Here is a 56,175-nt window from a genome sequence, read left to right as displayed (position 1 = left end):
GATCTACTATCCTTCCGGTAGCGCCAGCCTGGCCGGGGCGAAGCTGATCCAGCGTGACTACTTCCAGCACACCGGCGTTTTCATGCCGGTAGTGCGCGTGAACCTGGCCAGTGGCAATGGTCAGGTGTTCACCTTCGTGGCGCAAGACCAGAACCTCTAGGAGTCAGAGTGAGCGACGTGCCATTAGCCAATGATTTCGACGAGCAAGAGACGCTCGCCCCTCGAAAGGCTGGTACTTAAAGCGCGGTGGCGTAACCCACCCGCGGTACGTCCTCAAGACGCGCATCGATCAACGATTTCAACGATTCCCCACTCTCCAGGTAGGCATCGCCAAAATCATGCCCGCCCAGCGCGCTGGGATGCGCGACCACCTCCAGCACCCCCTCGCGCGGCGCCAGGCCCGCCTTCAGGTCCGCGGGGGTGCACACATAGTCGGCCGTGGCCCCGCTCAACTGGCGCAGGCGCCGGTTCAGCAGGGTCTTGAACAGCCGTTTCGCCGGGCCGATGTTGTGCCCCAGGTTGCGTGCCAGGCGCACCGGCACGCCCTGCTCACGGGCAAAACGCGCCACCACCTCACCCACTGGCCAGATGTTGTGCACGTGCTGGTGCGAGTCCAGGTGGCTGGGCATGACGCCATGGGCCACGCAGCGTTGCCATTGGGCTTCGAGTTCCTGGCGCACGGCCTCGCGCTCGCTGCGTGACAGGCGTAGGGTGCGCTGGCGCAGCCCGAGGTCAAACTCGCCCTGGGCGGTGCAGAAGCGCGGTTCGGCGAGGATCGCCTGGCTCAGGGGCCGACCGTAGGTCAGGTTGAAATGCAGGCCGATCCGGCCCTTCAGCACTGGCTGCTGGGCCAGTATGCACGCTGCCTGGAACGCCGGCATGTTGGCCATCAGTGTTGCCGAGCTGATCAGCCCGGCCTGGAACGCGTGCAGGATCACCGCGTTGATGGGGGCACTGAGGCCGAAGTCGTCAGCGTTGACTATGACCTGGGATGGCATCCGGGCGCTCCTGTGTGGGGTTCGGGGTGACGGTGGCTGCGCTGTCGGCCTTGCGCAGGCGTGGCTTGAGCCAGCGCCAGCAACGCAGGGCCAGGCCCAGGGCGATGCCGTCGGGGCGCCAGCTGTAGCTGCTCAAGCGCCATTGTTCGACTTGGCCGGTCTGGCGTTCATGCAACTGGTGGCTGGAGTTTTCAAGGCTTACCCGCGAGGCGTCGACCCAGCTCCAGCCCTCGTCGAGGCCCCAGTGAATCCACTCTTCGAGCAGCACCCGGCCACTGCCCAGCTCGCGTTGTTCGGGCACGAACGCCAGGTTGTAGTCGTAGATGCGTCCGCGCTCGAGCAGGCCCAGGCGGTAGCTGATGCATCGCCCGTCCAGCTCCAGCAGCACCAGGCACACCAGCCCTTCGCCAGCCAGCGCGGTGAAGGCCTGGTACATCCACTCGCGGCGCTGGCTGCCCGAGAAGATGCCGACGTCATCGTCGCCTTTCCAGCTCGCCGCTTCTACGGCGCTGATCGCATCGAGCAGGGCGGTGATGTTGTGGCGGTCGGCGACCACCCGGCGCACCTGCGCGCCGCAGGCGGCGATGCGCTTGCGTGCACGGCGCAGCTTGTAGCGTGGGTCGCCACTGACCTCCTGGCGATCGGCTTCACTGATCCGGTGCACCGGTACACGGCAGCTCAGGCGTCGCTCGAAGGTCGAGCTGGCCGCAGCCCATTGGCGCAGCCAGTCCTCATTGTCACCCTGCACGACTTCACTCAATTGCAGCAGCGCATGGGGAAGATGCTTGCGGATGGTCTTGAGCACCTGTGTTGCGTGGTGCGCCGGCAGGTCGAGCAACAACGCGATGCGATCGCTCAGCGGATGACCCAGGTGACGCACCACCGGGACATTCAGCGGGCCTGCCGCCTGGCGTTCGCGCACCAGGGGCAGGCACAGGCACAGGCGGCCATCGAGGTGACCGAGCAGAATCTTCAGTTGCTGGCCCGGTTGCAGAGCGGCCTCGGCGGCGCGCAGCCAGCCCAGGTGATTGAACGGGGTGCTGCCGGCCACGCGCTGGCGCAGCGCTTCATAGCCGGCGGCGGGAAAGCTGGGGGTGCGCAGCGAGGCGCACCAGCTCAGTTGCAGGGCCACGGGGTCAGGACGCCGCAGCCGTGGCGTTTTCGGACGCCGGTTTACGCAAGGGCTCCAGACGCGACTCGCTGTAGCGGCTTTCGCGGAAGAACTTCCAGCGCCCGAACAGGCAGTAGACATTCATGATGCGCCCTTGCTCCTGGTAGCCCATGCGCAGGTGCAGTTTGAGCGCCGGGATGTTGTGTTGTTCGCAGACGTCCACCACCTTGGTGCAACCCTGCGCGGCCATGGCCTTCCACAACGCCACTTGCAAGTCCACCGACAGCTCGCTGCCCCAGTACTTGCGGATCAACTCGCCGCCGAACTCGAAGAACTCGCCCGGACCGACCGGGAACCAGCACCCGTAGTAATGGCGGTCGTGGTAATGGCGCGCACTGCCCCAGATGAAGGCCACGGTGTCGCCGTCGTCATCGAGGAACATCAACCCTGTGTGGCCCTCGGCCGCCAGCTCGCGCATGGTCTCGACGCGGTCGCCGAAGTGCTTGGCGAAGGCCTTGACGTTGTTCACGGTGATGTTCTCGATGCGCAGTGGCGCATAGGGTTTGAGACGGTGCGGGGGCACCGGGGTTTCCAGGTCGCGTTCCATCCACACCAGTTCCCAATGATAGAAGACGTAGTGTCGCCAGGCGCTGCTCAAGGTATTGCGTAGTCCCTTGCGCTTGATGCGATCCTGGATCTTGCTCAATGCACGCATGGTGCCTCCTGTTCGTGGCAGGTCGAGGTGCGTCTCATGACGCACTCCAGGTCAGGGCAAACAAGGTCTGCCCTGGCAATTGAAAACGAATCTGCCCCTGCTGGCAGCTGAAGCGGGCAGGGCGCGGCTGGTTATCGGGGCCGAACAGTTCGAGCTGGCCGGCCGGGCAGTCGCCCAGCGCCAGGTCGACCTGCTGCACCCGCTCGGCCTTGTTGACCCCCAGCAGGCTGCGCTGACGGCCGTCGGCCATGGCCAGCACGTCGACCTCGAAGGCGTCGTTGTCCAGGGCCAGCACCTGGCGCAGCCAGTGGCGCTGGATGAACTGCTGGGCAAGGCCCACCGGCTTGAGCTCGAAACGGTCATCGCCCAGCACGCGGATCATGCCCTTAGGCCATTCGGGCTCGTCGGCGACATGGAACCAGTTGAGCATGTCCAACAGGCCGTCGGCGGAGGCGTTGATCACCACCGAGGCCCACCACAGGCCCGCGTAGTGGGTGTTCTGGTCATAGGGGCTGAGGCTGGAGCCGCTGGACAGGTTGGTCTGGTCGAGCAGCAGCGCCTTGCGCGGCCGGCCTTGGCTGTCGAGGCCGACCAAGGCCGCGGCCTGGCGCACGCTGTCGCGGTAGCTGCGGGTGGCGAGCAGGTCGCGGACCATCCATTCGTGCCAGGCCAGGGCATCGATCTGCGCACCGTGCTCCTGCAGCAGGCGCCGGGCCCAGTCGATACCGCGCAGGTCCTTGCTGCCCTGGGTGAAGGGGCCGCCGAGCAGGCGTGACGAGGCGGGCATGGCGATCCGCACGCCCGCCTCCCGGGCGCCCGGCCAGGCGCTTACGCGCTGGGCCATGCCGGCGAAGAAGTCGCGGTAGCTTTCATAGTTGCGGTAATTGAGATTGGGCTCGTCGGCAAAGGCCAGGTAGTGCAGGCCCTTGCCGCCCAGGCGCGCGGTGCCGGCCAGCCAGGCATCGAGGCCGTCGTGGCTGGTGCGGTCGGCGGCTAGATCGGCGCGCCGACCCGTGCCGGCGAGCAGGGTGATGTCCTGGGTGATGCCGAAGCGCTGCTGGTACAGGCGGCGCCAGGCGTCTTCATAGCCGGGCTGGCGGGCGAGCACGTCCATGAAGCTGTAGTAGCCGGCCGCCTGCGGACGCAGGGCATCCAGGGCGGCGAAGCTCGACGGTGGCGGCAGCACGTAGGGCAGATTGACCCCCAGCAGCGGCGTGTGGCCCAGCACCTTGGCCTGGAGCCTGAGTCGCACCTGCCCGGCAGGGTTGGCGACATCGCCCAGTTGATCGGCGCGCTGGGCGAACAGGTTGGCGCTGCCATCGAGCCAGAATGCCGCCTTGCCGCGCCCTTGCAGGCGCAGGCGCCAGGTTTCGTCGCGGGGGCTGACCGGCAGCGCCTGCTGGTCGAAGCGCCAGTAGGCGGGGTAGGGCTTGAGCGCCACTTCGATCTGCCGACCGTCGCTCAGGCGCTGCGCCGAGAGCCCGCGTACGCCGCCGTGGAACTTGCCGGCCAGTGTCGCCTGCTCACCGGCCTTGACGCGGAAATACAGCTCGACCCGTGGCCCGACCTCGGCGCTGAAGTGCACCTTGGCGGGAGCGAACAGGGCGCGTGTGGTGTCGCTGTGCTCGATCTGGTAGCCACGGAAGCTGTAGCCAGGCACCTCCAGGCGATAGGGGCCGGCGTCGGCGGTCAGTGGCCAGCGTTGCTCGCCGCGCAACTCCTCGGCCTTGATCGCCCGCTCGCCGCGCAGTTGGCCGTGGCCGTCGAGCAGGTAGATGCGCTCGGCATTGGCGTCGGCCTGCCAGGCCGGATGCCAGCGCAGGCGCAGTTCATCGTTGCGCGCGGGTTGCAGGTACAGGCTGCCGTCGCGGAGATCGCCCCATTGCAGGCTCGCCGCCGGTGCCAGCGGCACCCACAGGGCACAGAGCAGCAGGCAGCGCTTCATGCTGGCCTGCGCTGCAACATCTGGCGCAGCGGCGCGAAGTCGCTGGGCAGGATGATCAGGGTGTGCAGTACCGGCACCCCACTCAGGCGGCAGTACAGCACCAACATGGCGAGGGTCACCGCGAGATAAGCGATGGACGAGGCCGCTGCGGCACCGACGATGCCCCAGGTCGGAATCAGCAGCACGTTGAGCACCAGGTTCAGCGCGGCGCCGGCACCCATCATCAGCGAGACCGTGCCGGGGCGGTTCTTGCCCAGCAGGTCCAGGCGCAGGATGCTGGCGTAGCACAGCCCCAGCACCCCTGGCAGCAAGGCCAGCAGCGCCGGGTAGGCCGGTTGGTAGGCCATGCCGAACAGGGTGACGATCAGCCAGTCGCCGATCACCGCCATGCACAGACAGGCGCCGAGCATCACCGTGGCGGTCAGGCGCAATGCCAGAGGGGTGAGTTTCTCCATGCCGGCGTCCTGTTGCAGCAGGCGCTTCATCAGCGGAGTGGTCACCGCTTCCGGCACGATCAGCAGCAGCTCGGCGGCCGCACTGGCCATGGCGTAGTGCCCCAGCGCAGTGCTGCCGAGCATCGCGCCGATGAACAGGTAGTCCGAGCGCAGGATGACTTGCTGGAACAACAGGTCGGGGTGGCTCTTGGCACTGTAGCTGAGCAGCTCGCGCTGACCGCCGCGATCCCAGCGCAGGGCCAGCGGATGCTGGCGGCGCAGCCACCACAGGCCCAGCAGCAGCACCAGGGCGATACCCAGCAGCCAACTGATCAATGCCGCCTCCAGCGCCTCCTCACGCCACATCCAGAACAACGCGAGAAACAGCAGCAGCGGTGCCGCCGATTCGACCAGGCGCAGCGCGTTGAACGCGCCGACGCCACCGCTGGCGTTGTGCAGTGTCAGCAGGCCGCTCTTGAGCACGGTCATCGGCACCGCCAGCAGCAACAGCCAGGCCAGCAGGCCCAGTTGCAGGGTGATGTCCAGGTCGGCACCGAACGCGCGCACCAGCACCACGCAGACCAGCGTCAACAACCCCGCCAGCAGGCAGCCGTAGACCAGCACCTGGGTCAGCAGCAGGCCCATGTCGCGCTGCTTGGCCGCCTGGTAGCCAACGGCGCTGTTCAACCCGCCGCTGGTGGCGGCGCTGATCAGGTCGGGCAGGGTGCTGAGCAGGGCGAACAACCCTCGCTCGCTGGGGCCGAGGATGCGCGCCAGCAGTACGTTGCGCAGCAGGCGCAGGGCGATCATCGCAAGCTTGGTGCCCATGCTCAGCGCCAGATGGCGCAGGTAATGGTTGCGGCTCATGAGCGGCCCCCGCGGCTGATGCGCCAGGCCAGCAGCGACGGGCGGCTGGCATTGCGCTGGCTGACGCCGATGCGTGGCAGGGCCAGCGGATCGTCATGCCCCTGGCAGATGCCGGCGCGCGTGCTCAGGGCGAAGGGGTAGCGGTGCGCCGCCACGCGTGCGCGCACGCGGTCGTCATGGTCGCCATTGGGGTAGCAGTACACCGGCAGGGGTTGCTGGCAGCCGTGCGCCAGGGCGGCATGGCTGCGTTGCAGTTCCTCGTCCAGGCGCCGGTCGTCGAGGTAGGGCAACAAGGCGTGGCTGGCGCCGTGCGGGCCGAAGCGCACCAGGCCCGAGTCCTCCAGTTCACGCACTTGCTGCCAGTCCATGGCCTGGGGCAGCGATTCGGCAGGGCAGGCGTCGGTCAGTTGCTGCAGGGCTTGCGGGCTGAGGCTCTTGAGGCTCTGCAGGTAGTGCGCCAGGGCCTGGCTGCGCGCTTGCGAGCGGTCGTTCATGAAGTAGGCGGCCGGCAGCGGTCGGCCGAGCTTGCGCAGGTACTCGATGAGGCCGTGCCGTGCAGGCTCGCCGTGGCTGCCCCACAGGGTCTCGCCGACACTTTCCCACCAGAAGCGCTGGCGGCTGCCGATGTAGTCGGTGGACAGGAAGATGCTTGCCGGCACCTGGTGCTTGCGCAGCAGCGGGAAGGCGTTGCTGGCGTTGTCGCGCCAGCCATCGTCGAACGTCAGGGCGACCTTGGGGCGCTGGTTGCCGCGCGGTGCCTCATGATCCTTGAGCAGGTCCATGAGGCTGACGCAGTCGAAGTGGCGTGGCAGCCAGCGCAGCAGCCCTTCGAAGGCGCGTGGCCCGACACACAGCTCGTTGCGGTGCGCCAAGGCGGCGCTGGCATCATCGGCCAGTACCCGGTGCAGCATGAGGATCACCCCGGCGCCGCGCAATTCGGCGCGGCCCTTGGGCGACTTGAAATACAGCCAGCCACTGGCCTGTTTGATCTTCGTCTTGATCGGCATGTCCGTCGCTCATCGATTCTGGTCGGGGTTCCATTGGCTGTAGCTGTGCCCGCGCAGGAATTGCCACAGGCCGACACTCATGCCCGCCAGCGTCACCAGCACGAAGGCGGCCAGGCGGAACGGCCTGGGCAGGCGGTGGCCGGCATCGAGCAGGCCGGCAATCGCCGCCGCATAGCCGAGCAGTTGCGCGGCCAGGGTCAGGTAGTAGAAGTGCGACTCACCGACCAGCCAGAGATTGGCCAGCAGCAGCGGCAGCAACAGCACCGGTGCCAGGCGGCGGATCAGCTTGTGGCTGATCAGGGCGATGGCGTACAGGCCGTGGCGTACCGGGTTGAGCAGTTCGCTGCGCGCGGCCAGGCTCTGCAGGCCGCCGACGGTGACGCGTTGGCGACGGCGGAACTGCTTGTCGGCCTCGTCCACCCCCTGGTCGAGCACGATCGCCTCTGGCACGTAGACGATGCGCTGGCCGGCGGCCGGGGCGCAGGTGCTGATGTAGAAGTCGTCGTTGACCTGTTTGGGAATCGCCTGGTACAGCGGGCGACGCAGGGCGAGCAGGGCACCGTCGGCCGAGACCATGCAGCCGGTGCGGTTTTCCACCTTGCGCACCCAGGCTTCATAGTGGCGGTACAGGCTGTCGCCCAGGCTCAGGCCCTTGCCTGGATCGGGGATGATCATGTGTCCGGCAGTTCCCCCCACATCGCTGTCGGCGAACGGCGCCAGCAGCAGGCCAAGGGTGTTGCCAGACCACTGGTTGTCGGCGTCGGTGAACACCAGGATATCGCCGCGGCAGACGCTCACCGCGGTGTTCAGCGCGCCGGTCTTGCCCAGGCGTGGCAGGTCGAGCACCTGTACCCGCGGATCGTCCACGGCGCGGGCCAGCGCCACGGTGCGGTCGCTGGAGCCGTCGCTGGCCACCACCACCTGCAGTTCGGCGGCCTGGTAGTCCTGGGCGAGCACGCTGGCGAGCTTGGCCTCGATGTGCCGCTCCTCGTTGTGCGCGGCGATCACCACGCTGACCCGCTGCGGCGCCAGCGGGCCGGGTCTGCGCACAGGGAAGAACGGCGCAGCCAGGGTCAGCAGCAGCGGATAGCCGACCCAGGCGTACAGCGGCAACAGCAGGCACAACCAGAAGATGATCTCAGCCACGAGCGGGCCTCCTTGCGGTGCGGTTGAACAGGCTGAGGATGAACGCAGCGCCAGCCAGGTGCAGGCGCAGCCAGTGCAGGCCCCAGAGCTGCAGGGTCAGCAGCAGGTCGCGGTGCCTGAGGCTCTGGCGCAGGCTCAGCGCCAGGGCAGGCAGGGCGCTGATCAGCAGCAGCGCCAGGGCCACATGGGGGAAACCTTCGAGCAGCGTCGACAGCGCCATGGCGTCGACTACCCAGGCTCCGACCGACAGCAGCGGGAAACGCAGCAGGCGCAGGCTCACGCCATGGCTGCGCAACAGTTGCAAGTGGCTGCCCTGACGCCACATCTCCTTGCCCAGCCATTCGCCCCAGCTGCCCTCGAAGCCCCAGTGCAGCACCACGGGCTGGCGCAGCACGCGCAAACGCGCGCCGGCTTCGTGCAGGCGCAGGGTGAAGTCCTTGTCTTCGCCGGTGCGCAGGCGCTCGTCGAAGCCGCCAACCTGGTCGAACCAGGTGCGGCGCATCAGCAGGTTGGGCGTGGGCAGCCAGGTGCAGTCCTGCACCGTCTGCCCGGCGCGCAGCGTGCGGCGTTGCCAGGCGTGGGCGAACCAGGGCGCCTGGCGTGGGGTGTCGCAGTCAAGGGCGAAGACATCTCCTTCGCCTCGGCGCTGCAGGCCCAGCAGCAGGTCGAGCCAGTTGTCGGGCACCTCGATATCGGCATCCAGGAACGCCAGCCACTCACCGTGGCTGACCTGTGCGCCCTGGTTGCGCAGCGCACCGATGGCCACACCGGGCAGGCTCAGCACCTGGGCGCCGTGCTGGCGGGCGATGGCCGGGCCATCGTCGCTGGAGCCGTTGTCGACCACGATCAGCTCACAGCCCAGCCCCGCGCAGTGGGCGGCCTTGCGCGCGGCTTCGAGGGTGCGGCCGATATGGCGGGCTTCGTTGAACATGGGGATGACGATGCTCACCTGGTTCATGGCGTCGCCCCCGCGGTGCGCGGCTCGCTGGCCTGGCGCAGCAGCACGCTGGACAGCGCCAGCATCATCCACAGGTACTTGTGGCTGGGGGCGCTGAGGAACATCAGGAACAGCCCGATGGCCAGCATGCTCATGGTCAGGTGGGTCATCAGGTCGGCGTTGTCGTGCTCGCCGTTGGCCCGCCAGGCCGCGCGGGCCCGCCAGAAGTTGCGCAGGGCCAGGGCGATCATGCCGACGAAGGCCAGCCCCGCCGGTACGCCGGTTTCGCTGAACAGCTCCAGGTAGGTGTTGTGGGCGCGGCGATAGAGGTCGGTGGTCTTGCTGTTGACCGGCGCGAAGGCCTTGGAGAAACCGGTGTCGGCGTAGTGCAGCGGGAAGGTGCCGGGGCCGGTGCCGAGCATCGGGCTGTGGCTGATCATCTCCTTGCCCACCACCAGGTACGAGGCGCGCCGACCCAGGGATTCGTCCTGGTGCGCATTGACCCCGGACTTGAGCAGCATCAGCGACTGGATGCGCTCGGCATAGCCGGCCGGCATCAGCGCCGCGCCCAGCGGCAGGACGATGGCCAGGCCGAGCATGGCGAAGCCCAGGTGGCGCGGGCGGATGCGTGCCAGTTGCTCGCGGTAGTTGTACAGCACGATGCCCAGGCTGATCAGCAGCACCACCAGGCCTGAGCGCGACTCGGTCTTGGTCATGCCCACCAGCAGCAACAGGCAGCAGCCGGCCCAGAACAGCTTGAGCGGAATCTGCCGGGTCTTTATCGCCAGCCACAGCCCCAGCGGCATGGCGATGGTGATCAGGAGGGCGAAGGCATTAGGGTCGAGCATGGCCGAAGCGCGACCCTGCTCCTGGTATTTGCTGGAGAAGATGGCGAACAGGCAGGTCACGCAGACGCTGACGGTGATCAGCCGGGCCAGCATCGGCAGGTTGAGGTCGCGCCCCACCAGCAGGGTGATGACGAACACCACCAGGCCGACCAGCAGCTCGCGCAGGTGGCCGACGGACAGCTCGACGCTGTCGCTGGTCCACAGGCTCAGCAGGTACAGGGCCATGAACGGGATCAGCAATCGCCATTGATTGCTGCGCAGGCGCTCGGCAGGCAGCTGGCGCACGGCCAGTTGCAGGGTGAGGATCAGCACCAGGCCCAGACCGATCAGCTTGGCGCCAGAGACCATGCTGTCCTTGAGCAGCCCTTCGAGCGGCACCAGCGCGGCGATCGCCAGCAGGCCCCAGGCTGGCTTGCGGTACAGCACCAGGGCACCGGCCAGGCCGACCACGGCGCCAGGGGCCAGGTAAGGGTAGGGGCTGGCCAGCAAGCCCAGCGACAGCAGGGCCACCAGGCCCACCAGCGACAGGGGGATGATCATGCGACAACCTCCGTGGCCGTGCCCCGGTACACCAGGGCCCAGCGTTGTGCCAGGGTCGGCAGGTGGTAGTGTTCGCGCTGGGTCTGGCGGGCGCGGGCAACCAGTTCTTCGGCCTGTTGCGGATCGTCCAGCAGCGCCTGCAGGTGGGCAGCGAGTTCATCGACTGCCAGCGGTGCGGCAAGCAGCCCGCTGCGCCCGTGTTCGATCACGTCGGGAATGCCGCCGACGCCGAAGGCCACCACCGGTACGCCGTCCTGCATGGCTTCGAGCAGAATCATTGGCGTGCCTTCGGTGCGCGAGCTGATCACCAGGGCATCCAGTCGGGTCATCCAGGCTGGCATGTCGCGTTGGAAACCCGGCAGCGTGATGCGCTCGGCCAGGCCGGCCGCCTCGATACGCGCCTGCAGCGTGGCGCGTTCGGGGCCGTCGCCGAGCATCACCGCGTGCAACCGTGGATGGCGCTGGCACAGCGGGATCAGGGTGTCGAGGAACAGGTCCGGGCCTTTTTCGCTGGACAGCCGCCCGACATAGCCTGCCAGCCAAGGGGCTTGGCGCAGTTCCTGGCTGTGCACCGCGGCGCCGCCATCGCGGGACGAGCCCGCTCCCACAGGAGGTACTGCGGCCTCCAGCGAACCCTGTGGGAGCGGCCTTGTGCCGGGATCACCGGCGCAGCCGGTGCCCTGCACTGCGGTGCTGCCATCGCGGGACGAGCCCGCTCCCACAGGCACGGGCTCCGGCAGGCCGTTGGGGATCACCTGCAATTTGCTGGCTGGAACTCCCGCCTCGCGATGGATGCGGGCAATGCTCTCGGCCACGCACACCACGGTCGCCACCGTGGGTGTGCGGCACAGTTGCAGGCTCAGCCAGGTGTAGAAGCGCTGCTTGGTGCTGCGCGGCGTGAAGCCGTGCTGGGTGCTCACCAGTGGCAGGTGCCAGAGGGTCGCGGCCAACCAGCCGAAGACCATGCCCTTGAAGTTGTGGGTGTTGATCAACGGCCGCTCGCCACGCTGGGCCGCCACTTGCCTGAGCAGTGCGCCCAGGCCATGGCAGCTCTGGCAGTCGATGCCGGCTTCGCGAAAGCGCGTCACCAGGTCCTGCGGCGCGTCGAGGAACAGCACCCGGTGCCTGCCAGGGGTTGCCTGGCAGTGGTCCAGGAGCATGCGCTCGGCGCCGTAGAATCCGCCGCTGCTGAGCAGGTGCAGGATCAACCGGCCGGTTGCGGGAGCTGCAGCGTTCAATTGCGCACCCAGTGCATCAGGCGAGGCAACGACCACGACTTGTGCGGGTTGGGCAAAGCCGGGGTCTGGTCGTTGATCACCAGCAGCACCGGCAAGCCCAGCTCCTGGCCGATCTGTGCAGGGTGCTTGAAGCGGTGGTCGAAGAACTCCTTGACGTAGACCAGTGCGATCGCCAGCAGCAGGCCGGTGACCAGGCCGAACGGGATGATCAGGCCAGGTTTGGGGAACGACGCGGTGGCCGGCTCGTAGGGCGCGCTGAGGATCCGCGCGTTGGACTGACTGCCATCGAGCAGGCCCTGGCCGCGGCTTTCTTCATAGCGCTGGGCATAGGTGGAGAAGGCCTTGTGCAGGGCATCGATCTCGGTGTCGAGCTGGCGGGTCTTGCTCTGGGTCTCGCGCAGCTCGGTGATGCGGTTCTTGTACTCATCGATGCGTTGGGTCTTCTGATCGATCACCTGCTGGGTCACGGCCAGGTCCTGCTGGCGTTCGCGGATACGGTTCTCGACGATCTTGAGGAACTGACCGCGCAGCTGGGCGATCTGCTGACGCGCCATGACCATCTGCTCGGCACCGGGCTGGAACACCGTGGCATCGCCGTTGTAGCGTGCCAGCTGGGTGGTCAGTTGCTCGCCCAGTTGCTTGATCTCGCGGTCTTCGAAGGCGACGTTGTCGACCGTGGTGGTGAAGGTGTAGGGGAAGGCGTAGTCGGCCATCTTCGCCTTGCTCGCCGCCGCCAGGCTGCTCTGCAGGTAGTCGAGCCACTGCTGGTTCTCCAGCTTGCGGTCGCGCTGCAGGTTGAGTGCCTGTTCCTCGGTGTTGATCGCATTGAGGCGAAAGGTGATCTCTTCTTTCGGATCGGACGAGCCGATCGCCGTCAGCAGGGCCAGGCGTTGGCCCTCGAGGTCTCCAAGACGCGCCTGGTAGTGCAGTTTCTTCTGCTCGTAGAAGGTCTCGGGCAGCTCGTTGGACTGCAGGTCCTGGCGGTTTTTCAGGAAGTTGTCCAGCAGGCGGGCGACGAACAGGGTGCCGAGGCGCGCGTCATCGGCGCTGTAGGTGACCGAGATGACGTTGGAGCCGGGCAGGGTCTCGATCTTGAGATCCTTGACGGCCTGGTCGGTGAGCTCGTCGAGCTGGGTGTCGCGCTCGTCGGCCACCGACTTGCCCAGCAGGCGATGCAGTGGATCGACGATGCCATGGCGCAGCGGGTCGATCACGGTGCGCCGCAGCAGGCCGGGTTCGGCCTGGTACTGGCCTTCCTGACGCAACTGGCTGATGGTCTGGCGGATCAGCGTGGGCGAGCGCAGGATGTTGCTCTCGGTCTCCATGTCGGCCAGCGATGGCGGGATGAACTGGTCCGCCTGCTGGGCCAGCGAGGAGCTGGTGTCACTCTGCGACAGCTTCTTGGACTGCACGATGACTTCGGCGGTGATGTCGAAGCTCTGCTTGAGCACCAGCGGCAGGATCACCGCGATCACCGCGAAGATCAGGAACACCCTTTTCACCAACTGGCGGTTGGCGAAGAAGATGCGGAAGAACTCATGCACATAGTTTTCTTTCGGTTGCGTGGTCATGGTCCGTCCCCCGGTCAGTTGTTGCTTTCTTTGTTGTCGACGCGGTAGCTGAAGCTGAAGCCAAAGCCCTGGAACAGCACCACGTCAGCCAGTTGCCGGGACAGCTCGGCAGCGCTGGCCAGCTTGGTCTTGGGCACGTACAGCATGTCTTCGGGCTGCAGGTAGGCGAGCTTCTGGCTACCGCCGGAGAGGGCCTGGTCGACGTCGTAGTTGACCGCATGCACGGTGTTGCCTTCGCGGCGCATGATCACTACCGAACCGAGCTTGGCCTTCAGGGTCGGGCCGCGGGCCAGGGTCAGGGCCTCGAGCACCGACACCGGACGCCGGATCTGGAATGCGCCTGGCTGGCCGACTTCGCCGAGCACGTAGATCTCGTTGGCGGCAGTGGACTTGAGCAGCACATCCACGCTCATGCGTCCGGGCAGGCTGGCGTAGCGCTCGTTGAGGTAGTCACGCAACTGGTTGACGGTCATGCCCTGCAGTGGCACCGAGCCGATTTCCGGGAAGGTCGCGCGGCCGTCGTTGCCCACGGTGATGTCGCGGCTCATGCCGGTGCCGGGGTGGCTCAGGGCGTTCTTCAGGTTGACCTCGTCGGTCATGGGGCTCAGCACGCGCACCGTCACCTGGTCGCGGTTGGGCTTGAACACGCGCTTGTCGTTGTAGGCCTGGCGAATGGCGCTCTCCGCTTCGCTCGGGGTCAGGCCCTCGACGCGCACCGACGCGTTGGTGGATGGCAGGGTGATGCTGCCATCGGGCTGCACCAGTTGCTGGCCGTTCAGGCCGCTGGCGGCCATGAAGTTGAGGTCCAGGGTGTCACCGGACTGGATGCGGTACACCCCGGCAGAGCGGTTGCTGACGTGGAAGATCACTTCCAGCACGTCCTGTGGCCGCAGCACCTGCTCGCGGCGGGCGACTTCGGTGGCCTGGCTCTCGGCCGGCGGCGCGGTGAGGATCTGCACCGGCATTTCGCGGCTTTCCTGGCTGGCGCAACCGGCCAGGGCGAGCACGCACAGGGCAATCGAGGGGTATCTCATGGCGATCATGGCGTGCGTCCTCTCACAGGTTGTCGTACAGCCACTTGGGCATGTAGTACTTGCGCTTGTTGAACACGCTGCCGATCAGCCGCGCGCCGGCTTGCTCGAGGCGCTGGACTGCGGCCTGGGCCACCTCTTTGCGGGTTTCCTCGGCGCGCACCACCAGGATCACGCCATCGACCAGGGTGCCGATCACCAGGCTGTCGGCGCTGGCGTAGATGGCCTCGCCGTCGATCACCACGAAGCGGTAGTGGGCGGCGAACTGGCGCAGCAGGATGCGCAGGCGCTCGGGGTCGAGGCGGTCGCGGCCGCGCTTCCAGGTGCCCATCGGCAGCACGTCGAATGGCTGGTCGGACAGGTGCACCACGCAGTCCTGCGCCAGCGGTGGGGTGTCCTCGTCGAACAACAGGTCGGTGTAGCCGCGCAGCTTGTGCAGCCCCAGTTGCTGGCTCAGGCCGTTGCTGCTGGAACTGCCGTCGATCAGCAGCACCGCACCTGCGCTCATCAGCGCCAGCTGGCTGGCGAAGGCCAGGGTGCTGGTGCTGGTGCCGGTTCCGGTGTTGGCCGCGGTCAGCAGCAGGGTGCGCTGGTCGAGGTCGAGGACAGTGGCGGTCAGGTTGGTCTCGCTCGGGTTGGCGATACTCAGGCTTCTAGAAGTGGAACCGTCCATCTCAACTTGCTCCGTGGCCAGTGAAAACCTTGAACGGGGTCTTGAGCAGGATTTTCAGATCCAGCAGCAGGCTCTGTTCGTTGATGTAGCTGAGGTCAAGCTCTACGCGTTGGTCAAAATCGATGTTGCTGCGTCCGGAGATCTGCCAGAGGCCGGTCATGCCGGGGTAGATCGACAACCGTGCCAGGTGGTTGTCCTTGTAGCGGTAGGCGTTGAACGAGGTAGGGCGCGGGCCGACCAGGCGCATGTCGCCGGTGACGACGTTGATCAGGTTGGGCAGCTCGTCCAGGCTGCTGCGCCGCAGCCAACTGCCCACCGAGGTGATGCGCGGGTCTTTGTCGATCTTGAAATCGATGGAGTCGGCGCCGTGCTTGTTCAGGTGGCGTACCGAGTCCTTCAGCGCCTCGGCGTTGGCGACCATGGTGCGGAACTTGAACATGCCGAACAGGCGGCCGCGGTAGCCGGTGCGTTTCTGCACGAAGAACACCGGGCCCGGGCTGGACTGCTTGATCATCACTGCCAGCACCAGGAACACCGGGGACAGCAGCAACAGCAGGGTCAGCGCCGCCAGACATGACAGCGCGCGGTTGGTGCGCGACAAGGTCCAGGGGCGCCCACCGACCCGGCCGGTCATCCAGCCGCGGCCTTGCATGTGGATGGCGGCATCGATGCGCTGGCGGTGCGCCGGGTCCATGCGTTTGTCCTGGTACAGCGCCTGTAGCTGGGCGCTTTTCGGTTGTCCTGTCATATCACCCTCCGTTGTTTCGACTGCTCGCCTGCAGGTTCGCCGTCTGTGGCGGGCGAGTAGTAGTGCTTGAACCAGGCGACGAATCGCCCGAGCCCTTCATCCAGGGAAATCGTTGGGGTAAAGCCGGTGACCCGGGCCAGGGCGCTGGCATCGGCACAGGTGGCCAGCACATCGCCCGGCTGCAGGGGCAGCAACTCGATCACCGCATCGCGCCCGAGGTGTTTTTCCAGCAGGGCCAGGTAGTCGAGCAGTTCCACCGGGCGTTGGCCGCCGATGTTGAACAGGCGCCAAGGCGCTGCGCTGCTGGCCGCATCGGGGCTGAAGGCGTCCCACTGCGCATCGGCGCGAGGCGGGTAGGGCAGCAGCCGCACCAGGCTTTCAACGATGTCGTCGATGTAGGTGAAGTCGCGCTGGTGCCGACCATGGTTGAACAACTGGATCGGCCGGCCTTCGCTGATGGCGCGGGCGAACTGCATCGGCGACATGTCCGGGCGGCCCCAGGGGCCATATACGGTAAAGAAGCGCAGGCCACTGCAGGGGATGCCGAACAGATGGCTGTAGCTGTGCGCCATGGCCTCATTGGCCTTCTTGGTGGCGGCATACAACGACAGCGGATGATCGACTGCATCCTGCACCCGGTACGGCGTGCGCTGGTTGGCGCCATACACCGAGCTGGACGAGGCATACAGCAGGTGCTGCACCGGGTGTCGCCGGCAGCCTTCGAGAATGTTCAGGAAACCCGCCAGGTTGCTGTCCAGGTAGGCCTGGGGATTCTGCAGCGAGTAGCGCACACCCGCTTGCGCTGCCAGGTGCACCACCACCTCGGGGCGCTCCTTGGCGAACAGCCGGGCCATGGCGTCGCGGTCGGCAAGGTCCAGGCGGTGCAGCGGAAAGTCACCGACGCTCTGGCGCACCCAGTGCACGCGGGCATGCTTGAGCGACGGATCGTAATAGTCGTTGAAGTTGTCCAGGCCCAGCACCTCATGGCCGTCGCACAGCAGGCGCAGGCAGGTGTGGGCACCGATGAAACCGGCGGCGCCGGTGACCAGCACTTTCATGGCGCGCCGACCTGCGGGGCATTCTGGTCGGGTGCGACCTGGCGCAGGCCGATGCCGCTGTAGTGCAGGCCGTGGGCGGCGACCTGCTCGGGGTTGTACAGGTTGCGGCCGTCGATGATCACCCGGGCGCGCAGCTTGCTGGCCAGCAGCGAGAAATCCACCACGCGGAAGTTCTTCCACTCGGTGCAGATCACCAGGGCGTCGGCGTCCTGCAGGGTGTCGTCGCGGGTGGCGCACAGTTGCAGGTCGTCGCGGTAGCCGTACAGGCGCCGGCATTCGTCCATCGCCTCGGGATCATAGGCCCGCACGGTGGCGCCTTCGTCCCACAGCGCTTCCATCAGGTAGCGGCTCGGTGCTTCGCGCATGTCGTCGGTGTTGGGCTTGAAGGCCAGGCCCCACAGGGCGATGGACTTACCGCGCAGCCCGCCCAGGCGCTGCTGGAGCTTGGCGAACAGGATGCGCCGCTGCCGGTCGTTGACTTCGTTGACGCTCTGCAGCAGGCGCAGGGGCATGCCGCTGTGTTCGGCGGTGTGCAGCAGGGCCTTGATGTCCTTGGGGAAGCATGAACCGCCAAAACCGCAGCCGGGGTAGATGAAGTGGTAGCCGATGCGTGGGTCCGACCCGATGCCGCGGCGCACCGCCTCGATGTCGGCACCCAGGTGCTCGCTGAGGTTGGCCAGTTCGTTCATGAAGCTGATACGCGTGGCGAGCATGGCGTTGGCGGCGTACTTGGTCAGCTCGGCGCTGCGGTTGTCCATGAACATCAGCTTTTCGTGGTTGCGGCAGAAGGGCGCGTAGAGTTCGGCAAGCTGGTCGTGGGCGACCTGGTCATGGGTGCCGACGATGATCCGGTCGGGGCGCATGCAGTCGGCCAGGGCGCTGCCTTCCTTGAGGAATTCGGGGTTGGACACCACGCGCACCTGCAACTTGCCCTTGCCCAGGCGCTGCAGTTCGGCGCGGGCAAGGGCCTCGACCTGGTCGGCAGTGCCGACCGGCACCGTGGATTTGACGATCAGGGTACGGTCGTTCTCCATCAGCTCGGCAATCTTCCGGGTGACGTCGAGCACATGGCTCAGGTCGGCCGAGCCGTCCTCGTCAGGTGGGGTGCCGACGGCGATGAAGATCAGTTCGGCATGGCTGACCGCATCGCTGGCCTGGGTACTGAACAGCAGGCGATCTTCCTTGATGTTGTCTTCCAGCAGGCCCGACAGGCCCGGCTCGCTGATCGGCGGGACGCCCTGGCGCAGTTGGTTGATCTTGTGGGCATCCACGTCCACGCACAGGACCCGGTGGCCAACGTCGGCAAGCGCTGCCGCTTGTACCAGTCCTACGTAGCCAGTGCCAAAAACGCTCACGTCCATGTCGGCGTGCCTCGTATGGATGAGTAAGAGGTATGAAACAGTGGTGTGATTTCTGTATAGCTCAGCTCGCGGGAAATGCGTCAAACCAATGGCATGTTTCGTCGCATTTACAGACGCCAAGCAAAACGGCCACTGGCCATCAACCCTTTGTCAATCCGGGGTTTAGCGTTGAAAGCTACTGGCAGTTGGCCGTTCGACGAACTGATGAACGGTTGCAGGCCGCGAATAATGCGGGCTTATGACGATAGAGCGTCTCAACCGCGTTACGTTTTTTGCGCCAGAATATGGCGTTGCGATATCGCCGGAAAATTGACATTTCCGCCTTGTGATTTGTTTCAGGACTGCTACGGTTTGAGTGGAAACCCATGACCGGAGTGGTCGAATCATGCGCGGATGGATCAAGCTGGCCCTGCTGTTCATCTACCTGGCGAGCTTTCATGGCTATTACCGGGAGCGGATAGAAGCACTGGGTCTTGGCCTGCCGTTGCTGCTTTACCTGGGCGTGGCCGGGGTGCTGGTGGTGGGGCTGCTGCTGGCGGCGTGGATTCGCCCGGCTTGGCTGCGCTGGGCGCTGGCGGCGGCTTTTGCGGTGAGTGCGCTGTTCTTCGATGCTTATCTGCGAATCACCGATTCCTACCTCACCTATAGTGCGTTCGTGTCCATGGTGTATGCCGGTGGCTTCATCCAGGAAGCACTGGAGCAGTACCACTATGCAATCACCTTGGCGGCGTTCAGCTCGCTGCTGGTGCTGTTGGGTGTGGGCTTGCGGCCGGGCCCTGTGCCGCGCTTGCCGCGCCTGGTGCCGGTTGTCGCGCCGTTTCTGGCGCTGGCGTTGCTGATCGGCGTGCTGTTCATCCGCGCCGGCGAGGGTGCCCGTGGCCTGCCAGTGATGTACACACCCTTGGCTTACCTGAGCCTGTTCGGCTACGAGGCGCTGCACGACCGTGTCGGCCCACGCGAGCCGGTGGGCCTGGCGCAGTCCGGCAAGCCGATGGCGCGCGATATCGTGCTGATCATCGACGAAAGCATTTCGGGCAACTACCTGGACCTCAATACCCCAGCCGGCGTGGCGACTCACCTGCTGCAGCCGCAGCCAGGGGTGAGTATCTTCAACTACGGCTACGCCGCTTCGGTGGCCAACTGCAGCGCCGACACCAACGTCACCCTGCGCTATGGCGGCACCCGCAGCGATTACCTGCGCATCAACTCGACCCAGCCGTCGATCTGGCAATACGCCAAGCGTACGGGGCTGGGCACGGTGTACATCGATGCCCAGCGCACCGGTGGCAACCTGCAGAACCTGATGGACGACAACGAAAAGCGCGACATCGACCGCTTCGTCCAGTTCGATGACACTCCCGTGGTGCAGCGCGACATGGCGGCGCTGGAGCAACTGGTCAGCCTGCTCAAGGATGGCCAGCCGCAACTGATCGTGATCAACAAGGTTGGCGCGCATTTCCCGGTGCACGACAAATACCCCGACGCCTTCCTGACCTACCAGCCGGCATTGCCGCGCGGGCATTTCACCGATGTGGCCGACACCGGCACGCGTGAAGGCTTCGATGGACGCCCCGAAGACTGGGTGCTGTATCGCAACGCGTACCGCAATACGCTGGGCTGGAACGTGGGTGAGTTCTTCCGCCGCCTGTTCGCCGAGGCCGACCTGAGCCAGGCGGTGCTGATCTATACCTCCGACCATGGGCAGGACCTGCATGAGCGCGGCAATCCGGGCCTGAACACTCATTGCGACAGCGAGCCGGTGATGGAGGAGGGGCTGGTGCCGCTGGTGGTGATTCAGGGCGAGGGCGTCAAGGCCCTGGACTGGCAGGCGCACCTGGCACAGAACCGCAACGCCTCCAGCCACTACAACATCTACCCCACGCTGCTGAAGTTGCTCGGCTATGACGCCGCAGCCGTCACCCGCACATACGGCCAGGCGCTGGATGTGCCGACCGACGATCCGTTCACCTTCAACGTGCGCTTCAACGCACGGCTGGGCGCCAAGCCGGACTTTCGTCACATCGACCTCAGCCAGGTGGTGACCCCTGACCAGGCCAAGGGCGTAGCGGTGACGGCGGCGCCCTGAGCGTTCAGCCAGGCCCCAGCATCGGGGAATCGGGTGGGGGATGGACATGGATGTCGCTGCTGTATTGTTCATAACATTTTGATTTTGCTGAGTTTTCTCAATGGCATGACGCTTGCTTTGCCCTCAGGGAGTGCTCATATCCCGCAAGAGGGGACCGCGCATGAACAGGAAGACTCGCCCCGCCTACCTGGGGCTGTTGCTGGGGGTAGCGCTGATCGGCCTGGGTCTCGCCTACGAGAAACTCTGGTGCGATCCCCGCGAACTGCTGCAGGCGCCTGCCGACCCGCAGGCCCTGCATCGGCTCAGCCGCGAGGGCGTGACCGTGGAGTTCGAGGCGCGGGCAATGGACGGCGGCGAGTTGCGTGAAGGCAGCTTCGCCAACGTGCGGTTCAAGCTCAGCGACCAGGCCAGCGGCCAACCGCTGTCGGGCATGGCGCCGGGGGCCTGGCTCGATCCGGCGCAGTCGGCGCCGACGGGCGATCGCGACAGCAGTTGCAAGGCGCGGGTCGCGTTGTTTCTCAAGAGCAGCATCGGCGCACGGCCGTTGCTCGACCTCAACAGTTACTTTCTGCTGGTGCTGAACAAGGATGCCAGCCTCACCGTGATCGACCCGACGGTGTCGGTGGGCGGTGTCACCAGTACCCTGGCGCGCATTGACCTGCCGGGGCGGCCGATGGACTGGGCGGCCAGCAGCGACGACAAGCAGGTGTTCGTCTCGCTGCCCGAGCGCGGCCAGGTGGCGCTGATCGATACCGAGATCTTCCGCCGCACGGCCCTGCTGGAGGCCGGCGAACAGCCGGTGCGCGTCGCCCTGCAACCGGACCAGCGACGCCTGTGGGTTGGCAACAACAGCGCGGACCCAGCCAAGGGAGGGGTCACCGTGATCGATGTGCCCAGCCGCAGCACGCTGAAATCCTTCGCCACCGGCTCCGGCCATCATGAGATCGCCTTCAGCGGCGACTCGCGCTTCGCCTTCGTCAGCAACCGCGACGGCGGCACCCTGAGTGTCATCGACATCGCCGACATGCGCCTGCTCAAGACCCTGGAGGTCGGCCCGCATCCACTGTCGGTGAGCTACTCGGCGTTGTCCCAGGCGGTCTATGTGGTCGATGGCCAGGAGGGCACGGTGCGGGTGATCGATGCGCGCAGCCATCAACTGCGCCATACGGTCAAGGCCGAGCAGGGGCTGGGGCCGATGCGCTTCAGTGGTGACGGGCGCTACGGTATCGTCCTCAACACCCTGGAGAACCAGGCGTTGGTGATCGATGCGAGCACCGATACGCTGATTCACCGTATTCCGGTGGCCGCCGAGCCCTACCAGCTGACCTTCACCAAGGGTTATGCCTATGTGCGTGGCCTGGCCTCGCCCAAGGTCAGCATGATCAACCTGTCGAGCCTCGGCGAAGGGCGCACACCGATCGTCCAGGGCTTCGAGGCCGGACCCGCTGCGCCGCGCCAGGCAGGTGACCTGCCGCTGGCCCAAGGGGTGAGCGTGTCGCGGGACGACAACTCGGTGTTCGTGGTCAATCCGGTAGACAACACCACCTACTTCTACGCCGAGGGCATGAATGCGCCGATGTCCGGCTACAACAACCGTGGCCATCAGGCGCGCGCGGCCATGGTCATCGACCGCAGTCTGCGCGAGCTCGCACCGGGGGTGTACGGCTCGACCGTGAAGATGCCAGCGGCCGGCACCTTCGATGTGGCCTTTCTGCTCAACCAGCCGCAGATCATCCATTGCTTCAGCACCGAGGTGGCCGCGCTGCCGCAGGCGAGCCGACGCAAGGGCGTGCATGCCGAATTCATCGGCACCGAACAGCCGCACCTGCAGGGCCACCCCTTCATCGCCCGGGTGCGCATCCTCGGTCACGACGGCACGCCGCGTGTCGGGCTGAGCGACCTGAGCCTGCGCTACTTCCTCGCGCCCTCGTCGTTGCCGCGCAGCGTCCCGTTCCAGGACATGGGCGAGGGTGTCTACCAGGCCTCGCTGCAGCTGGGCGAGGCCGGTGCCTGGTACCTGCATGTGCAGTCGCCCACCCTCGGGCGCCGCTTCGCCGAAGAAAACTACACCAGCCTGCGCGTGTTGCCCGCCGCAGCGTCCACCGCTTCCCAAGGGGAATCCAGGAGTGTTCGATGAACCGCAATCATGCCGCCGGACTGCTTGCCCTGAGCCTGGCACTGACCAGCCACCTGGCCTTCGCCCATGCCGGCCACGACCATGGCGGCAAGCCTGAACCGGCGCCTGTGGCGCGCCAGGAAAAGGCCAGCGTGCGCTTTGCCGATGTCTCGCTGCTCGACCAGAACGGCATGCCGGTGCGACTGGAAAAGGACCTGGTCGGCGAGCACCTGGTGGTCATGGGCTTCATCTACACCAGCTGCACCACCGTGTGCCCGGTGGTGTCCTCGATCATGAGCAAGGTCCAGCAACAACTGGGCGGCCGGGTGGGCGAGGAGATCCGGTTGGTGTCGATCAGCGTCGATCCGCAGCGTGACGATTCCAGTCGCCTGCTGGGCTACGCCAAGGCGTTCCAGCATGGCCCGGGCTGGAGCTGGCTGACTGGCTCGCCCTACGCGATCAGCGAAACCCTCAAGGGGCTGGGCAGCTTCAGTGCCGACCTGACCCAGCATCCGCCGCTGATCCTGGTCGGTGACGGGCGCACCGGTCACTGGACGCGTTACTACGGCTTCACCGACCCCAACGTGCTGATCGCCGAGATCAATCGCCTGGGCGCCCGCCGGGTCCATGCCAAGAGCACCGCCATCGCCGGCCAGGAGGTTCAGCCATGAGCAGCTTCAGCTCACGCCACGGTGGCATGCGCAGCCTCGACTGGCTGACCCTCGGCGCCTGCCTGTGGATCTTCGCCTGGATGGCCCTGGCCCATGAAGGGCATGCCCCGCAGCCACAACCGGCGCCGCCGACCATGGCCAGCGGCGCAGGCACCCGTGATGCGCAGACCTGGTTCACCGACACCCTGCTCAAGGACCAGAATGGCCGGGAGCTGCGTTTCTACAGCGACGTGCTCAAGGACAAGGTGGTGATGCTCAATGTCATCTTCACCCACTGCAACGACGCCTGCCCGCTCATCACCCGCAAGCTGCGCGAAGTCCGCGAAGCGATGGGCCCGCAGTTGGCGGCGCAGGTGACCTTCGTCTCGCTCAGCAGCGATCCGCTCAACGATACCCCCGAGGTGCTCAAGGCCTTCGCCGAGAAGCAGGGTGTGGACGGGCCGAACTGGCTGTTCCTGACCGGCGACAAGGCCCGTGTCGACCTGGTGCTGGGGCGGTTGGGGCAGTTCCTGCCCAGCCCCGAACAGCACTCCACCCAGCTGATTGCCGGCGACGTGGCAGGCAAGCGCTGGAGCAAGATCCGACCTGACGCTCCCCCTGCGGCCATCGCCCAGCGTCTGCAACTGCTGGCCCAGCCGCTGGCGGGACGGTGAGCCATGGGCATCCGTGCGGCAATGGCCCGGGTGTGGCTGGGTGTGGCGCTGGCCCTCTGCGGCCCGGTGCAGGCGCTGGACCTTACGCCGGAGCAAGCCGCTGGCAGGCGGCTGTACCGCGAAGGGCTTTCCAGCCGCGATGCGCAATTGTTCGCGCGGGTCGGCGCCAGCGACATGCGCGTGCCGGCCAGTGTGCTGCCGTGCGCAAGCTGCCACGGCAATGACGGTCGTGGCCGTGCCGAGGGCGGCGTGCGTGCGCCTGACCTGGACTGGCAGCGCCTGGCCCTGGGGCAGGGTGAGCGCCAGAGCAATGCCCGGCGCTACCCGGCCTACGATGACGCCAGCCTGGCGCGGGCGATCCAGCGCGGCATCGATCCGGGCGGCAATCGCCTCGATTCGGCCATGCCGCGTTTCGACCTGACCCTGGCCGACCAGCGCAACCTCACCGCGTACCTCAAGCGGCTGGGTGAGGACCGTGATCCGGGGGTAGAGGAGGGCATCCTGCGCCTGGGCACCCTGCTGCCGAACGACGGGCCGCTGGCCGAAGCAGGACGGGTGGTGCGCGCGGTACTGGAAGACGGCATCGAGCAGCTCAATCGTCAGGGCGGCGTGCATGGCCGGCGCGTGCAACTGGTGAGCGCCGACCCGGGTCATGACCCCGCCAGTAGCACCCAGGCGCTGCAGTACCTGGCCGGGCGGGAGCGGGTCTTCGCCCTGGTCGCACCGCTGGCGCCGCTGCTCGATGGCACCGCCCTGGAGCGTGCGGGGCTGCCAATGATCGGCAGTACGCCGCGTGGCGGCGGCAATGCGCTGCTGTTCGACCCGATGCCGGACGCCGTGCAGCAGTTGCTCAGCGTTGCCTGGCATGCGCGCGACGCACTGCGCCTGGCGCCTGATGCGCTGCAGGTGGTGTACGCCGGCGACGGGCAGTCGGCATCGGCCGAGCGCCTGCGTCAGCGTCTGGTGCAGATGGGCTGGGCGCCTCGGCCCGTGCAGGCGTTCCAGGGGCAGGCAATCGCGGGCGAGGGCATCGTCTTTCTCGGGCGGGCGCAGGCCTTTGCCGAACTCGCCGCCACGCTGCAGGCGGCAGGGCACAGCCCCTATCTGTTTGCTGCATCCGGCCAGGTGGCCAGTGCCGTCGGCCAGTTGTCGCCGCAATGGTCGCAGCGTGTCTGGTTGAGCTACCCGTTCGTGCCCGATGACTGGACCGAACAAGGACGTGCTGCGCTACTCGGTGTGCAACAGCGCCAGGGGCTGGATCCGCGGCAGGCTTCGGTGCAGGTCGGGGCCCTGTGTGCCTGGCGCTTGCTGGTCGAGGCGTTGAAGCAGGTGGGGCGCGATGCCAGCCGCGAGCAATTGCGCGTGGTACTGGAGCAACTGCACGACATCGACACCGGCCTGACCCCGCCGCTGGGCTTTGGGCCCGGACGTCGACAGGGCCTGGCGGGCGCCCATGTGGTGGCGGTCACCTTGCCGGGGCCGGAATTCAGCACCGTCGCACCTTACCGCCCGTTGCCAGACCTGCCTTGAGAGGAACCCGCCATGCGTATCCTGCTGCTGTGCCTGCTGCTGGCGCTTGCCCAGGCGAGCCGTGCCGATCTCGCGGTGGCGCGGGTCAACGGTGTGGAGATCGGCGTCGTGCGCCTGGAAGGCTATTTCAGCGAGTACCTTCAGGCCCAGGGGCGGGCGTTGACCAGCATCCGCAATCCGACGCTGTACAAGCGCCTGCGCGACCAGGCGCTGGACGAGTTGATCGACAAGGAGCTGCTGTGGCAGGAGGCACAACGCCAGGGCATCACGGTCAGCGACGACCAGGTGTCGGCCCAGGTCGGCCAGCTCGAGGCGGCCTTTGGCAGCCCGGCGGTGTTCGAGCGGCGCCTGGTTGAGGCGGGTTTCGATAGGGCGAGCTTCGCTGACTACACTCGTCATGAGATGGCCGCCCAGCAGGTCTACGCGCGCCTGAGCCAGGTCGATGAGCCCAGCCAGGGCGAGATCGCCGAGTTCTACCAGGCGCACCGAGAAAAGCTGCAAGGCCAGCAGAACCAAAGTGCTAATGCTTCAGTCATAGCTGAACAGGGCCTGGCCATGGCCAGGGATGCACTTGTCGCGCAGTTGCAGGCCCAGGCGCGGCAATCGGTGCGCCAACGTTTGCGCCAATCCGCTATCGTGGAGCGCGCCGACTGAGCCCCGACAGTGGCAGTTCCCCAACAGTGGGGAATGGCTCCAAGGCAAAGTGCTATCAGACTCCCCGGAAGTGGGTAATCTCCGGCATGCGTCATAGGGTCGATACAGCAAGATCAATGACTTACACGTGGTGCGACATGACTTTTCACGCCTGGCACGAAGCCTGCTCAAGCCTCTACAGGGCCGCACTTCGCAGACCGGGAAACCGGGTAGTTCATGGGAGTGGACCTTGGTGAACAGAGTTTTGGTAGTCGATGACGAACAGACCCTTGCGCAGAACCTGCAAGCGTATCTGCAGGCGCAAGGCCTGGACGTCCATGTTGCCCACGACGGTGCCGAAGGGATCGAGCTGGCTCAGCGTCAGGCACCGGATGTGATCGTGCTGGATTATCGCTTGCCCGACATGGAGGGGTTTCAGGTTCTGGAGACCGTACGCAGGAACAGGCAGTGCCACTTCGTGCTGATCACTGCGCACCCGACCGCCGAGGTCCGTGAGCGCGCCGCCGAGCTGGGTGTCACGCATGTCCTGTTCAAGCCGTTCCCACTGGCGGAACTGGCCCGTGCGGTATTCGACCTGATGGGCATCGAGCGCCAGCGCAGGGCGACGGACAATCCGGCCGAAGGGTTCGTCGAGCGACGCCAGAGCAGGAACCAGACGTTCCCCCTGCAGTTGTACGATGGCAGCTGGGTCCTGGCCGAACGCCGACGCAACGGCGCCAAGCCGCCCGGACCTGACGACGACCAACTGCTCACCGGGGAATAGCGGCGCCCGCGGCCATTCCCTCAGCCTGCGACGCGCCCCTGAGCGGAGTCGCAGGCCATGTCCGAAGCTTTTGATGCAGTCAGTAGCGGCCCTTTGGCGGGGGCCCTGCAATACCCCCGCGAACTGCTGGCCCGCGCCCGCAACACGTCTGGTGACGAGCGCCTGCTCACTTGCCTGGAGCGTTTGTCCTGCGATACTCCGGCCGCCTTCACCCAGCGTCTGGCCACAACCCTCCATTACCCGAGCCTCGACACCCAGGCCCTGTTCGCCAGCCAGCCGCGTTTCGAATGCGTGAGCCTGGCCCAGTGCCTCAAGCGCGAGTTCGTCATGGTGGAGCAGGGCGGTCAACTGATCGGCGTGTTCGCCGACCCCTTCGATCCCGCCCGCCTGGCCTGGATCGACGATTGCCTGCAAGGTGCGCCGCTGTACCTGGCGCACGCCGCCGACATTGCCACCTTCCTTGCCCGCCACGAAGAAAGCTTCCACGCCGTCGATGCCCTGGGCCATGACGGCGAAACCGGCGTCGAAGGCGATGCCTTGCAGCGCCTGTCGCTGACCAGCATCAGCGAGGACCAGAGCCGGGTGGTCAAGCTGGTCAACTCCACGCTCTACGATGCGCTCAAGCTGCATGCCAGCGACATCCACCTGGGCATGACCGGCCAGGGCCTGACCATCAAGTACCGAATCGACGGCGTGCTCAACGGCGCCGGCAAGGCCAGCGGCAGCGCTTTCGCCGACCAGGTGATCTCGCGCATCAAGGTCATGGCCGAACTCGACATCGGCGAAAAACGCGTGCCCCAGGATGGCCGCTTCAAGGTCGCCATCGGCGAACGCCAGATCGACTTTCGCGTGTCGATCATGCCGAGCATCTTCGGCGAAGACGCGGTGCTGCGGGTGCTCGACAAGCAGGACCTTTCCGACCAGGTCAGCGGTGTGCGCCTGCAGGCGCTGGGGTTCGCCGACGACACCCTGCGCGCCCTGCGCCGCCTGGCCAGTGAGCCGTACGGCATGATCCTGGTCACCGGCCCTACCGGCAGCGGCAAGACCACCACCCTCTACGCCATGATCAGTGAGATCAACCACGGCGTGGACAAGATCATCACCATCGAAGACCCGGTGGAGTACCAGCTCCCTGGCGTGTTGCAGATACCGGTGAACGAGAAGAAGGGCCTGACATTTTCCCGTGGCCTGCGCTCGATCCTGCGCCACGACCCGGACAAGATCCTGGTCGGCGAGATCCGTGACCCGGACACCGCGCAGATCGCCGTGCAGTCGGCCCTTACCGGGCATCTGGTGTTCACCACCATCCACGCCAACAACGTGTTCGACGTGATCGGCCGCTTCAGCCAGATGCAGGTCGATCCCTACAGCTTCGTCTCGGCGCTCAACGCCGTGCTGGCCCAGCGCCTGATTCGCCTGGCCTGCCCGCAGTGTGCCCGTGAGCACACCCCGGACGACGAATTGCTGGCTGCCTCCGGGCTGACCCGCGACCGTATCGACGGCTGGCGCTTCGTCCGCGCCCAGGGGTGCGGCCAGTGCCGTGGCAGCGGCTATCGCGGGCGCAGTGCGATTGCCGAGCTGCTGCACCTGGACGATGACTTGCGGCAGATGATCGTCGAACGCCGTCCGCTTTCGCAGATCAGGCAGCTGGCCTGCCAGCGCGGCTTGCGCCTGCTGCGCGCGTCGGCGCTGGACCTGGTCCGCGAGGGCCGTACCACACTCGAGGAGATCAACCGTGTCACATTCATTGCGTGATCCTGACAGATACTGCGCCGTGCTCGGTGCCGAGGGTGTCGGCCTGGGCCGGTGGCACGGGCGGCAACACCAATGGCTGGGCAGCCGCGACTTCACCTGCGACGCCACCCAGCCGGCCTGGGTGCCGGCGCTGGACACCTTGGCGGCACTGCTAACCGAGCACGCACCTCGTGGGGCGGCACTGCGGGTGGTGCTGTCGGCGCGCTACAGCCGTTTCTGCCTGGTGCCCTGGAGCGATGCCATCGGCCACCCGGGGGAGCTGCAGGCCTATGCCCGGGCCTGTTTCGAGAGCCTCTACGGCCAGCCGCTGGACGACTGGCGCATCGTGCTCTCACCGGAGCCTGCCGGTGCTGCGCGCATCGCCACCGCGCTGCCCGAGGCCCTGCTGCAGGGGCTGCAGGCGCTGGGTGTGCAAAGCCACCTGAGGCTGCGTTCGGTGCAGCCGTACTTGATGGCGGCCTATAACCGTTGCTCGGCGCAGCTGGGCCAGGGCGATTTTCTCTTCGTCCTCGCCGAACCCCGGCGCAGCGTGCTGTTGCTGGCTGCCGGTGGTGCCTGGCAGCAGGTGCTGGCGCAGGGCTGCGCCGACAGCGACCAGGCGCTCAAGGCCTTGATCGAACGCACCTGCGAGCTGTACGGCGAGCCACTGCCACAGGTCTACCTGCATGCCCCAGGGCGCGCAGACATCGCCGAACTGGGCGCGGTGCAATTGTGCGCAGCGGCAGGCGACGCTGACCCGTTGCACGCCATGTGGCGGGCGGTGGCCTGACATGCGCCGCCTCGACCTGGAATTCCAACCCCGGCGCAGCGGCGCACTGGCCTGGTCGCTGCTGGCCCTGGGCAGTGCCGTGGTGGCGCTGCTGTTGGTACTGCACCAGCAGTTGCAGCACGAACAACTGGCGCTGGACGGTCGCGTCCATGAGCTGGAAATCAAGCTCGGCCGGCGCCCGGCCACCGCCGCGCCGCAGACCAGTGCCGCCAGTCGCGAACAGGCTGAGCAACTGGCCCAGATGCGCAGTGTCTCGCAGCAGTTGCAACGGCCTTGGGAGCAACTGTTCGCCATGCTCGAGGCCATGCCCCAGGAAGACGTCGCGCTGCTGGCCCTGACGCCGGATGCACGCAAGGGCCAGGTACGCATCAGCGCCGAGGCTCGCAACCTGGAGGCGATGCTGCAGTACCACCAGCGCCTGGAGCGTAGCGCCGAGCTGCGCGATGTGTCGCTGCTCAACCACGAAGTGCTGGCCGGCCAGGCTGAACACCCGGTGCGCTTCAACCTCACCGCCACCTGGGAGACCGGTCATGCGCGTCCCTAGCCTGATTCTTCATGAACGCCTGCGCGCGATGGGTCGGGCAGGGCTGGCCGCACTGCTGACCGGAGTGCTCGCGCTGATCATGGCGGTCGCCGTGGTGTTGCCTCAGTGGCAGGCCGTGCGCGAACTGCGCGCCAGCGAGGCCGATGCCAGCGTGCAGGTACAGCGTCTGGGACGAGGCGAGTTGAAGATTGCCGCCAAGCCCGAGCAGCAGACCCTCGACAGCCTGCGCCAGCAACTGCCCGGTCAGCCCCAGGCCAGCGCGCTGATCGAGCGCCTTTACCACCTTGCCAGCGCCGAACGCATCAGCCTGGCCCGCGGCGAGTACGCGCTGGGTATCGATCCGAAGACCCAGCTGGTGCGCTACCAGATTGTCCTGCCGGTGCGCGGCAGCTACCCGCAGATCCGCGGTTTTCTCCAGGCGCTGCTCGGCCAGTTGCCGACCCTGGTGCTCGAAGACCTGGAGCTGCAACGCAAACGCATTGGTGACCGGGAACTCAACGGTCGCGTGCGCATGACCCTTTACCTGTCGAGGTCGTGATGAACACTCAGCGCGTAGTGATCTGGGCGGGTTTCCTCGGTGTGAGCGCGCTGTTGGCGTGGGCGCCGGGGCACTGGTTCGGCGGGGAGGAGGGGGTGGCGCTATCGCGGGACAAGCCCGCTCCCACACAGGCAACTGCGCATGACACGCCCGCTGTGGGAGCGGGCTTGTCCCGCGATGGCGTCGGCACTGTCCCCGCCTCCGGCGACCTGTTCCCCGCCCAGCGCTGGGCCGCCGCCCCGACCCTGGCCAGCGTCACCGAGCAACCCATCCCCCCGGCACCGCTAGCCCCGGTAGCCGCCAGTGCCCCGGCCCTGCCTTTCCAGTTCGTCGGCCGCCTGGGCGACCGAGACGACCTGCAGATCTTCCTGCAGAACGGCGAGAAGCTCTACGTCGTGCGCCAGGGCGATGTGATCGAGGACACCTACCGCCTCGACCGGGTCTCGGCCAGCGAGCTGAGCCTGGTCTACCTGCCGTTGCACCAGTCGCAGACCTTGTCTGTCGGGAGCGCACCATGAAACCGTCGAAGCTGTGCAAGCCTGCCCCGTTCATGCTCCTGGCCCTGTGCGTGGCCCTGGCGGGTTGTGGCTCCAGTGGCACGCGCAAGGACAGCGCCGAGTTGATCAAGGAAGGCCAGTACGAAGCCGGGATCGCCTTGCTCGAACAGGCCCTGCGTGAAGATCCGCGTGACACCGAACTCAACATCGCCCTGGCCCACGGTCGCCAGCAGGCGGTCGAGGCCTTGCTGGCCCAGGCCGACAGTGACCGCGTGCGCCACGACTTCGCCGGTGCACGCATGGGCTACGGTCGGGTCCTGACCCTGGAGCCGAACAATCGCCGCGCCCAGGAAGGGCTGCGCCAACTGGAGCTGATCCGCACCCTCGACGACCGCGTTGCCCTCGGCCAGGCGGCCTTGCGCCAGGGCGACCTGTTCGGCGCCGAGCGCTACATGCGCGAAGTGCTGCGCCTGGACCCGCAGAACCAGAAGGGCCAGATCCTGCGCAGCGACATCGAGAACGTCCAGGCCCGTACTGCCCAACCCTTCCCGCAACTGCGCAGCAAGCTCGAGCGCCCGGTCACCCTGGAATTTCGCGATGCCAACCTCAAGACCATCTTCGAGGTGCTGGCCCAGGTCGCCGGGATCAACTTCATCTTCGACAAGGATCTGCGCCCGGACATGAAGGCGACGATCTTCGTGCGCGAGGTGCGTATCGAGGACGCCGTGGCCCTGCTGCTGGAGCAGAACCAGTTGCGCCAGAAGATCGTCAACGACAACACCCTGCTGGTCTACCCCGACTCGCCGCAGAAGACCAAGGACTACCAGGAACTGGTCATGCGCACTTTCTACCTGACCAGCATCGATGCCAACACCGCGCTGAACATGGTCAAGACTTTGCTCAAGACCCGGGATGTATTCGTCGACGAGCGCCTCAACACCCTGACCCTGCGCGACACCCCCGATGCCGTGCGCATGGCCGAGAAGCTGTTGCAGTCCCAGGACCAGTCCAACCCCGAGGTGGTGCTGGAAGTGGAGGTGATGGAGGTGGCGCGTTCGCGCATCCTCGACCTCGGCCTGCAATGGCCCAACACCTTCGGGGTGATCAACAGCGACGGCAGCGCGGTGGGTGTGCTCGACCAGCTGCGCGGGATCAACTCCAGCCGCATCACCATATCCCCGTCGCCGCAGGCCAAGATCAACGCCCAGGACAAGGACATCAACACCCTGGCAAGCCCGGTGATCCGCGTCAGCAACCGCGAGCAGGCGCGCATCCACATCGGTCAGCGGGTGCCGATCATCAGCGCCACCTCGGTGCCGTCTACCCAGGGGCCGGTCATTACCGAGAGCGTGACCTACCTCGATGTCGGCCTGAAGCTCGAAGTCCAGCCGACCGTGCACCTGAACAACGAAGTGGCGATCAAGGTGGCGCTGGAAGTGAGCAATGCCACGCCGCTGGAGCCGACTCGTCAGGGCACCATCCCGGTCCAGGTCGATACCCGCAACGCCCAGACCAGCCTGCGCCTGCACGATGGCGAGACCCAGGTACTGGCAGGCCTTGTGCGCAACGACCATAACGCCAGCGGCAACAAGATCCCGGGCCTTGGCGACATTCCGGGGCTGGGCCGGCTGTTCGGCAGCAACAAGGATGACATGAGCAAGTCCGAACTGGTGCTGGCGATCACCCCGCGCATCGTGCGTAACCTGCCTTACCAGAGCCCGTCGGACATGGAGTTCGCCACCGGCACCGAGTCGACCCTGCAGGTCCGCCAACTGGCGCAGCCACTGCCAGCCGATGTCGTGCCCAGTGATACCCCCAGCGAGGCTGCGCCGGTGATCGAGGGGCAGATGGCGGTGGTGCCTCGGAGCCCGCGGCCATGAAACGCCGCCAGCAGGGGTTCAGCCTGATCGAGGTGGTGCTCACCCTGGCGCTGCTCGGGTTGCTCGCCAGCATGGCCGCGCCCATGGCCGAAACCCTGGTGCGGCGCAACAAGGAGCAGCAGTTGCGCGAGGCGTTGTACCAGATCCGCGATGCCATCGACGCCTACAAGCGCGCTTTCGACGCCGGCTACATCGAGAAGCGCCTGAACGCCAGTGGCTACCCACCGAGCCTCGAGGTGCTGGTCGAAGGCGTGCGCGACGTGCGTAGCGCCAAGGGCGCGAAGTTCTATTTCCTGCGGCGCATCCCTCGCGATCCGCTGCGCGAGGCGCGGCGCGACGACCAGGGCGGCTGGGGCCTGCGCGCGTACGACAGCAGCGCCGACAACCCGCGTGAAGGCGAGGACGTGTTCGATGTGTACTCCAAGGCGCCGGGCAAGGGCCTGGACGGCACCCCCTACGGGCAATGGTGATGGCCATGAAACGCAACCGCGGTTTCACCCTGATCGAGTTGCTGGTGGTGATGGCGATCATCGCGACGTTGATGACCATCGCCATGCCGCGCTACTTCAACAGCCTGGAGGCGAGCCGCGAGGCGACCCTGCGCCAGAGTCTGGCCGTGTTGCGCGAGGCACTGGACCACTACTACGGCGACACCGGGCGCTATCCCGAGTCGCTGGAACAACTGGTCGAGCAGCGCTACCTGCGCAACACCCCGGTCGATCCGGTCAGCGAGCGCCGCGATGCCTGGCAGCTGGTGCCACCCCCCGAGGGGGTGGCCGGTGGTGTCGCCGACATCAAGAGCGGGGCAACGGGGAGGGCGCGTGATGGCAGCCTCTATGCCGAGTGGTAACGCCGGCTTCACCTACCTGGGCGTGTTGCTGCTGATCGCCACCAGCACCCTGGCCCTGGCCGCCACCGGCACGTTGTGGGCCACCAGCGCCCAGCGCGAGCGCGAGCGCCAGCTGCTGTGGGTCGGCGGCCAGTACGCCCAGGCGCTGCGCAGCTACTACCGCGCCTCGCCGGGGCTGGCCCAGTACCCGCAGGATCTGGCCGAGCTGCTGGAGGATAACCGCTTCCCGGCACCGCAGCGGCATATCCGCCGGCTGTACCGCGACCCGATCGGCGCCAGCGAGGACTGGGGCCTGATGCGTGCGATCGACGGCCGAATCACCGGGGTGTACAGCCGCTCGCAGGCCGCGCCGATCAAGCGCAGCGGCTTCAGCGCGCAGTGGTCGGGGTTCGAGGGGCTGGCGCACTACAGCGACTGGCAGTTCGTCGCCGAACAGGCCTTCACCGAGAGCGGCACTGGCCCGCGTCGGCACAGCGGCCCGGGAGAGGCGCCATGAAGCGCCTGGCCATCGCCCTGTGCCTGGCGCTGTCGCTGGCCCAGGCTGCGGCACGGGCCGGCAGCGAGGACGAAATGATGGGCTTCATCGTCGACAACACCATTTCGCACATCGGCCACGACTTCTACTCCGTGTTCACCGACCGCTTGCGTGCCACCAGCCGTCTGGACTTCAACCTGGTGGTGCGCGAACGACCCGATGCGCGCTGGGGCAGCCTGGTGACCGTGGAGCACGAACGCGAGGTGCTGTACCGGCGCTTCCTGCCACCGAACACCACGCAGCTCAACGACGAGGCCATCGCGGCCGCCGACCTGGTCCGCCAGCAGATCATTCAGCGCAAGCTGCAACGTCTGCTGCAGGACACCACCGACCTGGAGAGGGACGAGCTATGAAACCCGCCATTTCACGCAGCATCGCCGCCTGCCTGCTGGCAACGGCCTTCGGGGCGCAGGCCACGGAGCTGGTCTACACCCCGGTCAACCCGGCCTTCGGTGGCAACCCGCTCAACGGCACCTGGCTGCTCAACAACGCTCAGGCGCAGAACGATCACGAAGACCCGAGCCTCAAGAGCCGCAGCTCGGCGTTTTCCGGCACCACGGCCCTGGAACGCTTCAGCAACCAGCTCGAGTCGCGGCTGCTCTCGCAGTTGCTCGACAACATCAACAATGGCCGGGCCGGCAGCCTGGCCACCGATTCGTTCCTGGTCGATGTGATCGATGACTCCGGTGCCCTGAGCATCCGCGTCACCGACCGTGCCACCGGGGAAATCTCGATCATCGAGGTCAGCGGCCTGAACCCCTGAGAGGGACTGGCCAACAGGGGAGACATGCCATGAAACGCCTGCTGAGCACACTGCTGATTCTCGCCACCCTGCAAGGTTGCGGCCTGCGTGAACCGATGCCTGCCGAGCAGGACGCCGAAACACCGACCCTGACCCCGCGTGCCTCGACCTATTACGACCTGCTCAAGATGCCGCGTCCCAAGGGCCGGCTGATGGCGGTGGTGTACGGTTTCCGCGATCAGACCGGGCAGTACAAGCCGACCCCGGCCAGTTCGTTTTCCACCAGCGTGACCCAGGGCGCGGCGAGCATGCTGATGGATGCCCTCAACGCCAGCGGCTGGTTCGTGGTGCTCGAGCGCGAAGGGCTGCAGAACCTGCTGACCGAACGCAAGATCATCCGTGCCTCGCAGAAAAAGCCCGACGTGGCCGAGAACATCCAGGGCGAGTTGCCGCCGCTGCAGGCGGCCAACCTGATGCTCGAGGGCGGCATCATCGCCTACGACACCAACGTGCGCAGCGGCGGTGAAGGCGCGCGCTACCTGGGCATCGACATCGCCCGCGAGTATCGGGTCGACCAGGTCACGGTCAACCTGCGTGCGGTGGATGTGCGCACCGGGCAGGTGCTGGCCAACGTGATGACCAGCAAGACCATCTACTCGGTGGGGCGCAGCGCCGGGGTCTTCAAGTTCATCGAGTTCAAGAAACTGCTCGAAGCGGAGGTGGGCTACACCACCAACGAGCCGGCACAGTTGTGCGTGCTGTCGGCCATCGAGGCGGCGGTGGGGCACCTGCTGGCCCAGGGCATCGAGCGGCGGCTGTGGCAGGTGGCGGGCGATGGCAGCGGTGACAAGGCGGTGCTGGAACGGTACCTGGGGCAGTTCCAGCAGCCTTGATTCACGCGGCCCGCAGGCCTCAGTTGGCCCGTGCGGCGTTCAGTGCCCCGGCGCGCGACACGCGCAGGGCCACCAGGCTGCCCAGCACGATCACGCCCGCCAGCGAGTACAGCGCCGCGTCCGTCGAGCCGGTCTGGTCCTTGATGAAGCCCACCAGATACGGGCTCAGGAAGCCGGCCATCTGGCCCACCGAGTTGATGATCGCCAGGCCCGCGACAGCGGCACTGGCGCTGAGCAGCGCGGTCGGCATCGGCCAGAACATCGGCAGGCCAGTCAGTGCGCCCATGGTGGCGATGGACAGGCCCAGGATGGCCACGGTCGGGTTGCTGGAGAAGTTGACCGCGATCAGCAGGCCGATGGCGCCCATCAGCATGGGCACCACCAGATGCCAGCGGCGTTCGTTGCGCAGGTCTGCCGAGCGGCCGACGAGGATCATGAACACCCCGGCCAGCAGGTAGGGGATCGCACTCAGCCAGCCGATCAGCAACGGGCTGTCGAAGCCCAGGTTCTTGATGATCGAGGGCAGCCAGAAGTTGATCGCATAGACACCGCTCTGGATGCAGAAGTAGACGAAGCCGAAGGTCCAGATCAGTGGGTTGGTCAGTACGGCCAGCACGCTGTCGCCGGTGGTGCTCGGCTTGCTCGCGGCATCGGCGGCGAGGTCCCTGGCGATCAGTTGGCGCTCGCTGTCCGACAGCCAGGCGGCCTTCTGATAGCCGTCGCTGAGCAGGAACACCGCGAGTATGCCCAGCGCCACGGTCGGCAGGCCCTGGATCAGGAACATCCACTGCCAGCCCGCCAGGCCGTGCTGGCCTGCGGCGAAGTGGTCGAGAATCCAGCCGGAGAACGGCCCGCCGAGCAGGCCCGAGACCGGGATCGCCGACATGAACAGGGCCATGATGCGCCCGCGCCGATCAGCCGGGAACCAGCGCGAGAGATACAGGACCACGCCGGGGAAGAACCCGGCTTCGGCGGCGCCGGTGAACAGGCGCAGCACGTAGAACTCCATCGGCGTGGTGACGAACAGCAGGCAGGTCGAGAGCGTGCCCCAGGCGATCATCATCACCGCGATCCAGCGCCGGGGGCCGAAGCGGTTGAGCGCCAGGTTGCTGGGCAGGCCGCAGAGCACGTAGCCGATGAAGAAGATCCCGGCGCCCAGGCCGTAGATGGTCTCGCTGAACTTCAGTGCGTCGAGCATCTGCAGCTTGGCGAAACCGACGTTGACGCGGTCCAGGTAGTTGAACAGGTAGCAGATGAAAATGAACGGGATCAACCGCAGGGTGATGCGCCGGTACAGCGCATTGCGGCTGGGGTCTTGGCCTTGGTCAGGGGCAGGGCTGTGTGCCATGATGAAATTCTCTGTTGTTATGGTTGTCACGCGGCGCCTGTCCCGGCGCTCGCCTGAAACGAGTCTCGGCGAGCAGGGCGCCGCTGTCTTTGTGCTTTTGCACAGCGTAGGGCACGCACGGCTGTGCTGCGGAACAAAGTCTGCCACTGCAAGGAACCCACATGTTCGAGCTAGACCACGACCTGGCCCAGGATATCGTCGACCGGGCGATGGCGATCCTGCCGTGCAACGTCAATGTCATGGACAGCCAGGGCCTGATCCTGGGCAGCGGCGAGCCAGAGCGCATCAACACTCGTCATGAGGGGGCACAACTGGTCCTGGCCAATGGGCGTATCGTCGAGCTCGACAGCGAGGCGGCCAAGTGCCTCAAGGGCGTGCAGCCGGGGGTGAACCTGCCGTTGATGCTCGACGACCGACTGATCGGCGTGCTCGGCCTGACCGGCGATCCGCAGCAACTGCGCACCTATGGCGAGCTCGTACGCATGACCGCCGAGATGCTCCTGGCCCAGCGTCACCTGCAGGTCGAACAGCAGTGGCGCCGGCAGCGCTGCGACGATCTATTGGCGCTGCTGCTGGGCGGCAGTGGCGATTCACCCCGGCTGGTGGACGAAGCCCGGCAACTGGGGCTCAAGCCACAACTGGCGCGGGTGCCTTGCCTGTTCGAGCTGGAGGGCGGCCCACCGGGCGAAGTGCTGTCGGCCTGGCTGAGCAGCCGTTATCCGGACAGCTGGTGCGTCAGCCCGGCGCGTCAATCGCTGCTCTGGTGCCGCCCGGCAACCGTGGCGCTGGACGAGGTGCGCCTGATCGAACGCTTGCAGCGCCATGGCTGGCAGGTCCAGCGCCTGGCCCTGGGCAGCGTGGCGCAGAGCCTGGAGCAGTTGCGACGAGGTTATCGCCGGGTCCGCGACTTGTTGGCCTATGGCCGCGAGATAGTGCCCGGCGAGCGCGTGCTGAGTTTGTCGCGCTACCGCTTGCCGGCGTTGCTCTGGCGTCATCGCAATGACGACGCCCTGGACGAATTGCTCGAACCGCTGCAACGCATCCGCGCCAAGGATGCCAGCGGGCAATTGCTCGCCACCCTGCGCGCCTGGTGCGCCCATGACGGACAAAGCCAGGCGTGCGCCGATGCCTTGGGGATCCATCGCAACAGCCTGCGTTATCGACTGGAGCGTATCGCTGAACTGGGCGAGGTGGATCCGCTGCGTCTGGAGGGGATGCTGAGCCTGTACCTGGGCTTGCAGCTGCTGCCTGCCGAGTGAGCCTGGGGAACCGGGCGAAGGCATTTGCCCAAACAACCGGTCGGGCGTTTTGTGCATCCGACCGAGGCCGCTCTGGCGCGCAGCTGTCAGCATGCGGGCTAACAGGACCAGGAGATTCCCCATGAAAGTCGTCATCGCCCCCGATTCGTTCAAGGACAGCCTCGATGCCGCCGGTGTCGCCCGGGCGATCAGCGCCGGGCTGGCCAAGGTCTGGCCCGAGGCCGAGCGTGTCGAGTGCCCGATGGCCGATGGCGGTGAGGGCACCATGGAGGCGATCGTCGCGGCCACCGAGGGCGAGCAGCGCCGCCAGGTGGTGCGCGGTCCGCTGGGGGCGCCAGTGGAGGCGAGCTGGGGCTGGCTGGCGCAGAGCCGTACCGCCGTGATCGAGATGGCCCAGGCCAGTGGTATCCAGTTGCTGCCCAGCGGTGAGCGCGATGCCTGCCGCAGCAGCACCTGGGGCACCGGGGAGCTGATTGCCGCAGCCCTGGCGGCAGGTGCGCAGCGCATCGTGCTGGCCATCGGCGGCAGCGCCACCAACGACGCGGGCAGCGGCATGCTGCGGGCGCTGGGGCTGCGGTTGCTGGACAGCGAAGGCCAGGCACTGGCCGAGGGCGGCTTGGCCCTGGCGCAACTGGCACGCATCGACGCCAGCGACCTCGACCCACGTCTGGCCGAGGTACAGTTCGAGGTGGCGGCGGATGTCGACAACCCCTTGTGCGGCCCCAACGGCGCCTCGGCGATCTTCGGCCCGCAGAAGGGCGCCACGCCTGAGCAGGTGCTGCTGCTGGACCAGGCCCTGGGGCACTTTGCCGACCACTGCGCGCAGTTGCTGGGGGAGGATGTGCGTGAGTTTCCTGGTTGCGGTGCGGCGGGCGGCATGGGCTTTGCGGCCAAGGCGTTCATGGGCGCGCGTTTTCGTCCCGGAGTTGAAGTGGTGGCGGAGCTCGCTGGGCTGGACGGGCTGGTGCGGGGCGCGGACCTGGTGATCACCGGCGAAGGACGTTTCGATGCCCAGACCCTGCGCGGCAAGACCCCGATGGGCGTAGCCCGCGTGGCCAAGCGTCATGGTGTGCCGGTGGTGGTGATTGCCGGCACCCTGGGGGAGGGCTACGAGGCGTTGTATGCCCACGGCATCGATGCCGCGTTCGCTGTGACCAGCGGGCCGATGACGCTCGAGCGCGCTTGTGCCGAGGCCGGGACGCTGCTCGAGGCGCGGGCGGGGGATATCGCACGGCTGTGGCAGGTGGCGCGGGGGGGGTAGGCGCTATTTCTTTCGAGGGGGTTGTGTGGGGGCGAACACCTGTCCGCCCCCACGAATCCCTCCAGCCAACCCCAACGTCACACAACCGTTCATCGGATAAGAACGTTATTTTGTAACGGCTAATAGCACTTTGATAGCGGCTCTCGGTCTTTCCTGAGATGCTGCATCACATTCTCGTTTGAAAGTGACGGGCCCACGGAATCCGGGGCCTGACGGCCACCAGGGAAGCTGGCTTGCAGGATGCGTGAGTGCTTTACCACACAACTGTTCGCAAGGTGTCCCATGTTCGATCGAAAAATCAAAGCTCGGCTCGCGGCAAGCGAGGCCGAGGTCAAACGCCTGCGTGCGGTGCTCGAGCAACTGGAGCAAGGCAGCCTGGCCCTGCGTCTGGATGCCAACCTGAGAATCATCGCCTGCAACGAAGCATGCGCCGCCGCGCTTGCACAACCCTCGAGGGCGCTGATCGGGCGGCCGCTGAGCGATATCGTCCCCGGCTACGTGACAACCTTGCCCTGCTACCGGCAGTTCACCCAGGCCATATCACGGCTGGAGCCGGTGGCCGACGACTATCGTTTCCTGCGCGCCGACGGCCACATGGTCTGGCTACGCCTGAAGTGGTTGCCAGTGCGCGGCGAGGACGGACGCCTGGACTATGTGCAGGGCTACGGCAGCGAGGTGTCCGCCGAGGTCGGTCAGCGCCTTGAGAACACAGCCTTCATCGACGCGCTGTTCCGCTCGACGGCGATCATCCAGTTCGACCTGAGCGGCAACATCGTCACGGCCAACGAACGCTTTCTCGAGGCCATGGGCTATTCGCTGGAGCGCGTGGTCGGCCAGCATCACCGCCTGTTCTGTCCGGCCGATGAAGCGGCGACACCGGCCTACACGGAGTTCTGGAAGACCCTCAACAGCGGGCGCTATGTCGCTGGGCGCTTCCGCCGACTGGACAGCCGTGGGCAGGAAGTCTGGCTGGAGGCCAGCTACAACCCGGTCTACGACGCCGAAGGCAAGATCAGCCGGGTGATCAAGTTCGCCTCGGTGATCACCGACCAGGTGCGCAAGGAGCAGGATATCCGCCGCGCTGCGCAAATGGCCCTGGAGGTGTCGCGCAACACCGACGTCAGTGCCCGCGAGGGGGCGAGCGTGGTGCAGGAAGCGGTGCAGACGATGCAGGCGGTGGCCGATCAGATGCACAGCGCCTCGAGCACCATTGAGGCGCTGGGCAAGCAGTCGGTGGTCATCAGTTCGATCGTGCAGACCATCGGCAGCATCGCCTCGCAGACCAACTTGCTGGCGCTCAACGCTGCCATCGAAGCGGCCCGCGCGGGCGAGCAGGGGCGTGGGTTTGCCGTGGTCGCCGATGAGGTGCGCCAGCTTGCAGCGCGCACCAGCGCGGCGACCGAAGAGATCGTCGCGGTGGTGGCGCGTAACCAGCAACTGGCCGATCAGGCAGTGGTGGAGATCGAAAACAGCCGCGAGCAGGCCGGGGTCGGGCTGACCCTCGCAGGCCAGGCGGGCAGCGCCATCACTGACATTCAGGAAGGCGCACGCCGCGTGGTGCAGGCGGTCGGACAGGTGACCCAGGACCTGCGCTGAGCCGCAGGCCTCAGTCGGGCTGGCGCCAGATCAGTTCGCGGGTGTCGTAGCCGCGCTGGCGAGCGACTTCGAGCAACTGGTTGCGTGTGCGTTCGCTTACTGTCGGGGTGCGTGACAGCAGCCACAGGTACTCGCGATTCGGGTGGCCTACCACGGCCACGCGGTAGTCCGGATCGTGGTACAGCACCCAGTATTCGCCCTTGGCGGTATTGGGCGCCAGTTTGCTGAACCAGTTGTCGAACCTCACCCACAGCTTGTCGGTCTGGCCGGGTTGCTGCAGTTGGGCGATGCCGGTCGCCTGCTGCCACTCGCCGTCTTCGTCACGGCAGCGGTTGGTGACATCGACCTGGCCATCTTCGCGCAGTTGGTAATTGGCCTCGGACTGCACGCAGTCACGCTGGAAGAACATCGGCAGGCGTGCCAGTTCGTACCATTTGCCCTGATACTGCTCGAGATTGACGGGCATGGTCTTGGGTGGCGGTTTATCTGGCGAAGCGCCGACACAGGCGCCCAGGGTCAAGGCCAGACAGGGAATCAGCAAGGTGGCGCGAATCGCCATGAATAACCTCCGCAATGACTGTGTTGTCACTGCTTGGACACCGGACGTTGGTGAAAGTTGAATCTTTCAGCGTGGCTCCAGTGCCGCGTTCATCATTCGCTCTAGCCCGGCGTACTCGGCGTGGCTGGCCAGGTAGGCGTCGGCGCGCGCTGGCGACGAAGGCGGCATCGACGCGCCCGTCCTGCAAGGCCTGCAACGCCATGTGATGGGTGCCGACGTACACCAGCGCGCCGAAGTAGCGTTGCAAGGGCGTGGTCACCTGGGCGGCGAACTCGACGCTCGGCACCCGGCTGCCGGAGGTGCTGACTGGTGGTGAAATGCTTCTATCGGGTGCAGCCTGCTCCTACACCAACGCCTGCAACGCCGCGCGGGCTTGCTCGCTGGCCAGGCGCTCGATGAACAATGCCGCCTCCCGTTTTACGGTCTCCTCCAGTTCCCGGCGCTGTCCATCCTTTAGCAGGCGTTTGCTGATCCGCAGGGCCTGCTGGGGCATGGCTTGCAAGCGCCTGGCGAGCGCTACCGCGGCCGCCAGGCACTGTTCGCCGTCGTCATGCAGCTCGTTGGCCAGGCCCCAGGCCAGTGCCTGTTCGCCGCTCAGCAACTCGTTGGCCAGCAGCAGCCGCGCCGCCCTTTGATGCCCGAGCAGACGTGGCAGCAGCAGGCTCGAGCCGAATTCCGGGCATACACCCAGGGGGGCGAAGGGCATGCGCAGTTTCGCCGAGCGGCTGACCAGCACCTGGTCGCAGTGCAGCAGCAGGGTGCAGCCGATGCCGATGGCGGGCCCGTTGACGGCGGCGAGCAGCGGCTTGTCCAGTGCCAGCACGGTGCGCATCATGCGAAACACCGGGCTGTCCAGATCACGTGGAGGGTTGTCGAGAAAGTCGCGCAGGTCATTGCCAGCGCTGAAGCAGGTCGCACCGCCGGTCAGCAGGATCACCTCGACGGCCGGGTCTTCGCTGGCCGCCTGCAGATGGCGGTCCAGTTCGCTGTACATCGCGTTGTTGAGCGCGTTGAGCTTGTCGAGGCGGTTGAAGGTCAGGGTCAGCAAACCCTGGTCGAGGGCGCAGGTGATCAGGTCGGACATGGCAGGCATTCTTGTTATTGGCCGGAGCACAGGGTTTATCACGCGCTGCGCCTTGTTGTACAGTCGTTCAGTCCAACCCGCCGCGACGAGAATCCGCATGACCCAGGAAGCCCGCTACAACCGCATGGCGCCCGAAGAACGCAAGGCCATCCTGGTCCAGGCGACCCTGGCCTGCCTCAAGCGCGATGGCTTCCAGGGCGCGTCGATCCGCAAGATTTCCGCCGAGGCGGGCGTGTCGGTGGGGCTGATCAGCCATCACTATTCGGGCAAGGACGAACTGGTCGCCGAGGCCTACCGGGCCGTGACCGGGCGGGTCATGGGCCTGCTGCGCGAGGCCATGGCCCAGGCCGCACCCAATGCCCGCGAGCGCCTGTCGGCGTTCTTTCGCGGATCGTTCTGCGCCGAGTTGCTCGACCCGCAGTTGCTCGACGCCTGGCTGGCCTTCTGGGGGGCGGTGAAGACCGCCGAAGCGATCAACCAGGCGCACGACCATTCCTATTCCGAATACCGCAACGAACTGGCCGCGCTGCTGGCGGCGCTGGCAGCGGAGGAGGGCTGGCAGGCCTTCGACGCGGACCTCGCCGCGATCAGCCTGAGCGCCTTGCTCGATGGCCTGTGGCTTGAGTCGGGGCTCAACCCCAACACCTTCACCCCGGAGCAGGGCGTGCAGATCTGCGAGGCCTGGGTCGATGGCCTGCAGGCGGGTGGGCGTCGACGCTTCAGCCTGCCGGGAGGCTGTTGATCGGTCGTTCAGTACCGGGTAGGCTGCTGGCGCGGGTTTCAGAACAACATCAAAGAAGAGACCACACGCAATGACACCTCGGGTACTGGTCGTCGACGACGATCCGCTCATTCGTGACCTGTTGCAGGCCTATCTCTCGCGGGAAGGCTACGACGTACGCTGCGCCGACACTGCCGAAGAGGCCGAGCGCTGCCTGGCCAGCCAGCCGGTGGACCTGGTCATGCTCGACATCCGCCTGCCGGGCAAGGACGGCCTGACCCTGACCCGCGAGCTGCGGGTGCGCTCGGAAGTCGGCATCATCCTGATCACCGGGCGCAACGATGATATCGACCGCATCGTCGGCCTTGAATGCGGCGCCGACGACTACGTGATCAAGCCGCTCAACCCGCGCGAACTGGTGTCGCGGGCCAAGAACCTGATCCGCCGTGTGCGCCACGCCCAGGCAAGCCGCCCTGGCGCCATCGCCAGCCCTTGCCTCAAGCAGTTCGCCGACTGGGCGCTGGACAGCGACCGGCGCCGGTTGATCGACCCGCAGGGCGGTGAAACCCTGCTGACCCATGGCGAGTTTCAACTCCTCAGCGTGTTCCTGCGCAACAGCGGCCATACCCTCAGCCGCGACCAGTTGATGGACCAGATCCGTAACCGCGAATGGGTGCCCAACGACCGTTCCATCGACGTGCTGGTCGGCCGTCTGCGGCGCAAGTTGCACGACGACCCGGCCGAACCGCAACTGATCATCACCATCCACGGCACCGGCTATCTGTTCACCGCCAGCGTGGCGGCCTGAGATCATGCGCGGCCTGTGCTGCCTGGGCCTGTGGCTGTTGAGCCTGCCGGCGTTCGCCGGGCAGCCGGTGCGCTATTGCGACTATCCGGTGTACCCGCCGGTATCCTGGAGTGATGGCAAGCAGGTGCGGGGCCTGGCGCCGACGGTGGTGCGCGAGTTGTTCGCACGCCTGGGGCTGGAGGTGCAGATCGTGGTGCTGGGCAACTGGAAGCGCTGCCTGCTGGACGCGGCCGAAGGGCGGGTGGATGTGGTGCTGGCCTACAGCAGCGAGCAACGTGACCAAGGCATGCGCTTCTCCCGTGTGCCGGTGCTGCGCGAGGAGGTCGCGGTGTTCGTCAACCGCAAGCGGCCGGTACGTTTCGAGCGGCTCGACGATCTTGCCCGCTATCGCGGCGGGCTGCTGTTCGGCGAAAGCTACGGCCCGGCCTTCGACCGTTTCGTTGCCCGTCACCAGAACATCGAATGGGTGTCGTCCAGCCAGCAGAATTTTGGCAAGTTGATTCGCGGGCGCATCGATTTCGTGATCCAGGAGCGGCGCACGGGCGAGCTGTTCGTCGAGCACCTGCCCGGTGCGGGCGATATCCAGGCCTTGCCTGCGGCGCTGAGTGTCGACTACCTGCGTGTCGCAGTCTCGCGCCATAGCCCCTTGAGCCTGCGCATGGACGAGATCGACGCGCAGTTGCAGCAAATGACCGAGCGCGGCGAGATCGACAACTGGCTGCATCAGAGCGAAGTGACCTACCGCGACATGATCGCGCAACCGGCAGCTGCACGATGATCCGCCTGCGTGCCGATGGCCTGCTGCGCCGCCTGCTGCTGTTCATCCTGCTGTTCAGCCTGTGCTTCACCGTGCTGGCCAGCGCCGTGCAGCTGTATTTCGAGTACCGCCGCGAGATGCGCGATATCGACGCGCGCATGGAACTGATCCGCGCCGGTTACCTGGCGAGCCTGGAGCGCAGCCTGTGGGACCTGGACCAGGAGCAGCTCAACGTGCAGTTGCGCGGGTTGGTGGACTTCTCCGATGTGGCACGGGTGCGGCTGGACAGTAGCGACTTCCAGCTGCTGCAAGGCCAGGCAAAACCTGCGGGGCCGCTGCGCATCGAGCGCTTCGCCCTGGATTTCCAGCCGCCCACCGGGCCGACGAGGCACCTTGGCACGCTGGAGGTGAGCATCGACCTGGGCGCGGTGCACCAGCGCCTGTTCGCCACCGGGCTGACCAGCCTGCTGTGGATGAGCGTGTTTCTCTGCGGTTTGGCCGTGGCGCTGTCGGGGTTGTTCTATCGCTTGGTCACGCGCCATCTGCAGGTGATGGCCGAGTTCGCCCGGCGTGTCGCTGCAGGCCACTGGCAGGAGCCGCTGCGCCTGGACAAGCGCCGCTCGGCCCGGGTGGACGAGATCGATACCGTGGCCCATGCCCTGGACGACATGCGCCGGGCGATCCTGAGCGATATCGACCGTCGCGAGCAGGACCGCCTGGCCTTGCAGGGCAAACGTGACGAGTTGCAAGCCATGGTCGAGCGGCGCACCGAAAGCCTGGCGCGTGCCAAGGATGAGGCGGAGGCGGCGAACCTGGCCAAGTCGCGCTTCCTGGCGACCATGAGCCATGAGTTGCGCACCCCGCTCAACGGTATTCTCGGCATGGCCGAGTTGCTGCGTGGCAGCAGCCTCGACCCTCAGGCAAGCAGGCGTCTGGAGGCGCTGTACAAGGCGGGCGAGGGCTTGTCGGCGATCCTCAACGAGGTGTTGTTCTTTGCCCGCCTGGAAGAGGGCGAAAGCCATCCCGAACCTGTGGACTTCTCCTTGCGCCGGCTCTGCGACGAGGTGCTGACGCTGCTCGAACCCCGCGCCACGGCCAATGGCACCGAGCTGGACTGCCATGTCGATACCCGGCTGGCTGCGCATCAGTTCGGTGCCGAGCAGTACTTGCGCCAGGTGCTGAGCAACCTGCTGGCCAACGCGATCAAGTTCACCGAAGGCGGGCGGGTCAGCCTCGAGGTGCAAGTGCTGCAGGCGCAGCGCCAGTGGGTGCGGGTGCAGGTCAGCGATGACGGTATCGGCATCGCCCCGGCGATGCAGGCGCGGATCTTCGAGCGTTTTACCCAGGCCAGTGAAACCGTGGCTAGGCGTTACGGCGGCACAGGATTGGGGCTTGCAATCTGCAAGCACCTGATCGGACGCCTGGGCGGTCGGATCGGCGTGGACAGCCGCGAAGGTCAGGGCAGTTGCTTCTGGTTCGAGGTGGAACTGCCCGCGGGCCGCGACGTTGCCGCCGAGTCCGCCAGCCAGGGGCTTTCGCCTGCCCTCGAGATCCTGGTGGTCGAGGATGTGGCGCTCAACCGCGAGGTGGCGGGCGGCTTGCTCGAGCGTGACGGGCACCGTGTCAGCTTCGCCGAGGATGCGACGCAGGCGCTGGCGGTCTGCGCGCAACGACCCTTCGACCTGCTGCTGCTGGATGTGCACCTGCCGGGCATGAGCGGTGTCGATTTGTGCCGGCGACTGCGCGCTGGCGCCGGGCCGAATCGGCAGACGCGAATCCTGGCCCTGACGGCGGGCGTGCAACCGGCCGTGGTACGCGGCTACCTGGAAGCCGGGATGCAGGGGGTGCTGGCCAAGCCGTTGCGCCTGGACAGCCTGCGTCGTGCACTGGCGCAGGTCGAGCCGCTGCCGACAGTGACCGCCCCGGACACCGCCCTCGACCTGGCCCTGCTGCAGACCCATCGCCAGTTGCTGGGGGAGCAGAAGGTCCAGGGGCTGTTGGCTGTGCTGCGCCAAGGGCTCGACGAGCAACGCGGGGCATTGCTCGATGCACTGCGGCTCGGCGATTGCACCCAGGCTGCGGACCTGGCCCATCGCCTGGCCGGCAGCAGCGATTCGCTGGGGTTGTGCGGGTTGGCCACGACGTTGCGGCGTGTCGAGGCCGTGGCGGTGGCGCTGGACGCCCCGGCGCTTCAAGGGTTGGAGCAGCCCCTGCAGAGGGCATTGGACGAGGCACGCAGGTTGCTGGAACGGCTGATGCAGAGCGGTCGTACATAATTCTTACGACTTTTTACATCTTCGATCTTCAGCTTCAACGTCCGCTTACATCGCTTTCCAATAATCCAGGGCAACCGTGTGGTTCGCGGTCCGTCAGGCTTATTGGAGATAAGAATAATGAAAGGTCCCAAAGCTCAGCCCAACGCCATTGCGGAGGTGCGTCATGTCTGAGCCCTCCGAACGCAAAGGCATCCACCTCACGCGCGCGCTCAAGAGCCGGCATATCTTCATGTTGTCGTTGGGCGGCGTGATCGGCACCGGCCTGTTCATGGGCTCCGGGGTGACCATCAACCAGGGTGGCCCGATGGGCGCAATCCTGGCTTACCTGGTGGCAGGCTTGCTGATGTACCTGGTGATGGTCTGCCTGGGTGAACTCTCGGTGCAGATGCCGGTATCGGGCTCGTTCCAGGCCCACGCGACGAAATACATCGGCCCGGCCACGGGCTTCATGATCGGCTGGGTGTACTGGATGAGCTGGGCCACCACCGTGGGCCTTGAGTTCACCGCCGCCGGCATGCTGATGACCCGTTGGTTCCCCGAGGTGCCGATCTGGTACTGGTCGGCGCTGTTCGTTGCCGTGCTGTTCGGTCTCAACGCCCTGGCCACCCGGGCGTTCGGTGAGGCCGAATATTGGTTCTCGGGGGTGAAGGTGGCGGCGATCCTGGGCTTTATCATCGTCGGCATCCTGGTCATCTTCGGCGCCATCCCGCTGACCAGCGGCGCACCGGCGCCGATGCTCGACAACCTGGTTGGCGACTCGCTGTTCCCCAACGGGCTGCCAGCGGTATTCGCGGTGATGATGACCGTGGTCTACGCCTTCCAGGGCTGCGAGATCATGGGGGTGGCCGCAGGCGAGACCGACCAGCCGGAAAAGAGCATCCCAAGGGCGGTGCGCAACGTGGTGTTCCGCGTACTGATCTTCTACGTGCTGGCCATCGCGGTACTGTCGGCCATCGTGCCGTGGCAGCAGGCCGGGCTGATGGAAAGCCCGTTCGTGCAGGTGTTCGACATGGTCGGCATCCCGTACGCGGCCGACCTGATGAACTTCGTCATCCTTACCGCCATTCTTTCGGTGGGCAACTCCGGGCTGTACGCCTCCACGCGCATCCTCTGGGCCATGTCCAAGAGCGGCATGGCGCCGAAAAGCCTGTCGCCACTGAGCTCGCGCGGTGTACCGCTGCGTGCGCTGAGCATCACCCTGTGCTTTGCCCTGGTGTCGCTGATGACCAGTTTCATTGCCGCCGACACCTTGTTCATGGTGCTGATGGCGGTGAGCGGGATGTCCGGGACCGTGACCTGGATCGTCATCGCCCTGGCGCAATACCGCTTCCGCCGTACGTTCCTGCGCGAGGGCGGCAAGCTCGAGGACATCAAGTACCGCGCGCCTCTGTACCCGCTGATCCCGTTGCTGTGCATCACCCTGTGCAGCTCGCTGTTCGTGTTCCTGGCACTGGATGAAACGCAGAGGCCGTCGCTGTACTGGGGCTTTGGCTTCATTGCCCTGTGCTACCTGGCGTACTTCGTGATGAACCGCAAGCGTTCGCAGACCTTGGTGCCGACGGCGCCTGGGGTTTGAATCTTCGCTGAGGCCACTGGCCTTTTCGCGGGCAAGCCCGCTCCTACAGATGTGATCTCTGTAGGAGCGGGCTTGCCCGCGAAAAGGCCCTGCGCAACACCCCAAAACCCCGATTGTTCGAAGTTGTAACAGCCCCATATCCGCCGATTGCCGCCTTGTTGAACAGTCGTTTAGTATCTCACCCAAGCCCACCCCAACCACAACAACTCGAGGCTTCCCATGACCAGCCTGTTGACCACCCTCGAAGCCGGTGTCGCCTGGATCACGCTCAACCGCCCCGACCAGCGCAATGCCCTGGACATCCCCACCCTCAAGCACCTGCACAGCCTGCTCGAAGACTTCAACGCCGACCCCGCCGTGCGCGTGGTGGTGCTGACCGGCAGCGGGCGCAGCTTCTGCGCCGGGGCTGACCTTGCCGAATGGGCCGAGGCCGAAGCCCGCGGCGCCCTGGAAAGCTACGGCTGGACCGAAACCGCCCATGCCCTGATGCAGCGCCTGCACACCCTCGACAAACCCACCGTCGCCGCGATCAACGGCACCGCTGTCGGCGCCGGCATGGACCTGACCCTGTGCTGCGACCTGCGCATCGCCGGCGCTTCGGCGCGCTTCAAGGCCGGCTACACCAGCATGGCCTACAGCCCCGATGCGGGCGCCAGTTGGCACCTGCCGCGGCTGATCGGCAGCGAGCAGGCCAAGCGCCTGCTGTTCCTCGACGAGTTGTGGGGCGCCGAACGGGCGCTCGCCGCAGGCCTGGTGGGCGAAGTCTGCGCCGACGACCAACTGTTGACCGTCACCGCCGAACTCGCCTCACGCCTGGCCCAGGGCCCGACGTTCGCCTTCGCCCAGACCAAGCGCCTGATCCGCGACGGTGCCCAGCGCACCCTGGCCGAGCAATTGGCGGCGGAGCTGGCCGCCGGGCTGCTGTGCGGGCGCAGCGAGGACGGTGCCGAGGCACTGCGCGCCTCCGTCGAGCGCAGGCCCGCGCACTTCGTCGGTAAATGATCTCTCAGCACCTCCCCAGTACCTTCTTCAGGACCATGCCAGATGAATTTCCAACTGACCCAAGAACAAGAAATGTTGGTGGAAGCGGTACGCAGTTTCGTCGCCAAGGAGCTGCTGCCCCACGAGGAAGAGGTCGACCGCGCCGACGCGGTGTCGCCCGAGCTTGCCGCGCAGATCCGCGGCAAGGCCATCGCCGCAGGCTTCTATGCCTTCAACATGCCCGAGGAAGTCGGCGGTGGCGGGTTGGACTACCTGTCCCAGGCGCTGATCGAGCGTGAGTTGTCCAAGGTTTCCTGGGCCGTGCACGTGTTCGTCGCACGCCCTTCGAAGATTCTCATGGCCTGCAAGGATGAGCAGATCAACGACTACCTGCTGCCCAGCGTGCAGGGCGAGAAGATCGATTGCTTCGCCCTCACCGAACCTGGCGCCGGCTCCGATGCCAACGCCATCAAGACTCGCGCCGTGCGCCAGGGCGACGACTTCGTGATCAACGGCAGCAAGCACTTCATCAGCCATGCCGGGCATGCCGACTTCGCCATCGTCTTCGCCGTCACCGACACCTACGAGCACAACGGCCGCAAGCGCAATGCCGTGACCGCTTTCCTGGTCGATCGCGGCACCCCCGGCATGACCATCCGCCGTGGGCCCAAGTGCGTGAGCAACCGTGGCTATCACACCTACGAGCTGTTCTTCGACGACTGCAAGGTGCCCGCCAGCAAGGTGCTGGGCGAGGTCGGCAAGGGCTGGGAAGTGGCCAACGCCTGGCTGACCGCCGGGCGGGTGATGGTCGCCGCCAACTGCGTCGGCCAGGCCCAGCGTGCACTGGACCTGTCGCTGCAGTGGTCGGCGGATCGCAAGCAGTTCGGCCAACCGATCGGCAGCTATCAAGGCGTGTCGTTCAAGCTCGCCGACATGGCCACGCAGATCCGCGCTGCGGAGCTGCTGACCCTGCACACCGCCTGGAAGATGGACCAGGGCAGCATGACCGATGGCGAGGCCGGCATGGCCAAGCTGTTCGCCAGCGAAGTGTTGGGCAAGGTCGCCGACGAAGCGGTACAGATCTTCGGTGGCATGGGCCTTATGGACGAAGGGCCGGTGGAGCGGATCTGGCGCAACGCGCGAATCGAACGGATCTGGGAGGGGACATCGGAGATCCAGCGGCACATCATTTCCCGCGAACTGCTGCGCCCTCTGTTGCGCTGATCGGGCTGGAGAACACTCATGTCGCAGTCGATTCGTGACAACCTCAAGCGCCTGCTGGCGCCGCGGCACCTGGCCTTCGTCGGTGGCCGCAGCATGGCCCGCGCCCTCAAGCGCTGCGCCGAAGGCGGGTTCCAGGGCCCGATGTGGCTGGTCAACCCGCAGCACACCAGCATCGATGGCATCCCGTGCGTGGCCAGCGTCGCCGAGCTGCCGTGCGGCCCGGATGCCGTGTTCATCGCCACCAACCGCGAGCTGACCCTGGCCTGCGTCGACCAGCTCGCCGCGCTCGGTGCCGGCGGCGCGATCTGCTATGCCTCGGGCTTCGCCGAAAGTGGCGCCGAGGGCGAGGCCTTGCAGCAGCGCCTGCTGCAGGCGGCCGGTAGCATGGCCCTGCTGGGCCCCAACTGCTATGGCCTGCTCGACTACCTGCACAGCGCCGCGCTGTGGCCGGTCGCCCATGGTGGCAAGACGGTCGAGAAGGGCGTGGCGATCCTCACCCAGAGCGGCAACTTCGCCTACAACCTGTCGATGAGCGACCGTTCGCTGCCGGTGGCCTACATGGCCTCGGTCGGCAACCAGGCGCAGCTGGGCGTGGCCGAGTTGATGGATGTGCTGCTGGACGATCCGCGCGTCACCGCCATCGGCCTGCATCTGGAAGGGTTGAAGAACGTGCCCGGCTTTGCCCGCGCCGCGCACAAGGCGCTGGAGCGCGGCACGCCGATTATCGCGCTGAAGACCGGCGTGTCGCAGATCGGTGCCGAACTTGCGCTCAGCCACACCAGCTCGCTGTCTGGCTCCGACGCGCTGTACGACGCCTTGTTCAAGCGCCTGGGCGTGATTCGCGTGAGCGGCCCGGTAAGCTTCGTCGAAACCCTCAAGGCCGCCGCTTGCGGGCAGTTGCCCCAGGGCGACCGGCTGATTGCCCTGGCCTGCTCGGGCGGTGACGCCGGGCTGATCGCCGATTATGCCGAGCGCAACCATCTGAGCCTGCCCAAGCTCGAGCAGACCCAGGTCGATGAGCTGGCCCAGGTGCTGCCCAGCTACGCCAACCTGGTCAACCCGCTGGACTTCACCACGGCCATCTGGGGCGACGGCGAGGCGCTGCAGCGCATGCTCGACAGCGCCCTGCGCAGCGACGCCGATGCGGCGATGCTGGTGCTCGACTATCCGGCGGAGTTCACCGGCGAGCGCAAGGAGTGCGACCTGCTGCTGGCGCTGTACTGCCAGGCCCTGGCGCGTCACGGCAAGATCGGCTTTGTCACCTCGGCCTTCCCCGAGCTGCTGCCGGCCAGCGCCCGTGAGCGTCTGCATGCCCATGGCATCGCGGCGTTGCAGGGCGTGGAAGATGGCCTGGCGGCCTGGGGGCGGATCGTTGAGTACCAGGCCAATCGACAGCGCCTGCTGGCGTTGGGCGAGTCCGCGCTGGTGCCGTTGTGCCCGCAGGCACTGACTGGCAAGACCCGCTTGCTGGACGAGTGGCAGTCCAAGCAGGCCCTGCGCCCCTTTGGCTTGCCGGTCCCGGATGGGCGGCTGAGCACGCCCGGTTCGGCGCTGGCCGATTCGGCCACTGTCGGCTTTCCGTTGGTGCTCAAGGCGGTCAGCGCACAGTTGCCGCACAAGACCGAAGCTGGCGCGGTGGCGCTGAACCTGCGTGATGGCCGGGCGCTCGAGGCGGCGCTGCACCAGATGCGCGAGCGTATCCATGCCCACGCGCCACAGGTGCCGTTCGATCGAGTACTGCTCGAACCGATGGCCGAGCCAGCGTTGGCCGAGCTGATCGTCGGCATCAAGCGCGAGAACGGCTTTGCCCTGGCACTGGTCATCGGGGCGGGCGGGGTGCTGGTCGAATTGCTCAAGGACAGCACCAGCCTGCTGCTGCCCACCACCGATGGCGCCATCCGCGCGGCCTTGCTCGGGCTGCGCAGCGCCGGGTTGCTGCAGGGTTTCCGCGGGCGTCCGGCGGCCGACCTGGATGTTCTGGTGGCCGCGATCCGCGCGGTGGCCGACTACGCCTGCGAAAACGCCAGCCAGTTGCTGGAGCTGGACGTCAACCCATTGATGGTCGGCGCCAATGCCACCACGGCGGTCGATGCACTGATCCGCCTGGGCCAGGCCCGAGGAGATGAACATGCATGACAAACCCTTGACCGGCGGCCAGGCCCTGGTCCGATTGCTGGCCAACTATGGCGTCGACACCGTGTTCGGCATTCCCGGCGTGCACACCTTGGAGCTGTATCGCGGCCTGCCTGGCAGTGGTATCCGCCATGTGCTGACCCGCCACGAGCAGGGCGCAGGCTTCATGGCCGACGGCTATGCGCGCATCAGCGGCAAGCCGGGCGTGTGCTTCGTCATCACCGGCCCCGGTGTGACCAATGCCGCCACTGCCATTGGCCAGGCCCACGCCGACTCGATTCCGTTGCTGGTGATCTCCAGCGTCAACCACAGCGCCAGCCTGGGCAAAGGCTGGGGCTGCCTGCACGAGACTCAGGACCAACGCGCGATGACCGCGCCGATCACCGCTTTCTCGGCGCTGGCCCTGAGCCCGGAAGACCTGCCTGAGCTGATCGCCCGCGCCTGGGCGGTGTTCGACAGCGAGCGGCCGCGGCCGGTGCATATCTCGGTGCCGCTGGATGTGCTGTCGGCAGCGGTGGCGCGTGACTGGAGCGCCGAGGTGGTACGCCGCCCTGGCCGCAGCGTGCCGGACCGCACTGTGCTGGATCAGGCGGCGGCCAGGCTGGCCGCTGCCAGGCGCCCGATGATCATCGCGGGCGGTGGAGCACTGCAGGCGGGGGCCGAGCTGTCTGCACTGAGCGAGCGCCTGGCTGCACCGGTGTTCACCAGCGTGGCAGGCAAGGGGCTGCTGCCGCCTGAGGCGCCGCTCAGTGCCGGTGCGAGCCTGTGTGTGGAGCCGGGCTGGCAGATGATCGCCGAGGCGGACGTGGTGCTGGCGGTGGGGACCGAGATGGCCGACACCGATTTCTGGCGCGAGCGCCTGCCGATCAACGGCGAATTGATTCGTATCGATATCGACCCGCGCAAGTTCAACGATTTCTACCCGTGCGCGCTGGCATTGCAGGGTGATGCGCGCCTGACCCTGGCCGGGGTGCTGGAGCATCTGCCGGATATTCGCCGCGATGCCACGGCGGCTATCCATGCGGTTGCCGGTCTGCGCGAGGCGGTGAGGGCAGGGCATGGGCCGTTGCAGCGATTGCACCAGGGCATTCTCGATCGTGTGGCCCGGGCGTTGCCGGACAATGCCTTCATCAGTACCGACATGACGCAGTTGGCCTACACCGGCAACTACGCCTTCCCCAGCAAGACACCGCGCAGCTGGCTGCATCCCACGGGGTACGGAACCCTGGGCTATGGTCTACCGGCGGGGATCGGCGGCATGTTCGCCGGGGGCGAGCGTCCAGGTCTGGTGCTGGTGGGGGACGGCGGGTTCCTGTACACCGCGCAGGAGCTGGCCACGGCGGTCGAGGAACTGGACCGGCCGCTGGTGGTATTGCTGTGGAACAACGATGCGCTCGGGCAGATCCGCGACGACATGCTGGGCCTGGATATCGAACCCATCGGCGTGCTGCCGCGCAACCCCGACTTCATCGGCCTGGGCCGTGCCTTCGGCTGCGCCGTGGCGCAGCCCGGCAGCCTCGATGAGCTGGAGCAGGACCTCAGGAACGGATTCTCGCGCAACGGCGTCACCCTGATCGAACTCAGGCACGCCAGCGCCCATTGATGGAGGCTTTTCATGCGTTTTTCCAAGCTGACCCAGCGCATCGCCGGTGACGGCGCTGCGGCCTGGGAGATCCACTACCGCGCCCTCGAGCTGCAGGCTCAGGGCCGTGACATCCTGCTGCTGTCGGTGGGCGACCCGGACTTCGACACCCCGGCGCCGATCGTCCAGGCCGCCATCGACAGCCTGCAGGACGGCCACACCCATTACTCCGATGTGCGCGGCAAGCATGCCCTGCGCCAGGCCATCGCCCGGCGCCACCAGCAGCGCAGCGGCCAGGCCGTCGATGCCGATCAGGTGACGGTGCTGGCCGGTGCCCAGTGCGCGTTGTTCTGCGTGGCCCAGTGCGTGCTCGATCCGGGTGACGAGGTGATCGTCGCCGAGCCGATGTACGTCACCTACGAGGCTGTGTTCGGCGCCTGTGGCGCCACGGTGGTGCCGGTGCCGGTCAAGCCCGAGCATGGTTTTCGCGTGCAGGCCGAGGATGTTGCCGCGCGCATCACCCCGCGTACCCGTGCGCTGGCCCTGAACAGCCCGCACAACCCCTCCGGCGCCAGCCTGCCGCGCAGCACCTGGGAGGCGCTGGCCGAGTTGTGCGTGGCCCATGACCTGTGGTTGATCAGCGACGAGGTGTACAGCGAGCTGTTGTACGAAGGCGAGCACATCAGCCCTGGCAGCCTGCCGGGCATGGCCGACAGGACGGCGACGCTGAACAGTCTGTCCAAGTCGCACGCCATGACGGGCTGGCGAATCGGCTGGGTGGTCGGCTCGCCAGCGTTGGCCTGCCATCTGGAGAACCTGGCGCTGTGCATGCTGTATGGCTCACCGGACTTCATCCAGGATGCCGCAGTGGTGGCGCTGGAGCAGCGCCTGCCGGAGCTTGAGGCGATGCGCGAGGCCTATCGGCAGCGGCGCGACCTGGTCTGCGCATGCCTGGCCGATTGCCCGGGGGTGAAGGCGCTCAAGCCCGATGGCGGGATGTTCGTGATGGTCGATATCCGCCAGACCGGCCTCAGCGCCCAGGCGTTTTCCAGCCTGCTGCTGGAGGAGCATGGCGTGTCGGTACTGGCGGGGGAGGCGTTCGGGCCGAGTGCGGCGGGGCATATCCGCCTGGGGCTGGTGCTGGGGGCCGAGGCCCTTACCGAGGCTTGCCGGCGGATTGCCCGGTGTGCGGCGCAGGTGCTGGAGGGCAGGGTGGTCACGGGGTGAGGCGCAGGGCCCTTTCGCGGGCAAGCCCGCTCCCACAGGTACATCGCCAGTTTCGAGAGCGGCGCTTTACCTGTGGGAG

Annotated in this window: 52 protein-coding genes and 1 pseudogene (1 of these 53 only partly in view); 33 read left to right on the top strand and 20 right to left on the bottom strand. The window is 66.5% G+C overall.

What is annotated here, in order from left to right; translation table 11 throughout:
* Window positions 1-160 carry the 3' portion of a hypothetical protein gene (locus tag HU748_RS20900; RefSeq protein WP_186721773.1) on the top strand. Its footprint begins 1,148 nt before the window's first position, so 160 of the gene's 1,308 nt are visible here — the last part of the coding sequence; its start codon lies off the left edge, out of view; its stop codon occupies window positions 158-160.
* Window positions 161-236: 76 nt separating this feature from the next.
* On the opposite strand, the gene HU748_RS20895 is transcribed toward HU748_RS20900, so the two are convergent.
* From HU748_RS20895 to HU748_RS20815, 16 genes are all read right to left on the bottom strand, one after another.
* A complete protein-coding gene (locus HU748_RS20895) occupies window positions 237-998 on the bottom strand; it encodes a ChbG/HpnK family deacetylase (RefSeq protein WP_186721771.1) in 762 nt (253 codons plus the stop codon).
* Entirely contained in the window at window positions 970-2,130 is a 1,161-nt protein-coding gene (locus HU748_RS20890; RefSeq protein ID WP_346655480.1) for a GNAT family N-acetyltransferase, read from the bottom strand. Before HU748_RS20890 ends, HU748_RS20895 begins: the two co-directional genes overlap by 29 nt.
* A 4-nt stretch (window positions 2,131-2,134) precedes the next feature.
* On the bottom strand, window positions 2,135-2,824 hold the full coding sequence (locus tag HU748_RS20885; RefSeq protein ID WP_186709594.1) for an N-acetyltransferase: 690 nt from the start codon (window positions 2,822-2,824) through the stop codon (window positions 2,135-2,137).
* 34 nt (window positions 2,825-2,858) lie between these two features.
* On the bottom strand, window positions 2,859-4,769 hold the full coding sequence (locus HU748_RS20880) for a hypothetical protein (protein ID WP_186721768.1): 1,911 nt from the start codon (window positions 4,767-4,769) through the stop codon (window positions 2,859-2,861).
* The gene (locus HU748_RS20875) at window positions 4,766-6,070 is read right to left on the bottom strand and encodes an oligosaccharide flippase family protein (RefSeq protein WP_186721766.1); all 1,305 of its coding nucleotides are present in this window, start codon (window positions 6,068-6,070) and stop codon (window positions 4,766-4,768) included. The genes HU748_RS20880 and HU748_RS20875 overlap by 4 nt, the downstream gene beginning before the upstream one ends.
* Window positions 6,067-7,077 carry a polysaccharide deacetylase family protein gene (locus tag HU748_RS20870; protein WP_186721763.1) on the bottom strand — a complete coding sequence of 337 codons (1,011 nt, stop codon included), beginning with the start codon at window positions 7,075-7,077 and terminating at the stop codon, window positions 6,067-6,069. Before HU748_RS20870 ends, HU748_RS20875 begins: the two co-directional genes overlap by 4 nt.
* Before the next feature lie 9 nt (window positions 7,078-7,086).
* The gene (locus tag HU748_RS20865) at window positions 7,087-8,223 is read right to left on the bottom strand and encodes a glycosyltransferase (protein WP_186721761.1); all 1,137 of its coding nucleotides are present in this window, start codon (window positions 8,221-8,223) and stop codon (window positions 7,087-7,089) included.
* Entirely contained in the window at window positions 8,216-9,181 is a 966-nt protein-coding gene (locus HU748_RS20860) for a glycosyltransferase (RefSeq protein WP_186721759.1), read from the bottom strand. Before HU748_RS20860 ends, HU748_RS20865 begins: the two co-directional genes overlap by 8 nt.
* The gene (locus tag HU748_RS20855; protein WP_186709611.1) at window positions 9,178-10,548 is read right to left on the bottom strand and encodes an O-antigen ligase family protein; all 1,371 of its coding nucleotides are present in this window, start codon (window positions 10,546-10,548) and stop codon (window positions 9,178-9,180) included. The genes HU748_RS20860 and HU748_RS20855 overlap by 4 nt, the downstream gene beginning before the upstream one ends.
* The gene (locus HU748_RS26515) at window positions 10,545-11,708 is read right to left on the bottom strand and encodes a glycosyltransferase family 4 protein (protein WP_238343428.1); all 1,164 of its coding nucleotides are present in this window, start codon (window positions 11,706-11,708) and stop codon (window positions 10,545-10,547) included. Before HU748_RS26515 ends, HU748_RS20855 begins: the two co-directional genes overlap by 4 nt.
* Window positions 11,709-11,782: 74 nt before the next feature.
* The gene (locus tag HU748_RS20840; protein ID WP_186665325.1) at window positions 11,783-13,357 is read right to left on the bottom strand and encodes a Wzz/FepE/Etk N-terminal domain-containing protein; all 1,575 of its coding nucleotides are present in this window, start codon (window positions 13,355-13,357) and stop codon (window positions 11,783-11,785) included.
* 14 nt (window positions 13,358-13,371) lie between these two features.
* Entirely contained in the window at window positions 13,372-14,391 is a 1,020-nt protein-coding gene (locus tag HU748_RS20835; protein WP_186709649.1) for a polysaccharide biosynthesis/export family protein, read from the bottom strand.
* 22 nt (window positions 14,392-14,413) lie between these two features.
* Window positions 14,414-15,061 (bottom strand): CpsD/CapB family tyrosine-protein kinase, encoded by a 648-nt coding sequence (locus tag HU748_RS20830; RefSeq protein WP_186721757.1) that lies wholly within the window; start codon window positions 15,059-15,061, stop codon window positions 14,414-14,416.
* Between the two features lies 1 nt (window position 15,062).
* Entirely contained in the window at window positions 15,063-15,809 is a 747-nt protein-coding gene (locus HU748_RS20825) for a sugar transferase (protein WP_186709615.1), read from the bottom strand.
* Complete coding sequence (locus HU748_RS20820) at window positions 15,806-16,867, bottom strand: NAD-dependent epimerase (RefSeq protein WP_186721756.1); 1,062 nt, start codon at window positions 16,865-16,867, stop codon at window positions 15,806-15,808. Before HU748_RS20820 ends, HU748_RS20825 begins: the two co-directional genes overlap by 4 nt.
* Complete coding sequence (locus HU748_RS20815; protein WP_186721754.1) at window positions 16,864-18,228, bottom strand: UDP-glucose/GDP-mannose dehydrogenase family protein; 1,365 nt, start codon at window positions 18,226-18,228, stop codon at window positions 16,864-16,866. The genes HU748_RS20820 and HU748_RS20815 overlap by 4 nt, the downstream gene beginning before the upstream one ends.
* Before the next feature lie 385 nt (window positions 18,229-18,613).
* Here HU748_RS20815 and HU748_RS20810 point away from each other — a divergent pair, with 385 nt between their 5' ends.
* The 19 genes from HU748_RS20810 to HU748_RS20720 all read left to right on the top strand — a co-directional run bounded on the left by HU748_RS20810 (window position 18,614) and on the right by HU748_RS20720 (window position 35,704).
* Complete coding sequence (locus HU748_RS20810) at window positions 18,614-20,314, top strand: sulfatase-like hydrolase/transferase (protein ID WP_186721753.1); 1,701 nt, start codon at window positions 18,614-18,616, stop codon at window positions 20,312-20,314.
* A 160-nt stretch (window positions 20,315-20,474) separates the two neighbouring features.
* Window positions 20,475-22,451, top strand: a complete 1,977-nt coding sequence (locus HU748_RS20805) for a cytochrome D1 domain-containing protein (RefSeq protein ID WP_186721752.1) — start codon at window positions 20,475-20,477, stop codon at window positions 22,449-22,451.
* Window positions 22,448-23,101: an SCO family protein gene (locus HU748_RS20800; protein WP_186721751.1), complete on the top strand. Its 654-nt coding sequence runs from the start codon at window positions 22,448-22,450 to the stop codon at window positions 23,099-23,101. Before HU748_RS20805 ends, HU748_RS20800 begins: the two co-directional genes overlap by 4 nt.
* Window positions 23,098-23,754 (top strand): SCO family protein, encoded by a 657-nt coding sequence (locus tag HU748_RS20795; RefSeq protein WP_186721750.1) that lies wholly within the window; start codon window positions 23,098-23,100, stop codon window positions 23,752-23,754. Before HU748_RS20800 ends, HU748_RS20795 begins: the two co-directional genes overlap by 4 nt.
* A gap of 21 nt (window positions 23,755-23,775) precedes the next feature.
* Complete coding sequence (locus HU748_RS20790) at window positions 23,776-25,284, top strand: ABC transporter substrate-binding protein (protein ID WP_238343427.1); 1,509 nt, start codon at window positions 23,776-23,778, stop codon at window positions 25,282-25,284.
* A 12-nt stretch (window positions 25,285-25,296) separates the two neighbouring features.
* Window positions 25,297-25,938 carry a SurA N-terminal domain-containing protein gene (locus tag HU748_RS20785; protein WP_186721748.1) on the top strand — a complete coding sequence of 214 codons (642 nt, stop codon included), beginning with the start codon at window positions 25,297-25,299 and terminating at the stop codon, window positions 25,936-25,938.
* Window positions 25,939-26,167: 229 nt separating this feature from the next.
* Complete coding sequence (locus HU748_RS20780; protein ID WP_186665306.1) at window positions 26,168-26,701, top strand: response regulator; 534 nt, start codon at window positions 26,168-26,170, stop codon at window positions 26,699-26,701.
* A gap of 57 nt (window positions 26,702-26,758) precedes the next feature.
* The gene (locus HU748_RS20775) at window positions 26,759-28,456 is read left to right on the top strand and encodes a GspE/PulE family protein (RefSeq protein WP_186709632.1); all 1,698 of its coding nucleotides are present in this window, start codon (window positions 26,759-26,761) and stop codon (window positions 28,454-28,456) included.
* Window positions 28,437-29,225, top strand: a complete 789-nt coding sequence (locus HU748_RS20770; RefSeq protein WP_186721746.1) for a hypothetical protein — start codon at window positions 28,437-28,439, stop codon at window positions 29,223-29,225. Before HU748_RS20775 ends, HU748_RS20770 begins: the two co-directional genes overlap by 20 nt.
* A 1-nt stretch (window position 29,226) precedes the next feature.
* Complete coding sequence (locus HU748_RS20765) at window positions 29,227-29,769, top strand: pilus assembly protein (protein WP_186721744.1); 543 nt, start codon at window positions 29,227-29,229, stop codon at window positions 29,767-29,769.
* On the top strand, window positions 29,756-30,307 hold the full coding sequence (gene pilO / locus HU748_RS20760; RefSeq protein WP_186665298.1) for a type 4a pilus biogenesis protein PilO: 552 nt from the start codon (window positions 29,756-29,758) through the stop codon (window positions 30,305-30,307). The genes HU748_RS20765 and pilO overlap by 14 nt, the downstream gene beginning before the upstream one ends.
* Window positions 30,307-30,825, top strand: coding sequence for a hypothetical protein (locus HU748_RS20755; RefSeq protein WP_186721742.1), 519 nt, complete (start codon window positions 30,307-30,309; stop codon window positions 30,823-30,825). The genes pilO and HU748_RS20755 overlap by 1 nt, the downstream gene beginning before the upstream one ends.
* Window positions 30,822-32,684: a secretin N-terminal domain-containing protein gene (locus HU748_RS20750; RefSeq protein WP_186709641.1), complete on the top strand. Its 1,863-nt coding sequence runs from the start codon at window positions 30,822-30,824 to the stop codon at window positions 32,682-32,684. Before HU748_RS20755 ends, HU748_RS20750 begins: the two co-directional genes overlap by 4 nt.
* Window positions 32,681-33,154, top strand: coding sequence for a type II secretion system protein (locus HU748_RS20745; RefSeq protein WP_186665292.1), 474 nt, complete (start codon window positions 32,681-32,683; stop codon window positions 33,152-33,154). Before HU748_RS20750 ends, HU748_RS20745 begins: the two co-directional genes overlap by 4 nt.
* A gap of 5 nt (window positions 33,155-33,159) precedes the next feature.
* Complete coding sequence (locus tag HU748_RS20740) at window positions 33,160-33,534, top strand: type II secretion system protein (RefSeq protein WP_186665290.1); 375 nt, start codon at window positions 33,160-33,162, stop codon at window positions 33,532-33,534.
* Entirely contained in the window at window positions 33,509-34,030 is a 522-nt protein-coding gene (locus HU748_RS20735; RefSeq protein ID WP_186665288.1) for a type II secretion system protein, read from the top strand. Before HU748_RS20740 ends, HU748_RS20735 begins: the two co-directional genes overlap by 26 nt.
* Window positions 34,027-34,422: a curli production assembly/transport protein CsgE gene (gene csgE, locus HU748_RS20730; protein ID WP_186665286.1), complete on the top strand. Its 396-nt coding sequence runs from the start codon at window positions 34,027-34,029 to the stop codon at window positions 34,420-34,422. Before HU748_RS20735 ends, csgE begins: the two co-directional genes overlap by 4 nt.
* A complete protein-coding gene (locus HU748_RS20725) occupies window positions 34,419-34,832 on the top strand; it encodes a curli assembly protein CsgF (protein ID WP_186709643.1) in 414 nt (137 codons plus the stop codon). Before csgE ends, HU748_RS20725 begins: the two co-directional genes overlap by 4 nt.
* 29 nt (window positions 34,833-34,861) lie before the next feature.
* On the top strand, window positions 34,862-35,704 hold the full coding sequence (locus HU748_RS20720) for a CsgG/HfaB family protein (RefSeq protein ID WP_186665278.1): 843 nt from the start codon (window positions 34,862-34,864) through the stop codon (window positions 35,702-35,704).
* A gap of 19 nt (window positions 35,705-35,723) precedes the next feature.
* Here the strand turns inward: HU748_RS20720 and HU748_RS20715 are convergent, their stop codons facing one another.
* Complete coding sequence (locus HU748_RS20715) at window positions 35,724-37,052, bottom strand: MFS transporter (RefSeq protein WP_186721740.1); 1,329 nt, start codon at window positions 37,050-37,052, stop codon at window positions 35,724-35,726.
* A 161-nt stretch (window positions 37,053-37,213) separates the two neighbouring features.
* Here HU748_RS20715 and HU748_RS20710 point away from each other — a divergent pair, with 161 nt between their 5' ends.
* The 3 genes from HU748_RS20710 (at window position 37,214) to HU748_RS20700 (ending at window position 41,168) form a co-directional block, all read left to right on the top strand.
* Window positions 37,214-38,311 (top strand): sugar diacid recognition domain-containing protein, encoded by a 1,098-nt coding sequence (locus HU748_RS20710; RefSeq protein WP_186665274.1) that lies wholly within the window; start codon window positions 37,214-37,216, stop codon window positions 38,309-38,311.
* A gap of 121 nt (window positions 38,312-38,432) precedes the next feature.
* Window positions 38,433-39,572, top strand: coding sequence for a glycerate kinase (locus HU748_RS20705; RefSeq protein ID WP_186721738.1), 1,140 nt, complete (start codon window positions 38,433-38,435; stop codon window positions 39,570-39,572).
* A gap of 282 nt (window positions 39,573-39,854) precedes the next feature.
* Window positions 39,855-41,168 carry a PAS domain-containing methyl-accepting chemotaxis protein gene (locus HU748_RS20700; protein WP_186721735.1) on the top strand — a complete coding sequence of 438 codons (1,314 nt, stop codon included), beginning with the start codon at window positions 39,855-39,857 and terminating at the stop codon, window positions 41,166-41,168.
* A gap of 10 nt (window positions 41,169-41,178) precedes the next feature.
* On the opposite strand, the gene HU748_RS20695 is transcribed toward HU748_RS20700, so the two are convergent.
* The 3 genes and pseudogenes from HU748_RS20695 to HU748_RS20685 all read right to left on the bottom strand — a co-directional run bounded on the left by HU748_RS20695 (window position 41,179) and on the right by HU748_RS20685 (window position 42,811).
* The gene (locus HU748_RS20695) at window positions 41,179-41,727 is read right to left on the bottom strand and encodes a lipocalin family protein (protein WP_186665268.1); all 549 of its coding nucleotides are present in this window, start codon (window positions 41,725-41,727) and stop codon (window positions 41,179-41,181) included.
* A gap of 205 nt (window positions 41,728-41,932) precedes the next feature.
* Window positions 41,933-41,986: pseudogene (locus HU748_RS26510) on the bottom strand (hypothetical protein); the annotation flags it as partial.
* An 84-nt stretch (window positions 41,987-42,070) separates the two neighbouring features.
* Window positions 42,071-42,811 carry an enoyl-CoA hydratase-related protein gene (locus tag HU748_RS20685; protein ID WP_186665266.1) on the bottom strand — a complete coding sequence of 247 codons (741 nt, stop codon included), beginning with the start codon at window positions 42,809-42,811 and terminating at the stop codon, window positions 42,071-42,073.
* A gap of 97 nt (window positions 42,812-42,908) precedes the next feature.
* Here HU748_RS20685 and HU748_RS20680 point away from each other — a divergent pair, with 97 nt between their 5' ends.
* The 10 genes from HU748_RS20680 (at window position 42,909) to HU748_RS20635 (ending at window position 56,096) form a co-directional block, all read left to right on the top strand.
* On the top strand, window positions 42,909-43,553 hold the full coding sequence (locus tag HU748_RS20680; protein WP_186665264.1) for a TetR family transcriptional regulator C-terminal domain-containing protein: 645 nt from the start codon (window positions 42,909-42,911) through the stop codon (window positions 43,551-43,553).
* Between the two features lie 70 nt (window positions 43,554-43,623).
* Window positions 43,624-44,340 carry a response regulator gene (locus HU748_RS20675; RefSeq protein ID WP_186711618.1) on the top strand — a complete coding sequence of 239 codons (717 nt, stop codon included), beginning with the start codon at window positions 43,624-43,626 and terminating at the stop codon, window positions 44,338-44,340.
* A gap of 4 nt (window positions 44,341-44,344) precedes the next feature.
* Window positions 44,345-45,118, top strand: a complete 774-nt coding sequence (locus HU748_RS20670; protein WP_186665260.1) for a transporter substrate-binding domain-containing protein — start codon at window positions 44,345-44,347, stop codon at window positions 45,116-45,118.
* On the top strand, window positions 45,115-47,373 hold the full coding sequence (locus HU748_RS20665) for an ATP-binding protein (protein WP_186721734.1): 2,259 nt from the start codon (window positions 45,115-45,117) through the stop codon (window positions 47,371-47,373). Before HU748_RS20670 ends, HU748_RS20665 begins: the two co-directional genes overlap by 4 nt.
* Window positions 47,374-47,536: 163 nt before the next feature.
* Window positions 47,537-48,949, top strand: a complete 1,413-nt coding sequence (locus tag HU748_RS20660) for an amino acid permease (protein WP_186665258.1) — start codon at window positions 47,537-47,539, stop codon at window positions 48,947-48,949.
* 219 nt (window positions 48,950-49,168) lie between these two features.
* A complete protein-coding gene (locus HU748_RS20655) occupies window positions 49,169-49,951 on the top strand; it encodes an enoyl-CoA hydratase-related protein (RefSeq protein ID WP_186721732.1) in 783 nt (260 codons plus the stop codon).
* Window positions 49,952-49,993: 42 nt separating this feature from the next.
* Complete coding sequence (locus HU748_RS20650) at window positions 49,994-51,154, top strand: acyl-CoA dehydrogenase family protein (RefSeq protein ID WP_065863505.1); 1,161 nt, start codon at window positions 49,994-49,996, stop codon at window positions 51,152-51,154.
* An 18-nt stretch (window positions 51,155-51,172) separates the two neighbouring features.
* Complete coding sequence (locus HU748_RS20645; protein ID WP_186721730.1) at window positions 51,173-53,290, top strand: acetate--CoA ligase family protein; 2,118 nt, start codon at window positions 51,173-51,175, stop codon at window positions 53,288-53,290.
* Complete coding sequence (locus HU748_RS20640) at window positions 53,283-54,890, top strand: 5-guanidino-2-oxopentanoate decarboxylase (protein ID WP_186721728.1); 1,608 nt, start codon at window positions 53,283-53,285, stop codon at window positions 54,888-54,890. Before HU748_RS20645 ends, HU748_RS20640 begins: the two co-directional genes overlap by 8 nt.
* Window positions 54,891-54,902: 12 nt before the next feature.
* Window positions 54,903-56,096: a pyridoxal phosphate-dependent aminotransferase gene (locus tag HU748_RS20635; protein ID WP_186708578.1), complete on the top strand. Its 1,194-nt coding sequence runs from the start codon at window positions 54,903-54,905 to the stop codon at window positions 56,094-56,096.
* Window positions 56,097-56,175 lie beyond the last annotated feature (79 nt).

Source organism: Pseudomonas sp. RW3S2, assembly GCF_014268955.1.
GTDB lineage: Bacteria > Pseudomonadota > Gammaproteobacteria > Pseudomonadales > Pseudomonadaceae > Aquipseudomonas > Aquipseudomonas wayambapalatensis.
Note: the sequence above shows the minus strand (reverse complement) of the source record. Positions and strands in the feature narration are given on the sequence as shown.

What these genes read in the sequence shown, in the direction of transcription:
- HU748_RS20895 (WP_186721771.1), bottom strand. Translation starts at nt 998, where the DNA reads ATGCCATCCCAGGTCATAGTCAACGCTGACGACTTCGGCCTCAGTGCC.
- HU748_RS20885 (WP_186709594.1), bottom strand. Translation starts at nt 2,824, where the DNA reads ATGCGTGCATTGAGCAAGATCCAGGATCGCATCAAGCGCAAGGGACTA.
- HU748_RS20880 (WP_186721768.1), bottom strand. Translation starts at nt 4,769, where the DNA reads ATGAAGCGCTGCCTGCTGCTCTGTGCCCTGTGGGTGCCGCTGGCACCG.
- HU748_RS20875 (WP_186721766.1), bottom strand. Translation starts at nt 6,070, where the DNA reads ATGAGCCGCAACCATTACCTGCGCCATCTGGCGCTGAGCATGGGCACC.
- HU748_RS20870 (WP_186721763.1), bottom strand. Translation starts at nt 7,077, where the DNA reads ATGCCGATCAAGACGAAGATCAAACAGGCCAGTGGCTGGCTGTATTTC.
- HU748_RS20860 (WP_186721759.1), bottom strand. Translation starts at nt 9,181, where the DNA reads ATGAACCAGGTGAGCATCGTCATCCCCATGTTCAACGAAGCCCGCCAT.
- HU748_RS20855 (WP_186709611.1), bottom strand. Translation starts at nt 10,548, where the DNA reads ATGATCATCCCCCTGTCGCTGGTGGGCCTGGTGGCCCTGCTGTCGCTG.
- HU748_RS26515 (WP_238343428.1), bottom strand. Translation starts at nt 11,708, where the DNA reads ATGCTCCTGGACCACTGCCAGGCAACCCCTGGCAGGCACCGGGTGCTG.
- HU748_RS20840 (WP_186665325.1), bottom strand. Translation starts at nt 13,357, where the DNA reads ATGACCACGCAACCGAAAGAAAACTATGTGCATGAGTTCTTCCGCATC.
- HU748_RS20835 (WP_186709649.1), bottom strand. Translation starts at nt 14,391, where the DNA reads ATGAGATACCCCTCGATTGCCCTGTGCGTGCTCGCCCTGGCCGGTTGC.
- HU748_RS20830 (WP_186721757.1), bottom strand. Translation starts at nt 15,061, where the DNA reads ATGGACGGTTCCACTTCTAGAAGCCTGAGTATCGCCAACCCGAGCGAG.
- HU748_RS20825 (WP_186709615.1), bottom strand. Translation starts at nt 15,809, where the DNA reads ATGACAGGACAACCGAAAAGCGCCCAGCTACAGGCGCTGTACCAGGAC.
- HU748_RS20820 (WP_186721756.1), bottom strand. Translation starts at nt 16,867, where the DNA reads ATGAAAGTGCTGGTCACCGGCGCCGCCGGTTTCATCGGTGCCCACACC.
- HU748_RS20815 (WP_186721754.1), bottom strand. Translation starts at nt 18,228, where the DNA reads ATGGACGTGAGCGTTTTTGGCACTGGCTACGTAGGACTGGTACAAGCG.
- HU748_RS20810 (WP_186721753.1), top strand. Translation starts at nt 18,614, where the DNA reads ATGCGCGGATGGATCAAGCTGGCCCTGCTGTTCATCTACCTGGCGAGC.
- HU748_RS20805 (WP_186721752.1), top strand. Translation starts at nt 20,475, where the DNA reads ATGAACAGGAAGACTCGCCCCGCCTACCTGGGGCTGTTGCTGGGGGTA.
- HU748_RS20800 (WP_186721751.1), top strand. Translation starts at nt 22,448, where the DNA reads ATGAACCGCAATCATGCCGCCGGACTGCTTGCCCTGAGCCTGGCACTG.
- HU748_RS20795 (WP_186721750.1), top strand. Translation starts at nt 23,098, where the DNA reads ATGAGCAGCTTCAGCTCACGCCACGGTGGCATGCGCAGCCTCGACTGG.
- HU748_RS20790 (WP_238343427.1), top strand. Translation starts at nt 23,776, where the DNA reads ATGGCCCGGGTGTGGCTGGGTGTGGCGCTGGCCCTCTGCGGCCCGGTG.
- HU748_RS20785 (WP_186721748.1), top strand. Translation starts at nt 25,297, where the DNA reads ATGCGTATCCTGCTGCTGTGCCTGCTGCTGGCGCTTGCCCAGGCGAGC.
- HU748_RS20775 (WP_186709632.1), top strand. Translation starts at nt 26,759, where the DNA reads ATGTCCGAAGCTTTTGATGCAGTCAGTAGCGGCCCTTTGGCGGGGGCC.
- HU748_RS20765 (WP_186721744.1), top strand. Translation starts at nt 29,227, where the DNA reads ATGCGCCGCCTCGACCTGGAATTCCAACCCCGGCGCAGCGGCGCACTG.
- pilO (WP_186665298.1), top strand. Translation starts at nt 29,756, where the DNA reads ATGCGCGTCCCTAGCCTGATTCTTCATGAACGCCTGCGCGCGATGGGT.
- HU748_RS20755 (WP_186721742.1), top strand. Translation starts at nt 30,307, where the DNA reads ATGAACACTCAGCGCGTAGTGATCTGGGCGGGTTTCCTCGGTGTGAGC.
- HU748_RS20750 (WP_186709641.1), top strand. Translation starts at nt 30,822, where the DNA reads ATGAAACCGTCGAAGCTGTGCAAGCCTGCCCCGTTCATGCTCCTGGCC.
- HU748_RS20745 (WP_186665292.1), top strand. Translation starts at nt 32,681, where the DNA reads ATGAAACGCCGCCAGCAGGGGTTCAGCCTGATCGAGGTGGTGCTCACC.
- HU748_RS20740 (WP_186665290.1), top strand. Translation starts at nt 33,160, where the DNA reads ATGAAACGCAACCGCGGTTTCACCCTGATCGAGTTGCTGGTGGTGATG.
- HU748_RS20735 (WP_186665288.1), top strand. Translation starts at nt 33,509, where the DNA reads ATGGCAGCCTCTATGCCGAGTGGTAACGCCGGCTTCACCTACCTGGGC.
- csgE (WP_186665286.1), top strand. Translation starts at nt 34,027, where the DNA reads ATGAAGCGCCTGGCCATCGCCCTGTGCCTGGCGCTGTCGCTGGCCCAG.
- HU748_RS20725 (WP_186709643.1), top strand. Translation starts at nt 34,419, where the DNA reads ATGAAACCCGCCATTTCACGCAGCATCGCCGCCTGCCTGCTGGCAACG.
- HU748_RS20720 (WP_186665278.1), top strand. Translation starts at nt 34,862, where the DNA reads ATGAAACGCCTGCTGAGCACACTGCTGATTCTCGCCACCCTGCAAGGT.
- HU748_RS20715 (WP_186721740.1), bottom strand. Translation starts at nt 37,052, where the DNA reads ATGGCACACAGCCCTGCCCCTGACCAAGGCCAAGACCCCAGCCGCAAT.
- HU748_RS20710 (WP_186665274.1), top strand. Translation starts at nt 37,214, where the DNA reads ATGTTCGAGCTAGACCACGACCTGGCCCAGGATATCGTCGACCGGGCG.
- HU748_RS20705 (WP_186721738.1), top strand. Translation starts at nt 38,433, where the DNA reads ATGAAAGTCGTCATCGCCCCCGATTCGTTCAAGGACAGCCTCGATGCC.
- HU748_RS20700 (WP_186721735.1), top strand. Translation starts at nt 39,855, where the DNA reads ATGTTCGATCGAAAAATCAAAGCTCGGCTCGCGGCAAGCGAGGCCGAG.
- HU748_RS20695 (WP_186665268.1), bottom strand. Translation starts at nt 41,727, where the DNA reads ATGGCGATTCGCGCCACCTTGCTGATTCCCTGTCTGGCCTTGACCCTG.
- HU748_RS20685 (WP_186665266.1), bottom strand. Translation starts at nt 42,811, where the DNA reads ATGTCCGACCTGATCACCTGCGCCCTCGACCAGGGTTTGCTGACCCTG.
- HU748_RS20680 (WP_186665264.1), top strand. Translation starts at nt 42,909, where the DNA reads ATGACCCAGGAAGCCCGCTACAACCGCATGGCGCCCGAAGAACGCAAG.
- HU748_RS20675 (WP_186711618.1), top strand. Translation starts at nt 43,624, where the DNA reads ATGACACCTCGGGTACTGGTCGTCGACGACGATCCGCTCATTCGTGAC.
- HU748_RS20670 (WP_186665260.1), top strand. Translation starts at nt 44,345, where the DNA reads ATGCGCGGCCTGTGCTGCCTGGGCCTGTGGCTGTTGAGCCTGCCGGCG.
- HU748_RS20665 (WP_186721734.1), top strand. Translation starts at nt 45,115, where the DNA reads ATGATCCGCCTGCGTGCCGATGGCCTGCTGCGCCGCCTGCTGCTGTTC.
- HU748_RS20660 (WP_186665258.1), top strand. Translation starts at nt 47,537, where the DNA reads ATGTCTGAGCCCTCCGAACGCAAAGGCATCCACCTCACGCGCGCGCTC.
- HU748_RS20655 (WP_186721732.1), top strand. Translation starts at nt 49,169, where the DNA reads ATGACCAGCCTGTTGACCACCCTCGAAGCCGGTGTCGCCTGGATCACG.
- HU748_RS20650 (WP_065863505.1), top strand. Translation starts at nt 49,994, where the DNA reads ATGAATTTCCAACTGACCCAAGAACAAGAAATGTTGGTGGAAGCGGTA.
- HU748_RS20645 (WP_186721730.1), top strand. Translation starts at nt 51,173, where the DNA reads ATGTCGCAGTCGATTCGTGACAACCTCAAGCGCCTGCTGGCGCCGCGG.
- HU748_RS20640 (WP_186721728.1), top strand. Translation starts at nt 53,283, where the DNA reads ATGCATGACAAACCCTTGACCGGCGGCCAGGCCCTGGTCCGATTGCTG.
- HU748_RS20635 (WP_186708578.1), top strand. Translation starts at nt 54,903, where the DNA reads ATGCGTTTTTCCAAGCTGACCCAGCGCATCGCCGGTGACGGCGCTGCG.